General features: G+C 72.4%; 49 protein-coding genes, 1 tRNA gene and 1 other RNA gene (1 of these 51 cut by a window edge). 38 read left to right on the plus strand and 13 right to left on the minus strand.

Annotated elements, in window-relative coordinates:
* Positions 1-612 (plus strand): LPXTG cell wall anchor domain-containing protein (locus tag ACZ60W_RS11680; protein WP_469755166.1); only part of this gene is annotated, 612 nt, incomplete at its 5' end.
* 105 nt (positions 613-717) lie between these two features.
* On the opposite strand, the gene ACZ60W_RS11685 is transcribed toward ACZ60W_RS11680, so the two are convergent.
* Positions 718-900: a hypothetical protein gene (locus tag ACZ60W_RS11685; RefSeq protein WP_366304856.1), complete on the minus strand. Its 183-nt coding sequence runs from the start codon at positions 898-900 to the stop codon at positions 718-720.
* A 234-nt stretch (positions 901-1134) separates the two neighbouring features.
* Here ACZ60W_RS11685 and ftsE point away from each other — a divergent pair, with 234 nt between their 5' ends.
* The 5 genes from ftsE (at position 1135) to ssrA (ending at position 5078) form a co-directional block, all read left to right on the plus strand.
* Positions 1135-1824 (plus strand): cell division ATP-binding protein FtsE, encoded by a 690-nt coding sequence (gene ftsE, locus ACZ60W_RS11690; protein WP_030692056.1) that lies wholly within the window; start codon positions 1135-1137, stop codon positions 1822-1824.
* A 29-nt stretch (positions 1825-1853) separates the two neighbouring features.
* Positions 1854-2771 carry a permease-like cell division protein FtsX gene (gene ftsX / locus ACZ60W_RS11695; protein ID WP_469755167.1) on the plus strand — a complete coding sequence of 306 codons (918 nt, stop codon included), beginning with the start codon at positions 1854-1856 and terminating at the stop codon, positions 2769-2771.
* A gap of 78 nt (positions 2772-2849) precedes the next feature.
* Positions 2850-4037, plus strand: coding sequence for a S41 family peptidase (locus ACZ60W_RS11700; protein ID WP_469755168.1), 1188 nt, complete (start codon positions 2850-2852; stop codon positions 4035-4037).
* 18 nt (positions 4038-4055) lie between these two features.
* The gene (gene smpB, locus ACZ60W_RS11705; RefSeq protein ID WP_469755169.1) at positions 4056-4595 is read left to right on the plus strand and encodes an SsrA-binding protein SmpB; all 540 of its coding nucleotides are present in this window, start codon (positions 4056-4058) and stop codon (positions 4593-4595) included.
* Between the two features lie 89 nt (positions 4596-4684).
* Positions 4685-5078: a transfer-messenger RNA gene (ssrA, locus tag ACZ60W_RS11710) on the plus strand.
* A gap of 87 nt (positions 5079-5165) precedes the next feature.
* Here the strand turns inward: ssrA and ACZ60W_RS11715 are convergent.
* The gene (locus ACZ60W_RS11715) at positions 5166-6419 is read right to left on the minus strand and encodes an MFS transporter (protein ID WP_469755170.1); all 1254 of its coding nucleotides are present in this window, start codon (positions 6417-6419) and stop codon (positions 5166-5168) included.
* Positions 6420-6502: 83 nt separating this feature from the next.
* On the opposite strand from ACZ60W_RS11715, the gene ACZ60W_RS11720 reads away from it, so the two are divergent.
* From ACZ60W_RS11720 to ACZ60W_RS11745, 6 genes are all read left to right on the plus strand, one after another.
* Entirely contained in the window at positions 6503-7516 is a 1014-nt protein-coding gene (locus tag ACZ60W_RS11720; RefSeq protein WP_469755171.1) for a LysR family transcriptional regulator, read from the plus strand.
* 186 nt (positions 7517-7702) lie between these two features.
* Positions 7703-9058: a nitrate/nitrite transporter gene (locus ACZ60W_RS11725; RefSeq protein WP_469755172.1), complete on the plus strand. Its 1356-nt coding sequence runs from the start codon at positions 7703-7705 to the stop codon at positions 9056-9058.
* Positions 9059-9142: 84 nt separating this feature from the next.
* A complete protein-coding gene (locus tag ACZ60W_RS11730; RefSeq protein WP_469755173.1) occupies positions 9143-10279 on the plus strand; it encodes a uroporphyrinogen-III synthase in 1137 nt (378 codons plus the stop codon).
* Positions 10280-10855: 576 nt separating this feature from the next.
* Positions 10856-13186, plus strand: coding sequence for a HelD family protein (locus tag ACZ60W_RS11735; protein ID WP_469755174.1), 2331 nt, complete (start codon positions 10856-10858; stop codon positions 13184-13186).
* 411 nt (positions 13187-13597) lie between these two features.
* Complete coding sequence (locus tag ACZ60W_RS11740; RefSeq protein WP_469755175.1) at positions 13598-15028, plus strand: NAD-dependent malic enzyme; 1431 nt, start codon at positions 13598-13600, stop codon at positions 15026-15028.
* 323 nt (positions 15029-15351) lie between these two features.
* A complete protein-coding gene (locus ACZ60W_RS11745; RefSeq protein WP_017237029.1) occupies positions 15352-15633 on the plus strand; it encodes an HU family DNA-binding protein in 282 nt (93 codons plus the stop codon).
* 113 nt (positions 15634-15746) lie between these two features.
* On the opposite strand, the gene murA is transcribed toward ACZ60W_RS11745, so the two are convergent.
* Positions 15747-17087 carry a UDP-N-acetylglucosamine 1-carboxyvinyltransferase gene (murA, locus tag ACZ60W_RS11750; protein WP_266966371.1) on the minus strand — a complete coding sequence of 447 codons (1341 nt, stop codon included), beginning with the start codon at positions 17085-17087 and terminating at the stop codon, positions 15747-15749.
* Between the two features lie 290 nt (positions 17088-17377).
* On the opposite strand from murA, the gene ACZ60W_RS11755 reads away from it, so the two are divergent.
* From ACZ60W_RS11755 to ACZ60W_RS11825, 15 genes are all read left to right on the plus strand, one after another.
* On the plus strand, positions 17378-17938 hold the full coding sequence (locus ACZ60W_RS11755) for a YqgE/AlgH family protein (RefSeq protein ID WP_469755176.1): 561 nt from the start codon (positions 17378-17380) through the stop codon (positions 17936-17938).
* Positions 17939-17967: 29 nt separating this feature from the next.
* Positions 17968-18255: a DUF3039 domain-containing protein gene (locus ACZ60W_RS11760; RefSeq protein WP_361862690.1), complete on the plus strand. Its 288-nt coding sequence runs from the start codon at positions 17968-17970 to the stop codon at positions 18253-18255.
* A gap of 257 nt (positions 18256-18512) precedes the next feature.
* Entirely contained in the window at positions 18513-19817 is a 1305-nt protein-coding gene (locus tag ACZ60W_RS11765) for an extracellular solute-binding protein (protein ID WP_469755177.1), read from the plus strand.
* A gap of 5 nt (positions 19818-19822) precedes the next feature.
* On the plus strand, positions 19823-20785 hold the full coding sequence (locus ACZ60W_RS11770) for a carbohydrate ABC transporter permease (RefSeq protein WP_469755178.1): 963 nt from the start codon (positions 19823-19825) through the stop codon (positions 20783-20785).
* On the plus strand, positions 20782-21621 hold the full coding sequence (locus ACZ60W_RS11775; protein ID WP_469755179.1) for a carbohydrate ABC transporter permease: 840 nt from the start codon (positions 20782-20784) through the stop codon (positions 21619-21621). The genes ACZ60W_RS11770 and ACZ60W_RS11775 overlap by 4 nt, the downstream gene beginning before the upstream one ends.
* Before the next feature lie 4 nt (positions 21622-21625).
* Positions 21626-23275 carry a beta-N-acetylhexosaminidase gene (locus ACZ60W_RS11780; protein WP_469755180.1) on the plus strand — a complete coding sequence of 550 codons (1650 nt, stop codon included), beginning with the start codon at positions 21626-21628 and terminating at the stop codon, positions 23273-23275.
* A gap of 293 nt (positions 23276-23568) precedes the next feature.
* A complete protein-coding gene (locus ACZ60W_RS11785) occupies positions 23569-24444 on the plus strand; it encodes an FAD binding domain-containing protein (protein WP_402470604.1) in 876 nt (291 codons plus the stop codon).
* The gene (locus ACZ60W_RS11790) at positions 24441-26243 is read left to right on the plus strand and encodes a (2Fe-2S)-binding protein (RefSeq protein ID WP_469755181.1); all 1803 of its coding nucleotides are present in this window, start codon (positions 24441-24443) and stop codon (positions 26241-26243) included. The genes ACZ60W_RS11785 and ACZ60W_RS11790 overlap by 4 nt, the downstream gene beginning before the upstream one ends.
* Positions 26240-28561, plus strand: coding sequence for a xanthine dehydrogenase family protein molybdopterin-binding subunit (locus ACZ60W_RS11795; RefSeq protein WP_469755182.1), 2322 nt, complete (start codon positions 26240-26242; stop codon positions 28559-28561). The genes ACZ60W_RS11790 and ACZ60W_RS11795 overlap by 4 nt, the downstream gene beginning before the upstream one ends.
* A 120-nt stretch (positions 28562-28681) precedes the next feature.
* Positions 28682-29161 carry a hypothetical protein gene (locus ACZ60W_RS11800; RefSeq protein WP_469755183.1) on the plus strand — a complete coding sequence of 160 codons (480 nt, stop codon included), beginning with the start codon at positions 28682-28684 and terminating at the stop codon, positions 29159-29161.
* Positions 29162-29213: 52 nt separating this feature from the next.
* A complete protein-coding gene (locus ACZ60W_RS11805; RefSeq protein WP_469755184.1) occupies positions 29214-30728 on the plus strand; it encodes a hypothetical protein in 1515 nt (504 codons plus the stop codon).
* A 17-nt stretch (positions 30729-30745) separates the two neighbouring features.
* The gene (gene mycP / locus ACZ60W_RS11810; RefSeq protein ID WP_469755185.1) at positions 30746-31990 is read left to right on the plus strand and encodes a type VII secretion-associated serine protease mycosin; all 1245 of its coding nucleotides are present in this window, start codon (positions 30746-30748) and stop codon (positions 31988-31990) included.
* A 49-nt stretch (positions 31991-32039) separates the two neighbouring features.
* On the plus strand, positions 32040-32459 hold the full coding sequence (locus ACZ60W_RS11815) for a hypothetical protein (protein ID WP_469755186.1): 420 nt from the start codon (positions 32040-32042) through the stop codon (positions 32457-32459).
* A 47-nt stretch (positions 32460-32506) separates the two neighbouring features.
* Positions 32507-34849, plus strand: coding sequence for a hypothetical protein (locus ACZ60W_RS11820; protein WP_469755187.1), 2343 nt, complete (start codon positions 32507-32509; stop codon positions 34847-34849).
* Positions 34846-35496 carry a hypothetical protein gene (locus tag ACZ60W_RS11825; protein WP_469755188.1) on the plus strand — a complete coding sequence of 217 codons (651 nt, stop codon included), beginning with the start codon at positions 34846-34848 and terminating at the stop codon, positions 35494-35496. The genes ACZ60W_RS11820 and ACZ60W_RS11825 overlap by 4 nt, the downstream gene beginning before the upstream one ends.
* Positions 35497-35508: 12 nt before the next feature.
* Here ACZ60W_RS11825 and ACZ60W_RS11830 read toward each other — a convergent pair whose 3' ends face one another.
* From ACZ60W_RS11830 to ACZ60W_RS11840, 3 genes are all read right to left on the minus strand, one after another.
* The gene (locus ACZ60W_RS11830; RefSeq protein WP_469755189.1) at positions 35509-37608 is read right to left on the minus strand and encodes a protein kinase domain-containing protein; all 2100 of its coding nucleotides are present in this window, start codon (positions 37606-37608) and stop codon (positions 35509-35511) included.
* Between the two features lie 50 nt (positions 37609-37658).
* Positions 37659-39848, minus strand: coding sequence for a protein kinase domain-containing protein (locus tag ACZ60W_RS11835; RefSeq protein WP_469755190.1), 2190 nt, complete (start codon positions 39846-39848; stop codon positions 37659-37661).
* Between the two features lie 100 nt (positions 39849-39948).
* Positions 39949-40872 carry a protein kinase family protein gene (locus ACZ60W_RS11840; protein ID WP_469755191.1) on the minus strand — a complete coding sequence of 308 codons (924 nt, stop codon included), beginning with the start codon at positions 40870-40872 and terminating at the stop codon, positions 39949-39951.
* 342 nt (positions 40873-41214) lie between these two features.
* Here ACZ60W_RS11840 and ACZ60W_RS11845 point away from each other — a divergent pair, with 342 nt between their 5' ends.
* The 4 genes from ACZ60W_RS11845 (at position 41215) to ACZ60W_RS11860 (ending at position 45315) form a co-directional block, all read left to right on the plus strand.
* The gene (locus ACZ60W_RS11845; RefSeq protein WP_469755192.1) at positions 41215-41643 is read left to right on the plus strand and encodes a hypothetical protein; all 429 of its coding nucleotides are present in this window, start codon (positions 41215-41217) and stop codon (positions 41641-41643) included.
* Between the two features lie 14 nt (positions 41644-41657).
* Positions 41658-43979, plus strand: a complete 2322-nt coding sequence (locus ACZ60W_RS11850) for a hypothetical protein (protein ID WP_469755193.1) — start codon at positions 41658-41660, stop codon at positions 43977-43979.
* 128 nt (positions 43980-44107) lie between these two features.
* On the plus strand, positions 44108-44665 hold the full coding sequence (locus ACZ60W_RS11855; protein ID WP_469755194.1) for a hypothetical protein: 558 nt from the start codon (positions 44108-44110) through the stop codon (positions 44663-44665).
* Positions 44662-45315: a hypothetical protein gene (locus tag ACZ60W_RS11860; RefSeq protein ID WP_469755195.1), complete on the plus strand. Its 654-nt coding sequence runs from the start codon at positions 44662-44664 to the stop codon at positions 45313-45315. Before ACZ60W_RS11855 ends, ACZ60W_RS11860 begins: the two co-directional genes overlap by 4 nt.
* 81 nt (positions 45316-45396) lie before the next feature.
* Here ACZ60W_RS11860 and ACZ60W_RS11865 read toward each other — a convergent pair whose 3' ends face one another.
* The gene (locus tag ACZ60W_RS11865; RefSeq protein WP_469755196.1) at positions 45397-45780 is read right to left on the minus strand and encodes a hypothetical protein; all 384 of its coding nucleotides are present in this window, start codon (positions 45778-45780) and stop codon (positions 45397-45399) included.
* 203 nt (positions 45781-45983) lie between these two features.
* A tRNA-Cys gene (locus ACZ60W_RS11870) sits at positions 45984-46058 on the minus strand.
* A gap of 183 nt (positions 46059-46241) precedes the next feature.
* Between ACZ60W_RS11870 and ACZ60W_RS11875 the strand changes: the two genes are divergently transcribed.
* The 6 genes from ACZ60W_RS11875 to ACZ60W_RS11900 all read left to right on the plus strand — a co-directional run bounded on the left by ACZ60W_RS11875 (position 46242) and on the right by ACZ60W_RS11900 (position 52321).
* Positions 46242-47708, plus strand: a complete 1467-nt coding sequence (locus ACZ60W_RS11875; protein WP_469755197.1) for an MFS transporter — start codon at positions 46242-46244, stop codon at positions 47706-47708.
* A gap of 42 nt (positions 47709-47750) precedes the next feature.
* A complete protein-coding gene (locus tag ACZ60W_RS11880; RefSeq protein WP_469755198.1) occupies positions 47751-47951 on the plus strand; it encodes a CopG family transcriptional regulator in 201 nt (66 codons plus the stop codon).
* Positions 47948-48340 carry a type II toxin-antitoxin system death-on-curing family toxin gene (locus tag ACZ60W_RS11885; protein WP_469755199.1) on the plus strand — a complete coding sequence of 131 codons (393 nt, stop codon included), beginning with the start codon at positions 47948-47950 and terminating at the stop codon, positions 48338-48340. The genes ACZ60W_RS11880 and ACZ60W_RS11885 overlap by 4 nt, the downstream gene beginning before the upstream one ends.
* 123 nt (positions 48341-48463) lie before the next feature.
* A complete protein-coding gene (locus ACZ60W_RS11890) occupies positions 48464-50257 on the plus strand; it encodes a DEAD/DEAH box helicase (RefSeq protein ID WP_469755251.1) in 1794 nt (597 codons plus the stop codon).
* Positions 50258-50678: 421 nt separating this feature from the next.
* A complete protein-coding gene (locus ACZ60W_RS11895) occupies positions 50679-51320 on the plus strand; it encodes an IclR family transcriptional regulator (protein ID WP_017237054.1) in 642 nt (213 codons plus the stop codon).
* Positions 51321-51526: 206 nt separating this feature from the next.
* The gene (locus ACZ60W_RS11900) at positions 51527-52321 is read left to right on the plus strand and encodes a S16 family serine protease (protein WP_469755200.1); all 795 of its coding nucleotides are present in this window, start codon (positions 51527-51529) and stop codon (positions 52319-52321) included.
* Here the strand turns inward: ACZ60W_RS11900 and ACZ60W_RS11905 are convergent.
* From ACZ60W_RS11905 to ACZ60W_RS11920, 4 genes are all read right to left on the minus strand, one after another.
* Entirely contained in the window at positions 52254-53576 is a 1323-nt protein-coding gene (locus tag ACZ60W_RS11905; RefSeq protein WP_469755201.1) for an MFS transporter, read from the minus strand. The genes ACZ60W_RS11900 and ACZ60W_RS11905 overlap by 68 nt on opposite strands.
* A gap of 30 nt (positions 53577-53606) precedes the next feature.
* Entirely contained in the window at positions 53607-53819 is a 213-nt protein-coding gene (locus ACZ60W_RS11910) for a hypothetical protein (protein WP_469755202.1), read from the minus strand.
* Between the two features lie 19 nt (positions 53820-53838).
* On the minus strand, positions 53839-54420 hold the full coding sequence (locus ACZ60W_RS11915) for a helix-turn-helix domain-containing protein (protein ID WP_469755203.1): 582 nt from the start codon (positions 54418-54420) through the stop codon (positions 53839-53841).
* An 86-nt stretch (positions 54421-54506) separates the two neighbouring features.
* On the minus strand, positions 54507-54983 hold the full coding sequence (locus tag ACZ60W_RS11920; RefSeq protein WP_384903526.1) for an Lrp/AsnC family transcriptional regulator: 477 nt from the start codon (positions 54981-54983) through the stop codon (positions 54507-54509).
* A gap of 121 nt (positions 54984-55104) precedes the next feature.
* On the opposite strand from ACZ60W_RS11920, the gene hppD reads away from it, so the two are divergent.
* Positions 55105-56250, plus strand: a complete 1146-nt coding sequence (gene hppD, locus ACZ60W_RS11925; protein ID WP_469755204.1) for a 4-hydroxyphenylpyruvate dioxygenase — start codon at positions 55105-55107, stop codon at positions 56248-56250.
* Between the two features lie 632 nt (positions 56251-56882).
* On the opposite strand, the gene ACZ60W_RS11930 is transcribed toward hppD, so the two are convergent.
* Positions 56883-57671, minus strand: partial view of a tetratricopeptide repeat protein gene (locus tag ACZ60W_RS11930; protein ID WP_469755205.1) — the 3' portion only. The gene runs 603 nt beyond the window's last position; only the last 789 of its 1392 coding nucleotides appear in the window; its start codon lies beyond the right edge, outside the window — the gene reads right to left on this strand; it ends in the stop codon at positions 56883-56885.

The raw sequence follows: 57671 nt of genomic DNA on the forward strand, positions 1-57671 counted from the left end.
ACCACCGGCGGTAACGAGACCACGGGTGGCAACGAGACCACCGGCGGTAACGAGACCACGGGTGGCAACGAGACCACCGGCGGTAACGAGACCACGGGTGGCAACGAGACCACCGGCGGTAACGAGACCACCGGCGGTAACGAGACCACGGGTGGTAACGAGACCACGGGTGGCAACGAGACCACCGGCGGTAACGAGACCACCGGCGGCAACGAGACCACCGGCGGCAACTCCGGCTCGAACGGCAGCTCCGGTTCGAACGGCAACGGCGGCAACTCGGCCACCGGCGGCAACGGCTCCGGCGCCGGCGGTTCGGCGTCCACCGGCGGCTCCACCTCCACCACCGGTGGCGGTTCGTCGACCGACGGCGGCGCCGGCACCTGCACCGTCGACCTCGACGGCGCCGAGTGCGTGGACACCGACACCAACAACCCGGACACCAACAACGCCGGCTCGCAGCCCGTGCAGCAGGGCCAGGCGAAGGAGGAGCTCGCCGAGACCGGTGCGGCCGAGACCTCGTTCCTGGTCATCGGTGCCGCGACGATGATCGCCGGCGGCATCGGCTTCCGCATGCTGCCGCGCCTCGTCGCCGGTGGCCGCACGGCCGCCTGACGCACCCGCGTCCGCGCGGACCGCGCATGACGAAGGGCCGGGGAGCCTCGCTCCCCGGCCCTTCGTGTGGTTCCGGCTCGTACGGGCCCCGTGGGCCCTTCCGGATCAGACCGTCCGGACGGCCGCGAGCAGCGCGATGGCCGCCAGCAGCGCGATCGCCAGCGTCAGCAGCATCGCGGGCGACGGACCCTGGGGGGTCAGTCGCTCCCGGTTCGCGCGGCAGACGGGGCAGCGGCCCTCGGCGACCGGGGCCGCGCAGTTGGCGCACACCAGTCGGTCGTAGGTCATGCGCTCTCCTCCTCCCGCACTGGGGTACACAACAGGACAACGTCCGGTGGGACCCGGACGTTCCCCCTACCACTGTGCCAGCTCCACGGCGTTTCGGCGCGCCCCACCGGTACGTCCCCGTTCCGCCGGAAGCGCGAAAAGGATAAAGCACGCAAGCCAGGACCGCGACTGCGCGGGCCTTCCCCGGTCGCGTAAGGTCACGCTCACCTACTCCCGGCCGACCGTGGTGCATCCGTGATCCGATTCGACAACGTCTCCAAGTCCTATCCGAAGCAGAGCCGCCCCGCCCTCCGGGACGTCTCCCTGGAGATCGAGAAGGGGGAGTTCGTCTTCCTCGTCGGTTCCTCCGGCTCCGGAAAGTCGACTTTCCTGCGACTGCTCCTGCGTGAGGAGCGCGCCAGCCAGGGCCAGGTGCACGTCCTCGGCAAGGACCTGGCCCGGCTCTCCAACTGGAAGGTGCCGCAGATGCGGCGCCAGCTGGGCACCGTCTTCCAGGACTTCCGCCTGCTGCCCAACAAGACCGTCGCCGAGAACGTGGCCTTCGCCCAGGAGGTCATCGGCAAGCCCCGCGGAGAGATCCGCAAGGCGGTGCCGCAGGTGCTCGACCTCGTCGGGCTCGGCGGCAAGGAGGACCGGATGCCGGGCGAGCTGTCGGGCGGTGAGCAGCAGCGCGTCGCGATCGCCCGTGCCTTCGTCAACCGCCCGATGCTGCTGATCGCCGACGAGCCCACCGGCAACCTCGACCCGCAGACCTCCGTCGGCATCATGAAGCTGCTCGACCGGATCAACAGGACAGGGACCACCGTCGTCATGGCGACCCACGACCAGAACATCGTCGACCAGATGCGCAAGCGCGTCATCGAGCTCGAAAAGGGCCGCCTCGTCCGCGACCAGGCGCGCGGCGTCTACGGATACCAGCACTGAGCCTGTAGCGAGTAGGAGAAAGCAGACCCATGCGCGCTCAGTTCGTGCTTTCCGAGATCGGCGTCGGTCTCCGGCGCAACCTCACGATGACCTTCGCGGTCATCGTCTCCGTGGCCCTCTCGCTCGCCCTGTTCGGCGGCGCGCTGCTCATGCGCGAGCAGGTCAGCACGATGAAGGACTACTGGTACGACAAGGTCAACGTCTCGATCTTCCTCTGCAACAAGACCGACGCGGCCACCGCGCCCAAGTGCTCCAAGGGCGCGGTCACCGGTCAGCAGAAGGAGCAGATCGAGGCCGACCTGAAGAAGATGGACATCGTGGAGGACGTCCACCACGAGTCGGCCGACGAGGCGTTCAAGCACTACAAGGAGCAGTACAGCGACACCGCCATCGCCTCCGTCATCACGCCGGACCAGATGCAGGAGTCGTTCCGGGTCAAGCTCAAGGACCCGGAGAAGTACAAGGTGGTCGCCACGGCCTTCGCGGGCCGGGACGGCGTCGAGTCGGTCCAGGACCAGCGGAACATCCTGCAGAACCTCTTCGACCTGATGAACGGCATGAACATCGCCGCGCTCGGCGTCATGGGCCTGATGCTGATCATCGCGCTGATGCTGATCGTCAACACCGTCCGCGTCTCGGCGTTCAGCCGGCGCCGCGAGACCGGCATCATGCGGCTCGTCGGCGCGTCCAGCTTCTACATCCAGATGCCGTTCATCATGGAGGCCGCGTTCGCCGGACTCCTCGGCGGTGCCGTCGCCTGCGTCCTGCTGCTCGTCGGCCGGTACTTCCTGATCGACCACGGCATCGCGCTCGCCGACAAGATGCAGCTGGTCAACTTCATCGGCTGGGACGCCGTCCTCGCCAAGCTGCCGCTGGTGATCGCCATCGGGCTCATCATGCCCGCCGTGGCCGCCTTCATCGCGCTGCGCAAGTACCTCAAGGTGTGAGAAGTCACGTCTGACGGTCCGTGGCGTCGTACGGCCAAAGCCCGTGCGGCGCCACCGCCTTGTCCTAGAGTGGGCGGCATGCCGGCCGGCACCGACCATCTCTGTATCCGGCCCCGCGGACTGGTCCGTGGGGCCGTTCTGACGTTGGTCTTCACCGGCGTCCTCGCCACGGCCGCCGCCACCGGCGCCCTGCCGCGGCAGGAGGCCGAGGGAGCGCAGGCGTCCGCCGCGCGGCCCGCGGCCCGCGGGGGAGGCGATCCGCAGACCGTCGACAGCGCCGCGCTCAGCAGGGCCGCCGCCGCGGCCATGGCCGACGGGAAGTCGGGCAAGCAGGCCGCGGAGGAGTTCGTCAGCCGCAGCGGCGACCGCTGGGGCGCGGTGTACGACAAGAGGGAGTACGCCGAGTTCGAGCGGTCCCTCGACGGCTCCTACACCGGAGTGGGGCTCTCGGCGGGCCGGGCCGGCGCGAAGGGCGTCCGCGTGACCCGGGTCCAGGAGGGCGGCCCGGCGGCCCGGGCCGGACTGCGGGCCGGGGACCGGCTCGTCGCCGTCGACGGCCGCGCGGTCGAGGGACTCTCCGTCTCCGAGGTGGTCTCCCTGCTGCGCGGCGAGGGCGTGCCCGGCTCGTCCGTCGTCCTCCGCCTGGAGCGGGGCCGCGCCGCCTGGACGCAGACGCTGCGCCGGGCGCGGCTGGCGACCGACCCGGTGACCGTCCGGCGGCTCGACGACGGCACCGTGCTGATCCGGGTCGCCGCCTTCACCAAGGGCGCGGGCACGCGCGTGCGGGACGCGGTACGGGCCGCCCCGGCCGGCGCGGGCGTCCTCCTGGACCTGCGGGGCAACGCGGGCGGGCTCGTCGCCGAGGCCGCCGTCGCCGCCTCGGCGTTCCTGGACGGCGGGCTGGTCGCCACGTACGACGTGAAGGGCGAGGAGCGGGCGGTGTACGCGGAGGGCGGCGGCGACACGGCGCGGCCCCTGGTGGCGCTGATCGACGGCGGCACCATGAGCGCGGCCGAGCTCCTCACCGGCGCCCTTCAGGACCGGGGCCGGGCGGTGACGGTCGGCTCGCGCACCTTCGGCAAGGGGTCGGTCCAGATGCCGAGCACCCTGCCGGACGGCTCCGTCGCCGAGCTGACCGTCGGGCACTACCGCACTCCGGCCGGTCACGCGGTCGACGGCAACGGCATCACGCCGGACCTGGCGGCGGGCGAGCGGGCCGAGGAACGGGCCCGGACGGTATTGAGTGGCCTCGGAGGGGGCTCGTAGTGCGAAAATGACCGCACTATGGCAAAGGGACTCGTGAACGTGCAGGGCAAGCCTGCCAAGAAGACACAGGACAAGGCGCCCGAGCGCAAGCTGATCGCGCAGAACAAGAAGGCGCGCCACGACTACCACATCATCGACACCTACGAGTGCGGTGTGGTGCTCATGGGCACCGAGGTGAAGTCGCTGAGGATGGGCCGGGCGTCGCTCGTGGACGGCTTCGTCCAGATCGACGACCACGAGGCGTGGCTGCACAACATCCACGTCCCCGAGTACATGCAGGGCAGCTGGACCAACCACTCGGCGAAGCGGAAGCGCAAGCTGCTGCTGCACCGGGCGGAGATCGACAAGCTGGAGTCGAAGGCGCAGGAGACGGGTCACACGATCGTGCCCCTCGCCCTGTACTTCCTGGGCGGCCGGGTGAAGTGCGAGATCGCGCTCGCCAAGGGCAAGAAGGAGTACGACAAGCGCCAGACCCTGCGGGAGAAGCAGGACACGCGCGAGACGAACCGGGCCATCGCGGCGGCGAAGCGGAAGCAGCGGGCGGCCCAGTCCGCCTAGCGCCGGTTATACGCTGGCGACGGCGCCCGTCGGTCACGTACGATGGGACCTGCACCCCGGTGAGGGTGCGCCTTTTGAAAAAACAACATGGGGATGATCGGTTTCGACAGCGGATGTCGAAGCAGTGGGAAGCGTGTCGAGGAAGCGGCAATGATCTCGTAAACCATATGTCGCAACCAATAATCGCCAACTCCAAGAGCGATAACTCCCGCTTCGCCCTCGCTGCCTAATTTTAGGTAACGAACAGAAGCCTCTGTGAGGAGCGTCAGCCCGGGGGTGGTCCCGACCCGGATCCTGGCGTCATTAAGGGATCTAAACCTCCAGCCCCGGTCACGGGGGTCGGAGGGAAATCAAACAGTGGCTGAGCCCGTTCCGGACTTGTCTGGGTGATCCGGAGGGCTGAGAAACTCGTACCAGACTGCACACGGAGAAGCCCTGATTCTGCACCGTTGGACGCGGGTTCGATTCCCGCCATCTCCACTCATCCCATGTGGGCGAAGGCCCGGCAGTCATCACGACTGCCGGGCCTTCGTCATGCCCGGACGCGCCGCCCGGCCCCCGCTCCCGGCCTCAAGCCCCGGTGCGGGGCCGGCCCACGCCGGTCGCCGCGCACAGGGCGAGGGCCAGGGCCGCCGCGGCCGTCGGCAGGAGGAACCCGAAGGCGGGGAAGGGCGCGTGGTCGGCGGCCCAGCCGCCCGCGGCGGAGCCCGCCGAGACGCCCGCCAGGAGAGCCGTCACAGCCAGCGTCATCCCCTCGTTGAGCTGCGAATCCGGCGTGAGGCGCTGCACCAGCGCCATGCCCGTGACCATCGTCGGCGCGGTCGCCATGCCCGCCACGAGGAGACCGGCGGCGAGCGCCGCGAGGGAGCCGGTCGAGGCCGCGAGCAGCGGCATCGCCATCAGCAGCGTCATCGCCGCGAGGCACGTGCGCAGGCGGGCGGAGCGGCGGGCGCGGCCGTAGAGGAGCCCCGCCGCGCAGGAGCCCGCGGCCTGGAGGGCGAGCACGGGGCCGGCGACGGGCCCGTCCACGAACGCGAGGGCCACCACCTCCATGGCGCCGAACACCGCCCCGGTGGCCAGGAAGACCGCGAGGAGCGGCGCCATGCCCGGGGCGCGCAGCGGCGAGCCGTGGGAGGTGCGCCCGGCGACGGGCGGCTCGGTGGAGCGCTGCGCCGCGAAGAGCAGGATCCCGCCGAGGCTCAGCGCGGCCGCGACGAGGGTGCCCGCCTCGGGGAACAGGACCGTGCAGAGGAACACGGAGAGGACCGGGCCGAGCATGAAGCAGAGCTCGTCGGCGGCCTGCTCGAAGGAGTTGGCGGTGTGCAGGGCGGCCGCGTCGCCCCGCAGGAGACGCGCCCAGCGGGCCCGGGACATCCCGCCCGTGTTCGGCAGGGTGGCGGTCAGCGCGGTGACGAGGAACAGCGTCCAGGCCGGCGCCCGCTCGTGGACGCAGACGACCAGGACCACCCGCCCCAGGACCGCGTGGAAGGTCGCCGGGACCGCGACCCGGGCCTGGCCGTGCCGGTCGACGAGCCGGGCGATCCACGGGCCGGCCACCGCCCCGGCGGCCAGCCCGGCGGCGGTCACCGCGCCGGCCAGGGCGTACGAGTCGTAGCCGGCCGCGATCATGATCACGGCGCTGATCCCGAACATCCCCGCCGGCAGCCGGGCGATCAGGTTCCCCGCGGTGAACGCACGGGTCCCGGGGAGGGCGAAGAGCCGCAGATACGGGTTGCGCGGCGCCCGCCGGGCGGGTGCGGCGGCGCGGTAGCGGGGGGCGAGGGCCGGGCCCGCCGGGGTCAGGGTGAGGTCCGGTCTCGGCATGGCACCAGCCTCGCCGGAGCCGCCCGCGGGGGTCCAACACCTGATCGGTGGCCATTCACGCACCCGTGTTGTTGAATGCGCCGATGGCCCCCTCGTACGACATCGACCCCCGGCTGCTGCGCGCCTTCACCGCCGTCGCGGAGGAACTCCACTTCACCCGCGCCGCCGCCGGCCTCCACGTCGCCCAGCAGGCCCTGAGCCGCGACATCCGGCGCCTGGAGCGCGAACTGGGCGCCGAACTGTTCGTACGGACCACCCGGCAGGTCGCCCTCACCCCCGAGGGCGAGCGGCTCCTCCCGTACGCGCGCCGGGTGTCGGCCGCCCACGACGAACTCCTCGACGCCTTCCGCGCGGCCCAGCGCCCCCTCCTCGCCGACCTCAACACCCCCGGGCTCGTCCAGGAGCGCATCCTGCGCCGGGCCCGCGAACTCGCCCCCGACCAGGAGCTGATGGCCCGCTTCGAGAGCGGCCTGACCGGCGCCGTGCGCGAGATCCTCGCCGGCCGCCTCGACACCTCCTTCGGCCGGTACGGCGGCCTCGACGCCGGCCTCATGGCCCGGCTCGACGCCCAGTTCGTCCGGTACGAGCGGATGGCCGTGCTCCTCCCCCAGGACCACGCCCTCGCCGCCCTGCCCGAGGTGCCGCTCGACGCACTCGCCGGCGAACGGGTCTACGCGGGCGCCGGCAACGACCGGACCCCCGAGTGGACCGACCTCGCCACCCGCCTCTTCGCCGGACGCGGCATCGAGGTCGCCCCGCCCGCGCCGCTCGCCGTCGGCCCCGAGGAGTTCCGGCGCGTCATGGCCAAGAACCGCCACCCGGTCCTCGCCGTCGTCGACTTCCCGCCCATGCCCGACTGCGTCCTGCGGCCGCTCGTCGACCCCGTACCCCTGTCACCCGTGAGCCTGGTGTGGCGCAAGGGACTGCGTCACCCCGCCCTCGACGCCCTGCGGACCGCCGCCGCGGAGATCGGCGCCCAGGAGGGCTGGCGGACCCGCCCCGCCGGCTCCTGGCTCCCCGCCGACGAACCGGGGCTGCCGGCGACGGGCACCGCCCGGGCCGGGCGGAGGGCCGCACCGGCGTCGAGTACGGCTTGAGCGGGGCGGGAGAGGGCCGGGACCAGAATGCGGGGGCGCTCACAGGGGCCCCGCGCTCCGGGTGAGAGCAAGGTTCCGCACCCGTCACCTCGCGGCACCGGCCTGAAACGCGGCCTCCCTAGCGTCGGCGACACGGGGACCCGGGGCTGTGGACGCCTCGGGACCCGACACCCGCGGAGGTGCGACATGAGCGGCCGTTGGATCGAACAGTGGGAGCCGGAGGACGAGGTCTTCTGGCGCGAGAAGGGCGAGCGGATCGCCCGCCGGAACCTGCTCTTCTCCGTCTTCTCCGAGCACATCGGCTTCTCCGTCTGGAGCCTCTGGTCGGTCATGGTCCTGTTCATGGGCCCGCAGTACGGCATCGACGCCGCCGGCAAGTTCTTCCTCATCGGCACCGCCACCTTCGTCGGCGCGCTCATCCGCATCCCGTACACCTTCGCCGTCGCCCGCTTCGGCGGCCGCAACTGGACGATCTTCAGCGCTCTGCTGCTCCTGCTCCCCATCGGCTTCGCCTTCGCCGTCATGGAGCCCGGCACCTCGTACACCACCTTCGTCCTGGTGGCCGCGCTCACCGGCGTCGGCGGCGGCAACTTCGCCTCCTCGATGACCAACATCAACGCCTTCTTCCCGCTCCGCAAGAAGGGCTGGGCCCTCGGCCTCAACGCCGGCGGCGGCAACATCGGCGTCCCCGTCGTCCAGCTCGTCGGCCTCCTCGTCATCGGCACCGCCGGCGCCGTCCACCCCCGGATCGTGCTCGGCGTCTACCTGCCCCTGGTCGTCGTCGCCGCCGTCTGCTCCGCGCTCTTCATGGACAACCTCGCCCCCGTCAAGAACGACACCGGGGCCGTCAAGGAGGCCGTCCGGGCCCGCCACACCTGGATCATGGCCTTCCTGTACGTCGGCACCTTCGGCTCCTTCATCGGCTACAGCTTCGCCTTCGGCCTCGTCCTCCAGACCCAGTTCGGCCGCACCCCGCTCCAGGCCGCCTCGCTCACCTTCATCGGCCCGCTCCTCGGCTCCCTCATCCGGCCCGTCGGCGGCTCCCTCGCCGACCGCCACGGCGGCGCCCGCATCACCCTCTGGACCTTCGCGGCCATGGCCGCCGCGACCGGCGTGGTGATCTACGCCTCCGTCGCCGAGTCCCTCGCCGTCTTCCTCGTCGGCTTCATCGGACTCTTCGTCCTCAGCGGCCTCGGCAACGGCTCCACCTACAAGATGATCCCCGCGATCTTCCTCGCCCAGGGACACCGCAAGGGCCTCGCGGGCGAGCCCGCCGAAGCCTACGGACGACGCCTGTCCGGGGCCTCCATGGGCCTCATCGGCGCCGTGGGCGCACTCGGCGGGCTCGGCATCAACCTCGCCTTCCGACAGTCCTTCCAGACCGCGGGCACCGGCACCGGCGCCTTCGTCGCCTTCCTCGCCTTCTACGCGGCCTGCATGACCGTCACCTGGGCGGTATACCTTCGCAGCCCCTCCGCCGTGCCCGAGACCGCCGAGGCCGTCACGGACCCGGAGCCCCGCCCCGGCTACGCGCAGGTGTGATCCCCGGTGACCGGCGCGGACCGTAACGACCAGGAAATACGGGCGAACCCCGCCCGACACGCGTCCCCGTCAGGCTCGGGCCTCATGGACGAGCAAGAACACGGCCCCCTGGCCGGCTTCACGGTCGGCGTCACCGCGGCGCGGCGCGCGGACGAACTCATCGCGCTGCTGCGCAGGCGCGGCGCGGCCGTCGTCCACGGGCCCGCGCTGCGGATCGTGCCCCTCGCGGACGACGCCGAACTCCTCGCCGCCACCAAGGAGATCATCGACCACACCCCGGACGTCGTCGTCGCCACCACCGCGATCGGCTTCCGGGGCTGGGTCGAGGCGGCCGAGGGCTGGGGTCACGGCGACCGGCTCCTCGGCGCCCTCCGCGACGTCGAACTCCTCGCCCGCGGTCCCAAGGTCAAGGGCGCCGTACGCGCCGCCGGACTCACCGAGTCCTGGTCGCCCTCCTCCGAGTCCATGGCCGAGGTCCTCGACCGGCTCCTCGACGAAGGCGTCGAGGGCCGCCGCATCGCCCTCCAGCTGCACGGGGAGCCGCTTCCCGGCTTCGTGGAGGCCCTCACCGCGGGCGGTGCCGAGGTCGTCGGCGTCCCCGTCTACCGCTGGATGGCACCCGAGGACACCGGCCCCCTCGACCGGCTCCTCGACGCCGTCCTCGCCCGCACCCTCGACGCCGTCACCTTCACCAGCGCGCCCGCCGCCGTCTCCCTGCTCTCCCGGGCCGAGGAGAAGGGCGTACGGGACGCACTCGTCCAGGCGCTCCGGCACGACGTCCTCGCCGTCTGCGTCGGCCCCGTGACCGCGCTGCCCCTCCAGGCCGAGGCCATCGACACGTACCAGCCCGAACGCTTCCGCCTCGGCCCCCTCGTCCAGCTGCTCTGCCGCGAACTCCCCGGCCGCTCCCGGGTCCTGCCCGTCGCCGGCCACCGCGTCGAGGTCCGAGGCCACGCCGTCCTCGTCGACGGGGCCCTCCGCCCCGTCCCGCCCGCCGGCATGGCCCTCCTCGGCCTCCTCGCCCGCCGGCCCGGCTGGGTCGTCTCCCGCGCCGACCTCCTGCGGGCGCTGCCGGGGGCCGGGCGCGACGAGCACGCCGTCGAGACCGCGATGGCGCGGCTGCGGGCGGCGCTCGGGACGCCGAAGCTCATCCAGACGGTCGTCAAGCGCGGCTACCGCCTCGCCCTCGACCCCGCGGCCACCCCCCGCCCCTCGCCCTGACACCACCCGCCCCGGCCTCCGCGGCCGCTGCCGCCTCGTTGTGGCCTTCGTTCCGCTGGGGCGGTGCCTGCCCGTGGGACGGGCCGGTGCCACCTTCGTTGTGGGCAACTGTTCCGCTGGGCCGGCGCCGGCCCCCGCGGCCGGTGCCAGCCCCGTTGTGGGCAGTCGTTCCGCTGGGGCGGAACGGGTGGGCACAACGGAACGGCGCCCCCTGCCGGGCCTAGGCTTCCGCGCCTGGGCCCGCACCCCGTTGTGCGGCGCACAGAGCTTGGTGCGGGTCCAGGCGCAAGGGGCGGAGGCGCCGCCTAGGGCGCCGTCCCGTGTGCCCACCCGTCCCGCCCCAGCGGGACGATTGCCCACACGGGTGGGCAAGCCAGGTTCCGGCCCCTGCCGCCGGATCGTGCGCCGCCCAGGCTCCGGCGCGGGTCACACGGCGGGCGGGCCAGGGGGGGCGTGGTCGGCCGGCGGACCTCGGGTGCGAAGTGTCCTGGCGCTGCGTGGGGGCGTGCCTGGCATGGGGGAGCGGGGTGGCGTACGCTCGACGGCTGCCCAGTGCACGTGAGAAGGGGGCCTTAGGTGGCCGCGCAGGAAGCCGTGGACACGGTCAGGGACCGTGAGATCGGTGTCGAGCAGGAACATCTGGATCAGGTCTACCGCCGTCTCGAGGAGAAGATCCACGAGGCGGAGTTCCTGATGAACGACGCGGCCCAGCGGGGCCAGGTCGGCACGCCCGGCGCCCTCGCCGAGCGCGACGCGCAGGTGTTCCGGGCCGGCATCCATCTCAACCGGCTCAACAACGAGTTCGAGGACTTCCTCTTCGGGCGGATCGACCTGCTGTACGGGAAGGACGGCAAGAAGGGGCCCGACGGCGCCTACACGTCCGTGGAGCCCGCCGAGGACGCCGTGCGCCCCGACAGCACGGCCGAGATCGGCGAGACCCTCCACATCGGCCGGATCGGCGTGCTGGACTCGGACTACGCGCCGCTGGTGATCGACTGGCGGGCTCCCGCCGCCGCGCCGTTCTACCGGTCGACGCCGGTGGACCCCGGCCGGGTGGTGCGCCGGCGGGTGATCCGTTCCAAGGGGCGCCAGGTCCTCGGGGTCGAGGACGACCTGATGCGTCCGGAGCTCCGGGCGACGCTGGACGGGCGCGAGCTGCCGGTCATCGGCGACGGCGCGCTGATGGCCGCGCTCGGCCAGGCCCGCAGCCACACCATGCGGGACATCGTGTCCTCCATCCAGGCGGAGCAGGACCTCGTCATCCGGGCGCCGGCCGCGTCGGTGACGTACGTGGAGGGCGGCCCCGGCACTGGCAAGACGGCGGTGGCGCTGCACCGAGCGGCGTACCTGCTCTACCAGGACCGGAGGCGGTACGCGGGCGGCATCCTGATCGTCTCGCCGACCCCGCTGCTCGTCTCGTACACGGAGGGCGTCCTGCCGTCCCTGGGCGAGGAGGGCCAGGTGGCGATCCGCGCGGTCGGCAGTCTCGTGGACGGCGCCGAGGCGACCGCGTACGACGACCCGGCCGTCGCCCGGATCAAGGGCTCGTCCCGGATGCTCCACGTGCTGCGCAAGGCGGCCCGCGGCGCGCTGGAGACCCCGGCCCCGCGGAACCAGCCCGAGCCGGCCGAGGACGGGGCCGCGGTGCCCGCGGGCACGCCCACGCGCCTGCGGGTGGTGGCCTTCGGCCGCCGCATCGAGCTGGAGGCGGACGATCTGCGCCGCATCCGCCACAACGTCCTCGGTGGCACCGCCCCGGTCAACCTGCTGCGTCCGCGGGCCCGCCGGCTGCTGCTCGACGCGCTGTACGCGAAGTCCGGCGCCTCGGGGCGGCACAGCGATCCCGAACTCGCCGCCGAACTGCGCTCCTCCTTCGACGAGGACGTCTCCACGGAAGACTCCTTCCTCGCCTTCCTGGACGCCTGGTGGCCGGAGCTCACGCCGCGTCAGGTCCTGGACGCGATGGCCGACGAGCGGCGGCTCGGCCGCTGGGCCCGCCGGATCCTCAACCAGGGGGAGGTCCGGCGGCTCGCCCGCGCGCTGCGCCGCCGGGCGCTGTCCGTGCACGACGTGGCGCTCCTGGACGAGCTGCACACGCTGCTGGGCGCCCCGGCCCGGCCCCGCAAGAAGCGCGAGTACGACCCGCTGGACCAGCTCTCGGGCCTGGAGGAGCTGATGCCGGTCCGGGAGGAGACGCAGCGGGAGCGGGCGGAGCGGCTGGCGGCGGAGCGCACCGAGTACGCGCACGTGATCGTCGACGAGGCCCAGGACCTGACGCCGATGCAGTGGCGGATGGTGGGGCGGCGCGGCCGGCACGCCACGTGGACGGTGGTCGGCGATCCGGCGCAGTCCTCGTGGTCGGACCCGGACGAGGCCGCGGAGGCCCGGGACGAGGCGCTGGGCAACCGGCCGCGGCGCCGTTTCGAGCTGACGGTGAACTACCGGAACCCGGCGGAGATCGCCGAGCTGGCCGCCAAGGTCCTCGCGCTCGCCATGCCGGGCAAGGAGTCGCCGCGCGCGGTCCGCTCGACGGGGGTCGAACCCCGCTTCGTCTCGGTCCCGGAGAAGGCGGATCTGGCCGAAACCGTACGGTCCGAGGCGCGACTGCTGCTGGACCGGGTGGAGGGCACGGTCGGCGTCGTCGTGGCGATGAACCGGCGCGCCGAGGCGGCGGGGTGGCTCGCCGAGCTGGGCGACCGGGTGGTGGCGCTGGGCTCCCTGGAGGCCAAGGGCCTGGAGTACGACGCCACGGTGGTCGTCTCGCCGGCGGAGATCGCGGACGAGTCCCCGGCGGGCCTGCGAGTCCTGTACGTGGCCCTGACGCGGGCGACGCAGCAGCTGACGGTCGTCGCGGGGGCCGGGGACCTGCCGGACGAGGACGGCGTGCCGGATCTGCTGCGGGACTGAGCCGGTGAGAGCCGGGTCCCGCGGCCGGTCAAGGGCGCGGGACCGATTTCAGGTCAACCTGTGGCGCTGGAATCACCACGCAGGGTGGTTTGTTAGCCTTGTCGTGGCACCGGCTCGATCCAAGCCCCCGGGCCCAACCTTCGTCCCTCAGAGGGACCACTTGCCGCGAGGCGAGCATGGCGGGTCGGTGCCACTTAGACGTATGTACGAAGTCGAGGCCCCGGTCACCTCTGGTGACCGGGGCCTCTTCTGTTTCCCCAGCATCTCTCGTATGGTGGAAACTACTTTCCGAAAACAAAATGACCGCATTACCTGCTACCGGCAGGTAGGTGCGACCATCGGAGGGCGCCGCCAGGCAACCAGCCGGGGCGGCGTAGCAACGAAGCTCAGGGAAAGCAGAGGAACTCGGCCATGGCAACGGCGCCCAGCGTCTCGTATTCGATGACGGTCCGGCTGGAGGTTCCCGCCAGCGGAACCGCGGTCTCCCAGCTCACCACGGCGGTGGAGTCCCACGGCGGATCCGTCACCGGCCTCGACGTGACCGCCTCCGGCCACGAGAAGCTCCGCATCGACGTCACCATCGCCGCGACGTCCACCGCGCACGCCGACGAGATCGTCGCCCAGCTGCGCACCATCGAGGGCGTCGTCCTCGGCAAGGTCTCCGACCGCACGTTCCTGATGCACCTCGGCGGCAAGATCGAGATGGCGGCCAAGCACCCCATCCGCAACCGTGACGACCTCTCGATGATCTACACCCCGGGCGTCGCCCGCGTGTGCATGGCGATCGCCGAGAACCCCGAGGACGCCCGCCGCCTCACCATCAAGCGCAACACCGTCGCGGTCGTCACCGACGGCTCCGCCGTCCTCGGCCTCGGCAACATCGGCCCCATGGCCGCGATGCCCGTCATGGAGGGCAAGGCGGCCCTCTTCAAGCGCTTCGCCGACATCGACGCCTGGCCGATCTGCCTCGACACCCAGGACACCGACGAGATCGTCGCGATCGTCAAGGCGATCGCCCCCGGCTTCGCGGGCATCAACCTGGAGGACATCTCCGCGCCGCGCTGCTTCGAGATCGAGGCCCGGCTGCGCGAGGCCCTGGACATCCCGGTCTTCCACGACGACCAGCACGGCACGGCCATCGTCGTCCTGGCCGCCCTCACCAACGCCCTGCGCGTGGTGGGCAAGGGCATCGGCGACGTACGGGTCGTCATGTCCGGCGCCGGCGCCGCCGGTACGGCCATCCTGAAGCTGCTGATCGCGGCGGGCGTCAAGCACGCCGTCGTCGCCGACATCCAGGGCGTCGTGCACGCCGACCGCACCGACCTGGTGGACGCCCCGGCCGACTCGCCGCTGCGCTGGATCGCCGACAACACCAACCCGGAGGGCGTCACCGGCACCCTCAAGGAGGCCGTCGTCGGCGCGGACGTCTTCATCGGCGTCTCGGCCCCGAACCTGCTGGGCGCCGAGGACGTCGCCGCCATGGCGGAGGGCGCCATCGTGTTCGCGCTCGCGAACCCCGACCCGGAGGTCGACCCGGCCGCCGCGCGCCAGACGGCCGCCGTCGTGGCCACCGGCCGTTCGGACTTCCCCAACCAGATCAACAACGTGCTGGTCTTCCCGGGTGTCTTCCGCGGCCTGCTGGACGCCCAGTCCCGTACGGTCAACACGGAGATGATGCTCGCGGCGGCCTCGGCCCTCGCCGACGTCGTCACCGAGGACGAGCTCAACCCGAACTACATCATCCCCTCGGTCTTCAACGACAAGGTGGCGGGCGCGGTCGCCGGCGCGGTGCGCACCGCGGCGAAGGCGGCGGGCGCGGGCGGTGCGCCGAGCGGGCGCTGACGGCGCGTCGCGATTCGCGGAGCCGTAAACCCGCCTTTAGGGTGGCTTTTCGGCTCCGCGTGGCTTTCGTGGAGTCGGCGGGAGTCGACAGAACGTCACCACGGCGGGGGCTCTGGCGCTTTTCGTGTGACCCCAGGGGGTGCCGGATTGGCGTTCCCGCCGCTGGTAGGGGCAGGATGCGTGTTTGGGCGCGAGGGTCTGTCATTAGACCCGGGTCCGGGGACTGTCCGAAGGCCCTGGCAGCATCGGCTTCGCTGTACCCAATCACGCGGCTTCCGCCGCGTGGCACGCCTCACAGGCAAGAAGAACACGGGAGTAACAACATGAACCGCAGTGAGCTGGTGGCCGCTCTGGCCGACCGCGCCGAGGTGACCCGCAAGGACGCCGACGCCGTGCTGGCCGCTCTCGCCGAGACCGTCGGTGAGGTCGTCGCCAAGGGCGACGAGAAGGTCACCATCCCCGGCTTCCTGACCTTCGAGCGCACCCACCGTGCCGCTCGCACCGCTCGTAACCCGCAGACCGGCGACCCGATCAACATCCCGGCCGGCTACAGCGTGAAGGTCTCCGCGGGCTCGAAGCTCAAGGAAGCCGCCAAGGGCAAGTAAGGCAGCCGAGCGCAAGCAAGGCAGCCTGTAGGCGCCGAAAGGGCGGCCACCCTGTCAGGGGGTGGCCGCCCTTTCGTTCGTGCCCGTACGGGCCCTTGCGGGCCCGTGAGGCCTTACACCAGCGCGCTGCCGGGGAGCTCGACCTTGGCGCCGAGCTCGACGAGCTTCTCCATGAAGTTCTCGTAGCCGCGGTTGATCAGCTCGATGCCGTGCACCCGGGAGGTGCCCTGGGCCGCCAGCGCCGCGATCAGGTACGAGAAGCCGCCGCGCAGGTCGGGGATGACCAGGTCGGCGCCCTGGAGCTTCGTCGGGCCGGAGACGACCGCCGAGTGCAGGAAGTTCCGCTGGCCGAAGCGGCAGTCGGAGCCGCCCAGGCACTCGCGGTACAGCTGGATGTGCGCGCCCATCTGGTTCAGCGCGGAGGTGAAGCCCAGCCGGGACTCGTAGACCGTCTCGTGGACGATGGAGAGGCCGGAGGCCTGCGTCAGCGCCACGACCAGCGGCTGCTGCCAGTCCGTCTGGAAGCCGGGGTGCACGTCCGTCTCCAGGTGGATCGCGTTGAGCGAGCCGCCCGGGTGCCAGAAGCGGATGCCCTCGTCGTCGATCTCGAAGGCGCCGCCGACCTTCCGGTACGTGTTGAGGAAGGTCATCATCGAGCGCTGCTGGGCGCCGCGCACGTAGATGTTGCCCTCGGTGGCCAGCGCCGCCGACGCCCAGGAGGCCGCCTCCAGGCGGTCCGGGAGCGCCCGGTGGGTGTAGCCGTCGAGGCGGTCGACACCGGTGATCCGGATGGTCCGGTCGGTGTCCATGGAGATGATCGCGCCCATCTTCTGCAGGACGCAGATCAGGTCCTCGATCTCGGGCTCCACGGCGGCGTTCGACAGCTCGGTGACGCCCTCGGCGAGCACCGCGGTCAGCAGCACCTGCTCGGTCGAGCCGACCGAGGGGTACGGCAGCCGGATCTTGCAGCCGCGAAGGCGCTGCGGCGCCTCCAGGTACTGGCCGTCCGCCCGCTTCTCGATCGTGGCGCCGAACTGGCGCAGCACGTCGAAGTGGAAGTCGATGGGCCGGCCGCCGATGTCGCAGCCGCCCAGGCCCGGGATGAAGGCGTGGCCGAGGCGGTGCAGCAGCGGGCCGCAGAAGAGGATCGGGATGCGCGACGAACCCGCGTGGGCATCGATGTCGGCCACGTTGGCGGACTCGACGTGCGTCGGGTCGAGGACGAGCTCGCCGGGCTCCTCGCCCGGTCGGACCGTCACTCCGTGCAGCTGGAGCAGTCCGCGGACCACGCGGACGTCACGGATGTCGGGCACATTGCGCAGGCGGCTGGGGCCGCTGCCGAGCAGTGCGGCGACCATCGCCTTGGGCACGAGGTTCTTCGCGCCGCGGACGCGGATCTCGCCCTCCAGCGGGGTTCCGCCGTGGACAAGCAGGACATCGTCTGTGCCGGTCATGAATCTCGCGTTCCGGAGTGGGGTCGGTCGGGTGGCCAGAGAAAAGGGTAAAGGTCTATGAGACCCCGATCGGATGCCTCGGGGGGTCTGTCAGATGTAATGAATTCGGCACAACACCCTCTGTTTCCGTGATCTTGCGGAGCGTCACCGTCCGCTTGTGTCGCCGGGGCGTCCCGGGGGTCCGCCGCCGTCGCGTCCGACCTGCGGCTCCGGACCGCGACGGACCCCGCCTTCCCCGCAACGGGCCCGACAACCCACGCGAAGGCCGAACATGCGGGATCATGTGTCGCATGACCGAGGTGTCCTCGCTCACAGGCCGACTGCTCGTCGCCACCCCCGCGCTGGCGGACCCGAACTTCGACCGCGCGGTCGTCCTGCTGCTCGATCACGACGACGAGGGCTCGCTCGGCGTGGTCCTCAACCGGCCGACCCCCGTCACCGTCTCCGACATCCTCGCCCCCTGGGCGGGCCTCGCCGGTGACCCCGGCGTCGTCTTCCAGGGCGGGCCCGTCTCCCTCGACGCGGCCCTCGGCGTCGCCGTCATCCCCGGCGACGAGGGTCCCCTCGGCTGGCGGCGGGTGTACGGGGCGATCGGCCTGGTCGACCTGGAGGCCCCGCCGGAACTGCTCGGCCCGGCGCTCGGCTCCCTCCGGATCTTCGCCGGATACGCGGGCTGGGGCCCCGGCCAGCTGGAGTCCGAGCTCGGCGACGGCGCCTGGTACGTGGTCGAGTCCGAGCCCGGCGACGTCTCCTCGCCGCAGCCCGAGACGCTCTGGCGGCAGGTGCTGCGCCGCCAGCGCGGCGAGCTCGCGATGATCGCGACCTACCCGGACGACCCGTCCCTCAACTGAACCCCCGGCTTTCAGTACCCTTGGCGGTTATGAGCACTCTCGAGCCCGAGCGCGGGGCAGGTACGGGGACCCTCGTCGAGCCGACGCCGCAGGTGTCCAACGGTGACGGCGACCACGAGCGCTACGCCCATTACGTCCAGAAGGACAAGATCATGGCGAGCGCCCTCGACGGCACCCCCGTCGTCGCGCTCTGCGGAAAGGTCTGGGTGCCGGGGCGTGACCCCAAGAAGTACCCGGTCTGTCCGATGTGCAAGGAGATCTACGACTCCATGGGCGCCGGCGGAGGCGACAAGGACAAGGGCGGCAAGGACAAGTAAGCGGGTCCTGACGCCGGGGACGGCCCCCGTCGCACGTACTTCGGTACGTGCGACGGGGGCCGTTCTCGTATGTCCGGGGCCGGTCGGCGGCGCGGCCGGACGCCGTTGCACAGGGTGCTTCCGCCGGTCACGGAGTGGTTGAGGTGGTCGAGACCTCTTGTCGGCCCGCCGGAACGCGGCCTAACCTCACGCGTGTTGTGCAGCACGAAACACCCATTGCACATGCTGCAACGTGCTCGTCCGGAGGGGATTCCGTCATGAAGTTGCCCGCCCGCCTCGCCACCCCGGCCGCCCTGCTCCTGCTGGCCGGACTCACCGCCACCGCCTGCGCCCCCCAGACCTCCGGCGGCGGGGCCGCCACGGACGACAAGAGCGGCACCCTGCGCGTCTGGCTCTTCCAGGAGGTCGGCAACAAGCCCAAGGAACAGGTCGTCGACCAGGCCGTCGCCGCCTTCGAGAAGAAGCACCAGGGCACGAAGGTCGAGGTCGAGTACATCCCCGTCGAGACCCGCGCCCAGCGCGTCAAGGCCGCCTTCAACGACCCCAGGTCCGCCCCCGACCTCATCGAGTACGGCAACACCGACACCGCCGGATACGTCAAGGACGGCGGCCTCGCCGACATCAGCGCCGAGTTCGCCGCCTGGGACGAGGCCGCCGACGCCGACGCCACCGCCAGGCAGTCCGTCACCGTCGCCGGAAAGGTCTACGGCGCCCCGCTCTTCGTCGGCGTCCGCGCCCTCTACTACCGCACCGACGTCTTCCGGGAGCTCGGCCTCACCGCCCCCAAGAGCCAGGCCGAACTCGTCAGCACCGCGAAGAAGATCCGCAAGGCCAGGCCCGAGCTCTACGGGATCGCCGTCGGCGGCGCCTACACCTACGGCGCCATGCCCTTCGTCTGGGCCGCCGGCGGCGAACTCGCCACCGCGGACGGCGACACCCACAAGGCCGCGATCAACAGCCCCGCCGCCCTTCAGGGCATCACCACGTACACCTCCCTCTTCGGCGACGACAACTGCCCCGCGGCCAAGTGCGCCCAGATGGGCGGCAACGCGACCGTCACCGCCTTCGCCGCCGGCAAGGCCGGCATGGCCATCGGCGGCGACTTCAGCCACGCGGCCGTCGAGGCCGGCACCGTCAAGGGCAAGTACGCCGTCGTCCCGCTGCCCGGCACCACCCCCGGCAGCATCGCCCCCGCCTTCGCCGGCGGCAACAACATCGGCGTCCTGCGGAGCACCACCCACCGCACCCTCGCCGTCGACCTGCTGAAGTCCCTCGCCGGCAAGGACACCCAGGCCAAGCTCTTCGACGCCATGGGCTTCCTGCCCACCTACACCGACGTCCGCGCCGCCGCGGCCGGCCGGCAGCCCTTCGTGAAGCCCTTCACCGACACCCTCGGCGCGGGCACCCGGTTCGTCCCGGCGTCCCCCGGCTGGGGCCAGGTCGACGCCTCCCAGGTCCTGCCCACGATGTTCCAGGAGATCGTCAGCGGCCGTAAGGCGGTCAAGGCGGCGGCCGACGACGCCGCACGGAAGATGGACGCGGCCTTCGCGCCGGCCGGCTGAGCCCCATGACCACCCAGCTCACCGAGAAGCGGACCGGCCCGCCCGCGCCCCCGGCCCCCCGGGACGGCGCACGGGCCGGCCGCGCCCCCCGCCGCGTCGCCCCCTGGACCCCCTGGCTCTACCTCCTGCCCGCCCTCGTCGTCCTCGGCGGACTGCTCCTCTACCCCGTCTACCAGCTCGGGCTCATCTCCTTCCTGGAGTACACCCAGGCCCAGGTCAGCGGCGGGCAGCCGACCTCCTTCAAGGGCTTCGGCAACTACACCGCCCTCTTCGCCGACCCCCAGTTCCGGACGGTCCTCCTCACCACCGTCGTCTTCGCCGCCGCCTGCGTCGTCGCCACGCTCGCCGTCGGCTGCGCCCTCGCCGTCCTCCTCACGCGCGTGCGCGCCCTGCCCCGGCTCGTCCTCATGACGGCCGCGCTCGGCGCCTGGGCGACCCCCGCCATCACCGGCTCCACCGTCTTCGTCTTCCTCTTCGACCCCGACTTCGGCCCCGTCAACCGGCTCCTCGGACTCGGCGACCACTCCTGGACCTACGGCCGGTACAGCGCCTTCGCCCTCGTCCTCCTCGAAGTCGTCTGGTGCTCCTTCCCGTTCGTGATGGTCACCGTCTTCGCCGGCATCAAGGCCATCCCGTCCGAGGTCCTGGAGGCCGCCGCCCTCGACGGCGCCTCCCCGTGGCGCATCTGGCGCTCGGTCATGGCGCCGATGCTCCGGCCGATCCTCGTCGTCGTCACCATCCAGTCGGTCATCTGGGACTTCAAGGTCTTCACCCAGATCTACGTGATGACCAACGGCGGCGGCATCGCCGGCCAGAACCTCGTCCTCAACGTCTACGCGTACCAGAAGGCCTTCGCCTCGTCCCAGTACAGCCTCGGCTCCGCCATCGGCGTCGTCATGCTCCTCATCCTGCTGGCCGTCACCCTCGTGTACCTGCGCCTGCTGCGACGTCAGGGAGAAGAACTGTGAACGTCCTCCGCATCCGGCGCCCCGGGCGTCTCCTGGCCGAGGCGGGGGTGCTGGCCGTCGCCGTCGTGGTGGCCTTCCCGCTGTACTGGATGGTGCTGTCGGCGTTCAAGCCGGCCGGTGAGATCCAGTCGGCGCATCCGCGGCCGTGGACGCTGGCGCCGTCGCTCGACTCGTTCCGGCGGGTGCTCACCCAGGAGGAGTTCGGGCGGTACTTCGTCAACTCGCTGATCGTGGCGTGCACGGTGGTCGTGGCGTCCGCGCTCATCGCCTTCCTCGCGGCGACGGCCGTCACGCGGTTCCGCTTCCGGTTCCGGACCACGCTGCTGATCATGTTCCTGATCGCGCAGATGGTGCCGGTCGAGGCGCTGACCATCCCGCTGTTCTTCCTGATGCGGGACCTCGGGCAGCTCAACACCCTCGGCTCGCTGATCCTGCCGCACCTCGCCTTCTCGCTGCCGTTCGCGATCTGGATGCTGCGGGGCTTCGTGAAGGCCGTGCCCGAGGCGCTGGAGGAGCAGGCGCAGATCGACGGCGCGAGCCGCACCCGCTTCCTCTGGCAGATCCTGTTCCCGCTGGTGCTCCCCGGCCTCGTCGCCACCAGCGTGTTCTCGTTCATCTCCACCTGGAACGACTTCCTGTTCGCCAAGTCGTTCCTCATCAGTGACACCTCGCAGTCGACCCTGCCGATGGCGCTGCTCGTCTTCTTCAAGCCCGACGAGAACGACTGGGGAGGCATCATGGCCGGGTCGACCGTGATGACGATCCCGGTGCTCGTCTTCTTCGTACTCGTACAGCGCCGCCTGGTCTCCGGACTGGGCGGGGCGGTGAAGGACTGACGCGATGATCTCCGACCTGGCCCTCATCCCCGCACCCCTGTCGGCCGAGAACCGGGGGAGCGCCCCCGGATACGTCCCGCTCGACGCCCGCACCACGATCGACGCGGCCCCGGGCACCGAGTCCACCGCGCGCTGGCTGCGCGCCGCCCTGGGCGCCGCCACCGGACTGCCCCTCGCCGACGGACCCGGCCCGGGCGCGATCCTGCTGCGGACCAGCGAGGAGGTCGAGCGGGAGCACGGCCCCGAGGGGTACCGCCTCTCCACCGACGGCTCGGCCGGCGACGCCGCCGTCCTCATCGAGGGTGGCGGGCCCGCCGGCGTGTTCTGGGGCGCCCAGACCCTCCGCCAGCTCCTCGGCCCGGACGCGTACCGCGGGGCGCCGGTACGGGACGGCGGCTGGGCGCTCCCGCCCGTCACCGTCGAGGACGGGCCCCGCTTCGGCTGGCGCGGCCTCCTCCTGGACGTCTCCCGGCACTTCACGCCCAAGGACGACGTCCTGCGCCAGCTCGACCTCCTGGCCGCCCACAAGCTGAACGTCTTCCACTTCCACCTCACCGACGACCAGGGCTGGCGCATCGAGATCAGGCGCCACCCCCGGCTCACCGAGGTCGGTTCCTGGCGGGCCCGCACCAAGTGGGGCCACCGGGCCTCGCCGCTGTGGACCGAGACGCCCCACGGCGGGTTCTACACCCAGGACGACATCCGCGAGATCGTCGCGTACGCCGCCGAGCGGCACATCACCGTCGTCCCCGAGATCGACCTGCCCGGCCACTCGCAGGCCGCCATCGCCGCCTACCCCGAGCTCGGCAACACCGACGTCGTCGACACCGCCGCCCTCACCGTCTGGGACACCTGGGGCGTCAACCCGAACGTCCTCGCCCCCACCGAGGCCGTCCTGCGGTTCTACGAGGGCGTCTTCGAGGAGGTCCTCGAACTCTTCCCGTCCACCTTCGTCCACGTCGGCGGCGACGAGTGCCCCAAGGACCAGTGGAAGGCGTCCCCGGCCGCCCAGGCCCGCATCAAGGAGCTCGGGCTCGCCGACGAGGACGAGCTCCAGTCCTGGTTCATCCGGCACTTCGACCGCTGGCTCGCCGACCGCGGCCGCCGGCTCATCGGCTGGGACGAGATCCTGGAGGGCGGTCTCGCCGAGGGCGCGGCCGTCTCGTCCTGGCGGGGCTACGGCGGCGGCATCGCCGCCGCCACCGCCGGCCACGACGTCGTCATGTGCCCCGAGCAGCAGGTCTACCTGGACCACCGTCAGGCGCCGGGCGAGGACGAGCCGGTGCCCATCGGCTTCGTCCGCACCCTGGAGGACGTCTACCGCTTCGAGCCCGTCCCGCCGGGCCTGCCGCCGGAGGCCGTCGCCCACATCCTGGGAACCCAGGCCAACGTGTGGACCGAGGTCATGGAGAACCGCTCCCGGGTCGACTACCAGGTCTTCCCGCGCCTCGCCGCCTTCGCCGAGGTCGCCTGGTCCGCGCTGCCCGCGCCGGACGCCCGCGACTACACCGGCTTCGAGCGGCGGATGGCCACCCACTACCGGCGCCTCGACGCCCTCGGCGTCGACTACCGCCCGCCCGCCGGCCCCCACCCGCGCCAGCAGCGCCCCGGGGTCCTCGGCCGCCCCATCGAGGGGGCGCCCCCGAACGTGTGAGGGTCCCGCCGTCGACGTCCCGACGCCCCGACGTCGATCGTGTGAGAGGCCCGGCGCACCCGTGTCACCCAAGAGCGGCGAAACGGAAGTCACCGCCGCTCCTGGGGTGTAACGGACGGAACAGTCCTTCGCGGACCCTCGCGCCGGACCGCTCGGAAGATGTGCCAGAGTTGCCACGTCCGGCGTGTGAGCACGTACGGTACGCCCACACGCAGGCGCGACGGCAGACGTGACAGCAGGCGCGCGGCCGGGCACAGTCGGGGACCACCGGGACACCGGGAAGGGGCAGCGGGTTGACCACGCACGCACCACAGACGGCGCAGTCCGTGACGCTGCCCGCCTCGCTCGACGAGGCCGTGGCGGCGCTCACGGCCATGCCGGCCGCCGTGCCCGTCGCCGGCGGCACCGACCTCATGGCCGCCGTCAACCGCGGCCAGCTCCGCCCCGCCGGACTCGTCGGCCTGAGCCGCATCAACGAGATCCGCGGCTGGCAGTACCAGGACGGCCACGCCCTCCTCGGCGCCGGCCTCACCCACGCCCGGATGGGCCGCCCCGACTTCGCCGCCCTCATCCCGGCCCTCGCCGCGGCCTCCCGCGCCGCCGGACCGCCCCAGATCCGCAACGCCGGCACCCTCGGCGGCAACGTCGTCACCGCCGCGCCCACCGGCGACTCGCTGCCCGTCCTCGCCGCGCTGGAGGCCGACCTCGTCGTCCTCGGCCCGCTCGGCAGCCGCGAGATCCCCGTCTCCCACCTCCTGGCGGGCCGCGACCTCCTCGCCCCCGGCGAGCTCGTCGCCTTCGTCCGCGTCCCCCTGCTCCACGCCCCGCAGGTCTTCCTCAAGGCCACCGGCCGCACCGGCCCGGCCCGCGCCACCGCCTCCGTCGCCGTCGTCCTCGACCCCGCCCGGCGCGGCGTGCGCTGCGCCGTCGGCGCCGTCGCCCCGATGCCGCTGCGCCCGCTGGAGGCCGAGCGCTGGATCGCCTCGCTCGTGGACTGGGACAACGACCGAGGCCTCGCCCCCGAGGCGCTCGCGGCCTTCGGCGAGTACGTCGCCGCCGCCTGCATCCCTGACCCGCCGGGTGACGAACAGCTGCCCCCCGGCGTCCTGCACCTGCGGCGCACCGTCGCCGCACTCGCCCGACGGGCACTGGGGAGGGCACTGTCGTGAGCACCAACGACCAGCACGGGGACGACACCGGCCAGGGCGGCTACCCCGGCGGCTGGGAGCCGATCCCGCAGAGCGAGGGGTACGACGGCGACGCCACGGCGTTCGTCCAGCTGCCCCCCGACTTCATGCTCGACGGCGTCCCCCTGGAGGCGCCCGGGCACGGCTACGTCCCGCCGATGATCACCCCGCTCCAGCCGCTCACCCCGGCGGCCGCGACCGACCCCTCGGCGACCGGCACCTGGAACGTGCACCTCCCCGCGGAGGCCGAGCAGACCCAGTACTTCGACGCCCCCTACCCGGGCCTCTCCCCGTACGACGGCGCCCCCGAGTACACCGACCGCCACGACGCCTACGCCGAGGGCCACGAGGCGTACGCCGACGGTCCCGAGTACGCCGGAGGCCACACGGGGTACGAGGGGCGGGGCGAGTACGACGGCCGGCAGGGCGAGTACGACGGGCGGGGCGAGTACGACGGGCAGGCGGCGGGCTACGACGCCGGGCAGCCCGGCTACGACGCCCGGACCGACTACCCGGACTACGCGCGTCAGCCCGAGTACCCCGAGTACGCGGGCCGGGACGCGCACTCCGAGCGCGACCCGCACGCGACGGCCGAGTGGCGCTTCGGCGAGGCGGTCGCGCCCGCCCCCGCCTCCGGCACCACGGGCCAGTGGGAGATCCCGGTCGTGCCCGACACGGCCGAGGCGGCCGGCGAGGAACCGGGCGAGTTCGCCCCCTCCGCCCTCGCCCCCTACGCCGAGGCCCCCGCGACCCTGCCGGGCGGCGCCCCGGCCCCCTGGACCCTCTCCGCGGAGCCGTCGGCCGAGGAGGCCGTGACGGCTCCCGGCGCCGCCGGGGACGTCCCCGGAGCCCCGGACGAGGCCCGGGAGGACGCCTCGGACGCCCACGGGCCCGCCGCCGGGTCCGAGGGCCCGGGCGACTCCGACGGCCTCGACGGCACCGGCGACGAGCGGCCCTCGGACGTCGCCGAGGGCCCGGACGCCCTCGACGGACACACCGCGACCGAGGCCGACGGGCCCACGGGGGCGGACGAACACCCCGCCCCGGACGGCCCGGACGGGCATCCGGGTCCCGACGGGCATCCGGGTCCCGACGGGCATCCGGGTCCGGACGGGCCGGACGTCGTGCCCGGGGAGGCCGTGGCCGCGTCCCCCGCCGCCGCCCCCACCCCGAGTCCCTACGCCTCCACCGACAGCGACGAGCACCCCCACACCTCGTACACCCTGCGGGTCAACGGGGCCGACCGGCCGGTCACCGGCTCCTGGATCGGCGAGTCGCTGCTCTACGTCCTGCGCGAGCGGCTCGGGCTCGCCGGAGCCAAGGACGGCTGCTCGCAGGGCGAGTGCGGCGCGTGCAACGTGCAGGTCGACGGCCGGCTCGTGGCTTCCTGCCTCGTCCCCGCGGCGACCGCCGCCGGGAGCGAGGTGCGGACGGTCGAGGGCCTCGCCACGGACGGCGAGCCGTCCGACGTGCAGCGGGCGATGTCCCGGTGCGGCACGGTCCAGTGCGGCTTCTGCATCCCCGGCATGTGCATGACCGTGCACGACCTCCTGGAGGGCAACCACGCCCCCACGGAACTGGAGACCCGACAGGCGCTCGCCGGCAACCTGTGCCGGTGCTCCGGCTACCGCGGCGTGCTCGAAGCCGTCCGCGACGTCGTCGCCGAGCGCGAGGCGAGCGCCGCGGCCACCGCCGCCGAGACCTCCGACGACACCCGTGCCCCGCACGAGGTGCGCGTCCCGCACCAGATCCCCCACCCGCACGACGGAGGCATGGCGTGAGCAGCGACGGGACCACCGCCGTTCCCGTAGTCCTGGACGTTCCCGGAGCCGTCGGCCAGGAACCGGCCGCGCACGGCCTCGGCACCTCGCTCCCGCAGGCCGAGGCCCGCGCGAAGACCGAGGGCACCTTCCCGTACGCCTCCGACCTGTGGGCTGAGGGCCTGCTCTGGGCGGCGATCCTGCGCTCCCCGCACCCGCACGCGCGGATCGTCTCCGTCGACACCGAGGCCGCCGCCGCCATGCCCGGCGTACGGGCCGTGGTCACCGCCGCCGACGTGCCCGGCGCCGCGACGTACGGCCGGCGGGTCGCCGACCGGCCCGTCTTCGCCTCCGACCTGGTCCGCCACCACGGCGAGGCCATCGCGGCCGTCGCCGCGGACCACCCCGACACCGCCCGGCTCGCCGCGGCGGCGATCACCGTCGAGTACGAGGTCCTCGACCCGGTGACGGACCCGGAGAAGGCGTTCGAGGCCGAGGCGCTCCACCCCGACGGCAACCTGATCCGCCACATCCCGCTGCGCTTCGGCGACCCCGAGGCCACCGGCGAGGTCGTCGTCGAGGGGCTCTACCGCATCGGACGCCAGGACCCCGCGCCGATCGGCGCCGAGGCGGGCCTCGCCGTGCCCCGCCCCGACGGCGGCGTCGAGCTCTACACCGCCTCGACCGACCCGCACACCGACCGCGACCTGGCCGCCGCCTGCTTCGGCCTGCCGCCCGAGCAGGTCAAGCTGGTCGTCACCGGCGTCCCCGGCGCCACCGGCGACCGCGAGGACCCCGGGTTCCAGATCCCGCTGGGCCTCCTCGCGCTGCGCACCGGCTGCCCGGTCAAGCTCACCGCCACGCGCGAGGAGTCCTTCCTCGGCCACGCCCACCGCCACCCCACCCTGCTGCGCTACCGGCACCACGCCGACGTCGAGGGCCGCCTGGTGAAGGTCGAGGCGCAGATCCTGCTCGACGCGGGCGCCTACGCCGACTCCTCCTCCGAGTCCCTCGCCGCGGCCGTCGCCTTCGCCTGCGGTCCGTACGTCGTCCCGCACGCCTTCGTCGAGGGCTGGGCCGTCCGCACCAACAACCCCCCGTCCGGCCACGTCCGCGGCGAGGGCGCCCTCCAGGTGTGCGCCGCCTACGAAGCCCAGATGGACAAGCTCGCCGGCAAACTCGGCGTGGACCCGTCCGAGTTGCGCATGCGGAACGTCCTGGCCACCGGCGACATCCTGCCCACCGGCCAGACCGTCACCTGCCCGGCGCCCGTCGCCGAACTCCTCTCCGCCGTACGGGACTTCCCGCTGCCCCCGCTGCCCAAGGACACCCCCGAGGACGACTGGCTGCTGCCCGGCGGCCCCGAGGGCGCCGGCGAACCCGGCGCCGTCCGGCGGGGCGTGGGCTACGCCCTCGGCATGGTGCACATGCTCGGCGCCGAGGGCACCGACGAGGTCTCGACGGCGACCGTCCGGGTCGTCGACGGCGTCGCCACCGTCATCTGCTCCGCCGTCGACACCGGTTCGGGCTTCTCCACGCTCGCCCGCCAGATCGTCCAGGAGACCCTCGGCATCGACGAGGTCCACGTCGCCCCCGTCGACACCGACCAGCCCCCGGCCGGCCCCGCCGCCCACGGCCGTCACACCTGGGTCTCCGGCGGCGCGGTCGAACGCGCCGCCAAGATGGTCCGCACGCAGCTCCTCCAGCCGCTGGCCCACAAGTTCGGCATGTCGACGGAGCTCCTCCAGATCACCGACGGCAAGATCACCTCCTACGACGGCGTCCTCTCGACCACCGTCACCGAGGCCATGGACGGCAAGGAGCTCTGGGCCACCGCCCAGTGCCGCCCCCACCCCACCGAGCCCCTCGACGAGGCCGGCCAGGGCGACGCCTTCGTCGGCCTCGCCTTCTGCGCGATCCGCGCCGTCGTCGACGTCGACATCGAACTCGGCGCCGTCCGCGTGGTCGAGATGGCCGTCGCCCAGGACGTCGGCCGCGTCCTCAACCCCGCCCAGCTGGCCACCCGCATCGAGGCCGGCGTCACCCAGGGCGTCGGCGCCGCCCTCACCGAGAACCTCCGCACCGCCCGGGGCCTCGTCCGCCACCCCGACTTCACCGGCTACGCACTCCCGACATCCCTGGACGCCCCGGACATTCGCATCGTGAAACTCGTCGAAGAGCGCGACGTCGTCGCCCCCTTCGGCGCCAAGCCCGCCAGCGCCGTCCCCGTCGTCACCTCACCCGCCGCCGTGGCCTCAGCCGTACGCGCCGCCACCGGCCGCCCGGTCAACCGCCTCCCGATCCGCCCCCAGGCCGCCGTCGCCGTGCCCAATTCGTAACCATGTGATGTCCGTTGCTTGTGCAACCGAGAGGTGCGCACTGTCGTCGTTCCTGACTACAGTGAACTTCTAGACTTGTGCGGTACACAGCATGGTGGTTCACGGGGGAGGGACGCGGGCATGCAAGCTCCGATGGAAGGTCTGTCGGCCGGGATGCGGACGCAGGCCGTCAAGTACAGCGCCGACTCCATCGGCGAGTTCAAGACCGAGGTCGACAAGCTCATCGACTCGCTCGACGGCACGATGAAGGTGGCGGCCGACCCCAACGGCACGGTGACGGCGGTCGACCGCAGCAAGTTCGGCGGCGGCGGCGCCGCTTGGGCCGAGGCGCAGAGCGCCTACGCCTCCTACTCCAAGGTGCGCCAGAGCCTGGTGGACCTGTCCAAGCTCCTCAAGGACTGCCTGGAGGGCCTCGGCATCGCCGTCGTCGCCTCCCAGGACGGCATCGAGACGATGGACGAGGACCTCAAGCTGAAGATGCGCGGCATCTACGAACGGACGAAGGACGCGCACGACAAGTCCGAGCAGCAGAAGACGGATCAGGGCGCCCAGCCGGCCGTCGGCAGCGAGGGCACCTCGGGCGGCGGCACCTTCCAGTAGGCGCGGCCGACACGTCAGGACACACGGGGACACGGGGAAGAGGCGAAGAGAGATGATTCCGGCAGACGGCGGCGACGGCGGCGGAGGCGTCGGCGGAACCAACTTCCGCGACATGAGTCACCAGCAGATGCTCACCTGGCTCAACGAGGCCAGCAGCTTCTACGTCGGCGACGCGGCCGGCGTGCTGAGTACGACCGGCGCGAAGCTCACCGAGATCGCCGGGCGACTCGTCGACCGCATGAAGGAGATGGACTGGGAGGGCGAGGCGGAGAAGGCGTTCTCCGAGTGGACCCTCGCGGTCGCCAAGTCCACCTCGGACCTGGGTACGTACAGCAAGGACGGCGCGTACTGGATGGAGGGCAACGCCTCGGCCATCGCCGCGGCCGCCAGCGCCATCCCCCGGTACGTCTCGTACGAGAGCGCCAAGGCCAACCTCGAAGCCGCGCGCAAGTACCACAACGACCCGGACGCGCAGACGATCGCCCGCGACGCGAAGAAGGCCAGTGACGAACTGGCGACCATCGAGGGCAAGGAGCGCGCCAACCAGCAGGCGGCCGCCACCGAGATGGAGCGGCTCTCCGCCACGTACCAGTGGTCGAGCACGCAGATGTCCGGCATGGAGCCGCCCACGTTCCCGCCGCCGCCGGGGGCGTTCGTGCCGGAGAACCCCAACCAGGTCCGCCAGGGCTCCGAGTACATCGGGTCCTCTCCGCAGAGCGGCAGTCGCTTCTCGGGCACGGACTCGGGTACGACAGGCCAGCAGACCCGGCCGCAGCAGCACGTGCCGAACACGCCCGACACGACCGTCGTCCCGCCGACCGGGGATCCGACCGGGCCCACGCACGTCATCCGCCCCGAGGTCCGGCCCGACGTGCCGGTGGACCTCGGCATCGACAGCGTGGACACCAAGCCGCACACCCCGACCGTGCCGACGACGCCCACGCCGGGCGGCCCGCCGCCGCTCACCAAGCCGGACGGCGCCACGCCTCCCTTCGTGACCCCGGGCATGCCCCCGCTGAACGTGAAGGGCGGCGGTCCGGGACCGCTGGGTCCGACCGGTCCCGTCACCGGCGGCACGCGCAACCAGCTGCCCCACGGCGGCCTGCGCGGCATGCCGGGCCCGCTGGGCGGCCCCCGCGAGGGCATCAGCGGCGGCCGTGCGGTCCCCAACACCACGGGACGGCCGCAGACGGGCATCCCGCGAAGCACCGTCATCGGCAACGAGCCCACCGGCCGCAGCGGCACGGGCATGGGCCGCGGAATGGGCGGCGGCCACGGCATGGGCGGCTCCATGGGCGGCGGGGCCGGCCAGAACGGCATCAGCGGCGGACGCCGCCTCGCCGGCGAGACCGGCGGCGTCGTCGGCGGCAAGGCTCAGCGAGCCGGTACGGCCGGCGGCACGGGGGCCGCGCGTCCCTTCACGCCCGGAGGTTCCGGTCTCGTCCGCGGGGGCACCCCGCAGTCGCGTGAGCGCGAGGAGCAGAACGGAGAGCGTCCCGACTACCTGGTCGAGGACGAGGAGACCTGGCAGCAGGGCCGCCGCGTGGCGCCGCCCGTCATCGACTGATCAGCGCGAGGAAACAGATGTCTACCAGCCGTACGCGTCGGAGCCGTGCCCGCGTCACCGCCTCGGCCGCCTTGGGGATGCTGCTGGTGGGCATCGCTTCCGTGCCCGCCCACGCGGAGAGCATCCGCTCGCAGCAGTGGCACCTCGACGCCTTCGGCGCGGAGGAGATCTGGCAGTACAGCACGGGCAAGGGCATCACCGTTGCGGTGATCGACACCGGGGTGGACAAGAGCAACCCGGACCTTCGCGGGCAGGTGCTCGAAGGAAGGGACTTCGCGTCATCCGAGGAATCCGGTGACCAGTTCACGGACTACGGCGGTCACGGTACGGGCATTTCCGGCCTGATCGCCGGGACGGGTGCGCGCGACGGTGGGAACGGGGCCTTCGGTCTAGCGCCAGGCGCCAAGATCCTGCCGATTCGACTTCCCGGCCTCAAAGGGGGCAAGACCAACATGGTCGAAGGGGGGAAGCGATTCAATCAGGTAGTCCCTCAAGCGATTCGATACGCGGCCGATTCCGGTGCCCAAGTCATCAACATGTCTGTGGGTAACGACACCGGCTCGCCGGCCCTCACCGACGCGGTGAAGTACGCCTTGGGCAAGGGCTCCCTCGTCTTCGCCTCCGTCGGGAACAGCGGTGACAAGAGGAATCAGGTCGAGTACCCGGGGGCGACCCCCGGAGTGGTCGGTGTCGGCGCCGTCGACAACAAGGGCACCCGTATCCCGATGTCCGAGTACGGCGATCAGGTCGACGTCGTCGCCCCCGGCAAGGACGTCGTGCACGCCTGCGGCGGAGGCACGGGCCTCTGCAAGTCCAGCGGTACCAGTGGAGCAACCGCCCTCGCCTCCGCCTCCGCCGCCCTCCTCTGGTCGAAGCACCCCGACTGGACCAACAACCAGGTCCTGAAGGTCATGCTCGACACGATCGCAGCCCCCTCCGGCGGCGAGAAGCGCAGCGACTACGTCGGCTACGGGGCGCTTCGGCCCCTCCGGACGCTGAAGACCCCGGGCGACCCCGGTCCGGCCGACGTCCGGCCGATCGACGACCTGACCGAGGCGGCGCCGACGGCGTCCGCCACGCCCTCCGCCGGCGGTGACCTGCCTTCGGCGCAGCCGGCCGCCGAGGAGTCCTCCGCCGCGCCCGGCCCCGTGGCGAGCGAGGAAGACAGCGGCACCGGCCTCTGGATCGGCCTCGGCATCGGCGCCGCCGTGCTGATCGGCGCCGCGGTGGCCGTACCCGTACTCCGTTCGCGGCGGAGCTGAACGCACCGAGCGCCGCCGGAACGTCCGTAACTCACCCATGGGGAAGTAGATGTCGTTCGACGAGGAGTGGAGCAAGGTCCGCAGCGAGACCGCGGCGATGCGGCTCAACAGCGTGCCCGCCGAGGGCGGCGGTGGAGGCGGAGGCGGCACCGACTACAAGGTGACGTCCGCCGAGCTCAGGGCGATCGGCAACGAGGCGCAGGAGCTCTTCCACTGGTTCGAGCGGGACGCGTTCCACGCGGGGGCGCAGACCGACGCGGCCTCCAAGAGCCTGGACGGTGACGGGTTCCTCACCGGGTCGGCGATGTGGACGATGTGGGACACCTGGCGCGGCCAGGCCGAGGCGCTGCTGAGCGCCTGCGCGCACATCCACAACCACTTGGAAGACACCGTCACCAGCCACGCCAACCACGAAGAAGTGCTGGTCACGAACTTCTCCATGTCCGAGATCGACAAGCACTTCAACTGAGCCGACGCCGGTGACGGCGAAGACCGTCCGGCTGACGAGGGAAACAGATGCTGAAGTTCGACCAGGTCCTCCACGCACGGCTCGGCGGCCTCAAAGAGGCGGTCACCGTCTGGTCGGAGACGGTGAGCAAGCTGGAGAAGACCAAGGAGAAGGCGGAGACCGGCCTCCAGGGCAAGGCCGAGAAGGCCGACTGGAAGGGCGAGAACGCCGGGGTGACCCAGGCGTTCGTCCGCAAGACGGCCAAGGAGTTCGGAGACGCCCTCACCGAGGCGCGCAGCATCCGCAACATCCTGAGGGACGCCGAGTCCGAGTTCCAGGGCGCGAAGAGCGATCTGGAGAAGCTCGTGCACGAAGCCCCGGGAAAGGGCATGCGCATCGACGAGACGGGCACGGTCGGGTACCTCATCCGCCCTGACAGCCGATCCAAGGACTACGACGGTCCGAAGCCCCAGCCAGCGGACTTCGATGCCATGCGCGCGGCGGTCAAGGCCGCGATCGACCGCGCGAACAACGCGGACGACGTCGCCTCCCGCGCCCTGCGCGGTCTCGTCGGCACCGACAAGATGAACTTCTCCGGCACGGACTACGACTCCCTCAAGGCCGCCTCGAAGGCGCAGGACGCCGAGGACGCGCACGCCGCCTACGAGCTGTACAAGAAGGGCGACCAGGCCACCCCGGAGGAGATCGACCGGCTCAACGCCCTCTTCAAGGCCAACCAGAAGGACCCGTACTTCGCCGAGAAGTTCGCCCTGGAGGTCGGGCCGAAGGGCAGCATGGAGTACTGGGCCGACATGGGCGACCCCAGTGACGGCTCCCGCCTCGGCGTCGACCACCGGGACAAGCTCAAGGAACTCCAGACGAACTGGAGTCTGACCCTCGCCACCGCGACTCATTCCACCAGCCCCGAGATGGAGCAGTGGAAGGCCGACGTCATCAAGGCCGGCAGCGAGCCCATCCAGACCCGCGGCACCAGCCCGTACGGCTTCCAGGTCATGAGTAACCTGATGCGGGTCGGCGACTACGACGACAAGTTCCTCAAGGACTACGGCAACGGCCTCGTCGCCACCGAGCGGAAGATGACCCACGACGGGCGGCTCCCCGCCGACCGGGCCTGGCACCAGACGACCGGCATGTCCAGCCACCTGAACTGGATGGGCGGCGACCTCGGCAACGACCCCATGATCGGTTTCATGGAGGGACTCGGGCACAACCCGAAGGCGTCGACGGACTTCTTCAACGGCTCCGTCGACCTCACGCCCGAGAACACCAAGGACGACAAGAAGCTCGACCCGTTCGACTACTTCACCAAGGACCGCGAGTGGCCCGAGGAGCTCAACGACAAGGGTGACAGGACCAAGGAGCCCGGCTACAACGCGCTCGGCCACGCCCTGGAGTCCGCGACCACCGGCCACCCGTACGACGCCGAGGCCGAGGGCCTCAAGGACGTGCGGACCAAGGACAACGCGGAGGTCATGCAGAAGGTCGTCGAGCGGTACGGCAGCGACCCCAAGTTCATGCACCAGCAGCCGGGCATCGACGACAGCCTCAGCAAGATGGGTGCTGCCTACATCGACGAGTTCAACCGTTCTCTTGAGCAGGAGAACCAGACGTCGATGGAAGAGATGCCGAACTCTCCCTTCGGCGCGCGGCACAACGAGAAGGGTGAGCCCCGGTTCGGCGCGGAGTTCGAGGACTCGCTGCTGTTCAACCGAGGTGACGCGGTCAACTTCCTGAGTACGGTCGCCCAGAGCGAGACCGGGCACGCCCAGCTGTCGGCCGCCCAGACGGTCTACACGACGAGCGTGATGGACGAGGTGGCGCCCAAGCCCGGTTCCGGCCCGGCGCGGGACCTGGACCTCACCGACGCCAAGACCACGCTGCGAATCGGTGCGGAGACACACTCGATCTTCGACCAGTCGCGGATGGCCCAGATCGATCAGCAATACGAGATCGATTCGGAGGAGCACAAGAAGGCCGTCGGGCGCACCACGGAATGGGTGAAGTTCGGAGTCGGGGCGGCGGCGGCAGGAGGCGTCGCCGCGCTGACCGGAGGGGCGGGCGGTGTGCTGGTCCCGCTGGCCGCGGAGACCGTCGGAGGTGCCGTGACGACCCTGATCGGCATGGAAGCAGACGACATGGCCGAGAAGTACTCGGAGGACGAGCTCCTCAAGGAGAAGTCGGACAAACTCAAGGACGACGCCCTGGACAAGGGCAAGAACAATGCGCTGATGCCCGGCCAGGCATACGCGAGGACTCCCGGCTGGAGCCGGGACGACGCCAATTATCTTGAGGAAGAGCTCACCAAGTACGTGAAGGACAGCAGGGGCCACGTCAGGGACGATTCGCTGCCCGACCCGTACGACGAGAAGAAGGACGGCAAGGTCACATGACACCGATCCGCGCGCGGGGCGCCTGGGCAGGAATCGTGCTGCTCGCCTTGTCCGCCACGGCCTGCTCCTCCGGGGGCGGCGACGAGGCGGCCAAGGGGCTGCCGGTGTCCGAGGTGTGCGGTGGGTTCGCGTCGGAGGCCGCCACGGCCTCGGCACTTGAAGCCATCGCGGGCAAGGACGCCCGGCTGACGAGCGACGGATCCGAGCCGGACAGAGTCGTCGACGAGCTGAAGAAGGCCGCGGGGACGCCGCAGAGCGGTAAGAAGCGGCAGAAGGACATCCCGTTCTGCACGCTGGAGACGGCGGGGGACGAGAAGAACGTTCTGAGCATCACCTTCCGTGAAGCCCTCGCCATCCCCGGCGACGAGGGCAGCCGCGACATCGTGACGTTCTTCTCCACGGGGAAGCGGGCGACCTCCTCGGACCTGCACGCCCAAATCCACTTCGCGTGTCGGATGAAGGCGCCGGCTCACGAGATCGTCATCTCCGCCGAGTTGGAGCGGGCCGACGAGAACGAGGCCGACCACGCGGGCATCAGGAACGATCAGATCACCCTCGTCAACACGGCGGCCCGGTCCGTCTCGGCCCAGCTGGGCTGCGAAGGGGACGGGCTGGTCGACGGTGTGCCGGCACAGACACAGCCGTAGGAACCGGGGGCCTCACACCCCGAACACCGGCATCGCCGCGATCCGGCCCCCTCGGGCGATGAAGACGCGGTTCCCGCCGCTCGCGAGCTGGTAGGTGCCCTCGCGCTTCATCGTCGCGGTGAAGAGGTGGTCGTGGGTGGCTTTGTGGACCACGAGGACGGAGCTGTTGTCGGGGGCGTGGAGCCAGACCGTGGCTCCCTCGACGGCCGGGGGGTCGACGGTGCCCGGGCCCGTGCCGTCCAGGACCTCGTACCAGTCGGAGACGGGGAAGCGGACGTCGCGCAGGGTCTTGTACCGGTAGGCGTGGTAGCTGTTCATCGCGAAGACGAGGTCGCCCGAGGCCACGGGTGTGCCCCACGGGACGACGTCGTGGTTCGCGTCGTCCTCCCAGAGGAAGTCGCCCCGGTCGAGGCGCCGGGCCGTCAGCTTGCGGCCGCCGAAGTAGGCCGCGTTGTTGTCGCCGAGAGCGGGGGCCTGGCCGTCCGTGCCCTGGTCCTTGATCTCCCAGTCCGTCTCGCCGGTCGCGGTGAAGAGGGCCGCGACGTGGCCGTCCCTGCCGTGGATCACGAGCCGCTTGCGGCCCACGGCCGCCTTGGCGGCGCCGTCGGGGGAGCGCGGGGAGGTCATCGGCCTGGTCCAGATGGTGGCGAGCGTCCAGGCATCGAGGGCGCGCAGTTCGTTGTCCTTCGTGACCAGGTAGACGTGGGTGTCGTCGGCCGCGAGCACGGCGTCCACGTCGGACTGGGACTGCCAGACGGGCCTGCCGGTGGAAGCGACGAAGGAGCGGAGCACGCCGTTCTCGTCGACGGCGACGACGAGCCGGTCGGCGACGGAGACGTAGCCGGCGTCGGCGTCGACGTCCCCGGCCCGCCACCGCTCCTTGCCGTTCGTGACGGACAGGGCGAGCAGACCGCCCGTCTTCGCCTGGGTGACGAGGACATCCCTGACCGGCAGCGGGAGTTCGCCCCCGGGGGCCACGACGTCGAACGGGCCCCAGAGGGGCTTCGGGACCTCGCCCGGCTTCGTGTCGACGGCGGAGACGAAGGCGGCCTCCGGGGTCGCGACGGCCGCCGGCACGTCGGCGGTCGGCGACTTCTTCCCGCCCCGGCCCAGCCACCAGGCACCCGCCCCGCCGCCGACGCCGAGGACGGCCACGCCGGTGGCCGCGCCGGTGAGGAAGCGCCGGCGGGACGGGGACGACGCGGGGACGGCGGTGTCCGCGGGCACCACGAGGCGCTTCGTGGCGGTCTCCCGCCGCTTGATGTCGTCGGCGAGCGGGCCCTTGCGCCAGGCGCGGTCGGCGCCCTTGGGCGGGGCGAACGCCTCGGCGATCCGTGGGGGTGCCGGGCGGTGGGCCGGGTCCTTCGCCAGGCAGGAGGCGATCGGTTCCCGGAGTTCCGGCGGGACCAGGCTCAGGTCCGGACTGCCGTGCACGACCTCGTACTGCACGGCGGCGACGTGCCCGCCGTCGAAGGTCCGCCGCCCGCTCGCCGCGTACGCGAGGACCGCCCCGAGGGAGAAGACGTCCGAGGCGGGTCCGACCCGCTGCCCGAGGACCTGCTCGGGGGCGCCGTACCCGGGGGTGACGGGGATCTGGCCCGTGGTGGTGAGGGTGAGGCCGTGTTCGGGGCGGGCGATGCCGAAGTCGATGACGCGGGGGCCGGTCGAGGTGAGCACGATGTTCGCGGGCTTGAGGTCGCGGTGGACGAGCCCGGCGACGTGGATGTCGTGCAGCGTGGCGGCCAGGCGGACGGCGAGGGCGCGGACCGTCGGCACGTCCATCGGGCCGTACGTCCGGACGGCCTCGTCGAGCGTCGGGCCGGCGAGGAACTCGGCGGCGATCCACGGCCGTCCTCCCTCGGTCTGCGCGCCCAGGACCCGCGCGACGCCCTTGCTCGCGACGGCGCGCGCCATGTCGGCCTCGCGGACGAAACGCTGGGCGAGGTGCCGGTCGTGGGCGAGTTCGGGGCGCAGGACCTTGACGGCGGCGGGTGCCCCGTCGCCGTCGCGGCCCACGTACACCTTGCCCATGCCGCCCTCGCCGAGGACGCCGAGCAGACGGTACGGGCCGAGCCGGAGGGGGTCGCCGGTGCCGAGGGGCTGAGTGGTCACGGGAGTGTTCTCCGGTGCGTGAGGGGGCGGACGTCCGACGGCGGGCGCCGTCAGACGAGGGGGAGGGCCACGGCGGATGTCTTGCCGGCGCCGATGACGCGGGCCCGTTCCGTGTCGGCGACGAACCGCCACGCCTCGGTCGGGAACACCCAGGCCGAGCGGCGGGTGGTCATGTCGATGGCGCTCAGCCCGCCCGCCACCGGTGCGTACACGAAGGTCTCGCCGACCACGGGCATGCCGCGGAAGTCCGGGGTGAGCGAGCGGCCGGAGGGCTCTTCCGTCCAGCGTCTGACGCCGTAGTCGGCCGTGACGGCCAGCAGGCCCGGGGTGCTCCTGTTCTCGTGGGCGTACACCATCCCGCCCGCGACGGCCGGCATGCCGTAGGCGGTGGTGGCGGAGCCGGAGCCGTGCTCCCAGGCGACGGTGCCGTCGGTGACGCGCAGCGCCCGGAGGCGGTCGCCGCCGAAGTAGGCGTGCCGCTCGTCGACCGCGAGCTGGCCCGGCCTGAAGGACGCGGAGTCCCTCAGCGGGAGGCGGCGCTTCCACAGCTGGCGCCCGGTCCCGACCTCGCGCGCCTGCACGAGGAAGCTCTCCAGGTCACTGCTGTTCTTGCCGAGGATCAGCCGGCCGTCGGCCACCTGGGCGAGCCACGGGCGGACGCCGTCCCATGGGTACACCTGGCGCCATGCCTCCTTGCCCGTGCGCAGGTCGACGGCGATCAGGTGCCAGCCCGTCTCGTTGACGTCCGGGTGGGTGCTGGGGTCGCCCCGCCGCGAGGCGGCGAACAGCAGGCCGCCGGCGGCCGCGAGGAGTTTGGTGCCGTTGCTCGAGCCGTCGAACCCGTTCACCTTGACGGTGGGGGCCGCCTCCTTGCCGGTGCGGGCGTCGAGCTTCCGGATCAGGAGGGCGCCGGGCCCTTCGAGGGGGCCGCCCGACACGTAGAAGAACGTGCCGTCGGTCGTGATCTGGTGAGGCTCGGAGACCGCGTCATCCGACCAGAGTTCCCTGCCGTCCCGCACGGCCAGCGCCCGGAACGTCACCTTCTCCGGGAACCCCACGACGTCACCCGCGACCAGCGGCAGGACGCTCTCCTCGGGGTCCAGGGACTCCCCGCGCCACAGGGCGGCCGGCGACCCGTCCGCGGCCGTCGACGCCGGGATCGCGGTGGGGCCGGGGGTGCCGCCGGCGGGGTCGGCCGGAGCCTCGCGGGAGTTCAGCCAGGTCCAGAGGCCGCCGCCGGCGGCGGCGAGGCCGAGGAGGGCGCCGCCTCCGGCGGTCAGGAGACGGCGACGGGAGAGCGGAGGGCTCGGGACGGTCTCGGCGAGGGCGGAGGCGGCCGGGGCGGGAAGGCGCTGGGGGGCCGGGAGCCAGACGTCGTGGGCGCGGCGGGCGATGTCGGCGAGGACGAGCGGGGGGAGGTGGTCGGCGAAGTCGCCGTGGCCGTCGTGGAGGTGGGCGACGAGGGTGGCGGTGGTGGGACGGGCGGCGGGGTCCTTGGCGAGGCAGGCGGTGAGGAGGGGGAGGAGGGCGGCGGGGACGCCGGTGAGGTCGGGGTCGGCGTGGCGGACGCGGTAGAGGAGGTCGGCGGGGGAGCCGGTGCCGAAGGGGCCGTGGCCGGTGGCGGCGAAGACGAGGACGCCGGCGAGGGCGAACACGTCGCCGGCCGGGTGGTGTTCCTCGCCGCCGGCCTGTTCGGGCGACATGTAGGCGGGGGTGCCGGCGGCGGCTCCGGTCCGGGTGAGGCGGTCGTCGCCGGCGGCGCGGGCGATGCCGAAGTCGATGATCTTCGGGCCGTAGGCGGTGACGAGCACGTTCGACGGCTTGAGGTCGCGGTGGACGACGTCGGAGGAGTGCAGCTGGGCGAGCGCGCCGGCCAGGGCGGCGCCGAGGGCGCGGACGGTCGGCTCGGGGAGGGGCCCGCCGAGGGCGACGGCGTCGTCGAGGGGCGGGCCGAGGACGTACTCGGTGGCCAGCCAGGGCGTCTCGGCGAGGGGGTCGGCGTCGACGACGGCCGCGCCGTGGCGGGCGCCGATGATCCGGGCCGCGTCGGTCTCCAGGCGGAAACGGGCCCGGAAGGCGGGGTCGGTGGCGAGCCGCGCGTGGACGGTCTTCAGCGCGACGGTGCGCCCGCCGGGGGTCCGGGCGAGGTAGACCGTGCCCATGCCGCCGGAGCCCAGGCGGGCGAGGAGGCGGTAGGTGGCGACGGCGGCCGGGTCGTCGTGGGTCAGGGGCGACAGCATGAGGTCAGGTCCGTGGGATCCAGAGCGAGGGTGGGCGTGTGGGGGCGGGGGGCGGCGGGACCGGAGGGCGGCGTACGGGCCCGGGGCCGGTCCCCGTGTGTCACGTGCGGACGGTCGCCGGTTCGGGCGCGCCGGGCGGCGGGGGCAGTTCGGCGGCGAGGAGCTCCGCGGACTGGCGGGCGAGGGCCGCGACGACGCGGCCGGGCAGCCAGCCGGGGGTGAGCAGGGCGGCCGCCGAGTCGAGGACCGTGGCGTGCGTGGTGGGCGGGGCGAGCGCCGCCGCGAGCGCGGCCGCGGTGGGCCGGTCGGCGGGGTCGCGGGCCAGGCAGGAGGAGATCACCGGCCGCAGGGCGGGCGGGAGTTCGTCGCGCTCGGGCACGGTGTGGCCGGTGGCGGCGTACGCGAGGACCGCGCCGAGCGCGAAGACGTCGCCCGCGGGCCGCGGCCGTCCGCCGGCGGCCTGCTCGGGTGCCAGGGCGCCCGCGTCGAGGCCGGGGAGCCCGGTGCGGGGCTCGCCGTCGGCGCCGGCCGCCCGTACCGCGCCGAAGCAGCTCAGCCGGGGGCCCTCCGAGGTGAGCAGGACCGCGGCCGGGGACACCCCGGCGTGCGTGACTCCCTGGGCGTGCGCGGCGGACAGCGCCTCGGCGAGCGCGGCGCCCACAGCCCGCACGCTCGCCTCGGGCAGCGGGCCGCCGTGGACGGCGAGGGCCACGGGGAGCGGGAGGAGAGGGACGTACGGGGTCGCGTACCAGGGGGCGTCGCCGGGGGCGGCCAGCTCGGTGACGGGGGCGGTGAAGGGGCCGAGGAAGCGGCGGGCCGCGTCGGCCTCGACGGCGAAGCGGGCCGGGTCGGCGCCGGACAGCGGAGCGTTGACGAGGACCGTCCGTTCGCCGTCGTGGGTGCGGGCGACGAAGCGGCGGCAGGGGACGGCGGGCGCGTGCGAGCCGGCCGGGTCGAGGCGGGTGATCAGGCGGTACGGACCGATCCGGCGGGCGGACTCCCCCCGCGTGCGCGACTGTTCCACGTCCCCGTTCCCCCCCGTCGTTCCGGCGCCCCGTGACGACGGGGGCCCGCCGAGCCTACCGAGACGGGGGCGCGGGGCCGTGGCCGGGAGCCGTCCTGTCCCCGGCCGGCCGTCGTCGGCGCGCCGGCCGGATGCCGCGAACGTCCGGGCTGTCCGAGTTGCGAAGGTGAAGCAGGCGCGCGGACGGCGCAGGACGTCCGGGACGGGCGGGGATTTCCCGTCGGCGCGTGCTCGAACGAGTGCCCGGGGACTACGATCGCGGTGCTTCCCCGGGCGTGGAACTTGCTGGGGCGAAGCCGGAACGGACACCGTCAGACGGTCACGGGAGCAACGGGGGCGAGCATGTCGTTCGAAGAGGAGTGGGCGGCCGTACGGACCACGTCGACGGCCAACGTGAGCATGAGACTCAACCAGGTCGCCCCCGAGCCGGGCGGCGGGGGCGGCGGCAACGCCGACCTCAGCGTCGACCAGGACAAGCTCGGCGCCATCGGCAGCGCCGCGTACGCCCTGCACGGCCGGCTGGTCAAGGACGGCAACCACGCGCGGACGAGCACGGGGGAGGCGGCGACGGGCCTGTCCAGCCACGGCTTCCTGACCGGCTCCGCGCTGTCGACCGTGCAGCAGACGTGGAGCTCGCAGCTGAGCACGCTGATCGACGCCTGCGCCAACATCTCCAACCACCTCGACTACAGCGCCGCCTCGCACGCCAAGGAAGAGGCGGACATCACGGCGGCCCTCTCGGCATCCAAGATCAACGAGTACCTCAAGTAGGCGGGGGACCTGCTGTGCTGACCTTTGACAACGTGTACCAGGCTCCGCTCGACAAGATGAAGACCACGGCCGACGACTGGGCCGCGATGAAGGGCAAGCTCGACACGCTCGCCCAGGACGCGCAGTCGACGATGGCCGCGAAGGCCAGGGACGACTACTGGCGCGGGGTGAACGCCGAGGTCACCAAGCCCTTCGTGGACAAGACCGCCAAGGAGTTCGGCGACGCCGCCAAGGCGGCCGACGGCATCCACAAGGTGCTGGAGGACGGCTACAACGCCTTCAAGAAGGCCAAGGACGACCTGAAGAAGATCGTCGAGACGGAGGCCCCCGCGAAGGGCTTCCGGGTGAGGTCCGACGGCGTCGTCGAGGCCGTCGAACCGCTCTCCCGGACCAAGGACCAGGGGATGCGCCACGACCCCGACTTCCAGGACATGGTCCGCAAGGAGCGCGCCGACATCGAGGCCATGCAGCGCAGGATCGACGCGATCGTCGAGACCTGCGACGACGCCGACGTGTCCTGCTCCAACGCCCTCAAGGCCAACATCACGGGCGACCAGCACAACTTCAGCGCCCCGAAGTACACCAGCCTCGACGCCGAGGAGGCGCAGCGCGCCGTCGACCTCGCCAAGAAGGGCCGCGACATCTCCCACGAGGAGCTGATGCGCCTCAACGAGCTGCTCAAGGACAACAGCGGCTCCAAGGAGTTCTCCCGGACCTTCTACGACGGCCTCGGCCCCAAGGGCTCCCTGGAGTTCTTCGGCCAGCTGTCCACCGACACCTACGACTACTCCAAGGTCGACAAGCAGCGCCTCGCCGACGTCCAGGAACTCCAGAAGAACATGGGGCTCAACCTGGCGACGGCCACCCAGGGCGGCGACGCGTGGACCGACAAGTGGTCCACCGAGATGCGCAAGCTCGGCACCGAGCGCATCCCCCTCGTCAAGTACGACAACAACCCCGCCTTCGGCTACCAGTTGCTCGGCGGCATCATGCGCTACGGCGACTACGACAAGAAGTTCCTCGTCCCCATCGCCGAGCACGTCACCCAGCTCCACGCCAAGGACCCGTACTTCTTCGCCGACAGCAAGCCCCTGGGCGGCGGCTGGCTCAAGAACCAGTACAACCCGTCCGGGGTCAACGGCTCGGGCTTCGACCCGATGATCCCGATGCTGGAGGCGCTGGGCCACAGCCCGGAGGCGTCCAAGGAGTTCTTCTCCAAGGAGCCCACGGCCTACAACCAGGACGGCACCCCCGGCGGGACCGTCGACCTGGACGCGAAGAAGGACGGGAACCAGAAGGGCTACCTGGACTTCTTCCAGAACAAGGACTACGAGTTCTTCCCCGATGTCGAGGGCCACAACCCGGACGACTGGAAGAAGACCGCGGCATACATGCCGGACGCCCTCGGCCACGCCCTGGAGGCGGCGACGACGGGGCACGGCTGGGACGACCCCAACCCGCAGCTGCACCGCGACGAGAAGTCCGCCGAGATCATGAAGCAGGTGATCGACTCCTACGGCACCAACACCGAACTCCGCGAGCAGCACAAGCCGCTGATGGACAGCCTGGGCCGGATGGGCGCGGCGTACATCGACGACCTGAACTACTCGACGTACAACTTCGGCGACTCCGGCGACGCCCTGGGCCGGGACAAGCTCTTCGGCGCGAGCAGCGACGGGAGCACGCGCACGGACTTCGGCGAGGGCGCCAGTCTCCGGTTCATGAACGCCGTGGCGGGCGACGAGGACGGGTACAAGTCGCTCTCCGCCGCACAGCAGGTCTTCGAGGCCGGCGGTCTGAAGGCGATGGAGGGGGACAAGGACTCGCAGCTCACCTTCCTTCACAACTCGAGCAAGCTGCACGGCATCCTCGACGAGTCGCGGATCGACGCCATCTCCCTGGAGTTCAAGGACCAGGAGGAGGCCAAGAACCTCGCGATGGAGCAGCAGGCCGAGTGGCGGAAGTCCGCCGTCAGCGGTGGTGTCGCCGCGGTGGTCGGCGTCGGCTCCGCCGTGGTGCTCGGGCCCGCGGCCGGAGTCGTGGCGGCGACCGCGGTCCCGATCATCATGGAGTCCGTGGGTTCCGCGGTCAGCACGGACTACGCCTCGGACACCCTCCAGTACCTCAAGGACAACGAGTACAAGAACGACGACGACGCGGACTCCGCGGTCGTGGACGCCCGTCAGGAAGGCCGCCGCGCGGTGGTCGTGCCCTCCCTCAACGTCGCCGAGATGCAGGGTATGACGGAGAGCGAGCGACGGGAGCTGATCCGTGAGATCGAGTACTCGTACAACTCGGGCGCGAAGAGCGTCGACGACCTAACCGCGAACAAGTGAGGCAGCGGACAGTGAACGACACGACGCGGAGGCTGTCGGGTACCGCCGCCGTTGCCCTGGCCGCGGCCCTGGCCCTGACCGGGTGCTCCGGAGACGAGGGCGGCGGGTCCCGGGAGAGCGCGGCTGCCGTGTCCCCGGCAGCCCTGAAGAACTGCGGGCAGGTCTTCGGGGAGCGGAACGTCGAGGCGCTCCGGGCCGATCTCGGGGAGGCGTTCCGGCCCCACGACCGCTCGCTCACCGAGATGAAGGAGCGGATGGTCACGGAGGCGCGGGCCTGGAACCCCGACACGGACAAGCTCTCGCGGACGACCTTCCGTCCCTGCCAGATCGAGGGCCGGGCGGACGGCAAGGAAGCCTGGGTCAACGCCACGGCCGGATGGTCGACGTACGACGTGGCCTTCATGACCGACGGGAAGCACGCGCGCGACTTCCGCGAAGTGGCGAAGGGCGTCTACCTCGACCGCGGCGAACGGCTGGAGGGCCACCCCCTCGTCATGGCGTGCACGGTCCCGGGCACCCGCGCGGGCCAGGGCGAGGAACTGCCGCTCCAGGTCTCCGTGGCCGACACGGACCGCACGGACCGGTCCGTGTCCACGGAGCAGCTCCTGAAATCCCTCGCGGAGAGCACGCGCGCCCTCCTCGGCTGCGCGGAGAAGCCCCCGATCCCCGACGACCTGCTGCCGTGACGGCGAGGATCCGGAGGGCGGCGGCGGTCCTCGCCCTGGCCCTCGCCGCGTCGGCCTGCTCCGAGGGCGGTGACGGGCGGGCCGGCGCGGACCCCGCGCAGGCCGAGGCCGGACTCTCCGCCTGCACGGCGGCCTTCGGGGCGGCGAACGTCACGGCCGTGCGGGAGGAGTTCGGCGAGACGTTCCGGCCGAGCGGCGGACCGCCGGAGGGGATCAGGGACCGGGTGCTCGCGGAGGCGCGGGAGTGGGTCCCCACGGACGACGACCTCCGCCGCTCCGCCTCCACTCCGTGCACCGTGTACGGCACCCGGGGCGGCACCCCGACGGAGATCACCGCCGTCGTCGCCTGGTCGATCTACGTGATGGACAGGGTCGCCGGGAGCCGCGGGGCGGGGAAGTGGCGCGAGGTCGCGAAGGACGTGTACGTCCGGAAGCGGGAGACCGGTGCCCGGCGTCCCCTGCTCATGCGGTGCACCGTCCCCGGTGCCGTACCCGCGCAGGGGGACGGGCTGCCGCTGGAGGTCTCGGTGAGCGGCTGGAGGCTGGGGACCGAGCTCGAGGACCGGCTTCTGACGGCCTTCGCCCGGAGCACGCGGGAGCTGCTCGGGTGCCGGGAGGACGTCTCCGTTCCGGACGCCCTGCCGGGGTGACCCCCAGGGCCGTCGGGCCCTGGTCGTCGCCGGTGTGCTCGTCGCGGGTGGGCGCGTCGTCGCGGGTGTGCGCGCGGGGGGTCAGTCCTCGGCCGTCTCGGTGGCGGGGGAGAGCTGGGAGAGGAGGAGGACGGCCGAGCGGGTGACGAGGGCGGCGAGGAGGATCGTGGCGAGGCCGTCGACGTGGAGGTCGGAGACCTTGGGACCGAGCCAGGAGAGCAGCCACCAGATGAGGGCGTCCTGGACGAAGCCGGCGAGCCCGAAGACCAGGAGGGTGCCGAGGGGCACGCGCCCCGAGGGGCCGATGTGGACGATCTGGGTGAGGACCACGATCACCACGGTGGCGATCAGGACCGAGAGGACCGCGTCGACGGTCTCCGCACCCAGGGTGATGCCGGGCAGCAGGCCCCCGGCGAGCGCCACCCCGACGAGGACGCCCAGCTTGCGTACGCCTTGATCGCTCATGGGGGGACTCTGGCACAGCCCACCTGCGGATGTGAAGGTTCCGTAAGGAAGATCGTCCAGGGGTCGTCCAGGGGCCGTCCAGAAGCCGGCCGGAGGTCATCCGGAGACCGGCCCGAGTCCGGCCGGAGACCGGCCCGAGTCCGGCCGGAGACCGGCCCGAGTCCGGCCGGAGACCGGCCCGAGTCCGGCCGGGGGTGGATCGTTGGAGACCGTGGCGGGAATCGAACCCGCGTAACTCGCTTTGCAGGCGAGTCCCTGAACCACTCGGGCACACGGTCGCGTCGTCGGCGACTGGTATGACCGTAGGGGGAGGGGCGGAGGGGGCTCAAGGGTTCCGGGGGCCGCGCCATACGACTGCCACACGGCCGCAACACGGCGTTCGTGGTCGTACGTCCAAGGGCGGAGGGGAGCCGGGACTCCTGACAGGGGTCAAGAAGCGCTTCACCTCTTACTCTGGGGGAATGAGCGCCCTCGAACCCCGCGACGCCGACGTCGCCGCCGACCCCGGACCCCGCGCCCCGCACGACGAGGCGAAGGGGTCCGTCCTCGACGGGGCCCACCGGGCGCTCAGTATCGGCATCGTCTCCGTCGTGCTGCTCATCGCGTTCGAGGCGACGGCCGTCGGCACCGCGATGCCGGTGGCCGCCCGCGAGCTGAACGGCGTCTCCGTCTACGCCTTCGCCTTCTCCGCGTACTTCACCACCAGCCTCTTCGGCATGGTGCTGGCCGGGCAGTGGTCCGACCGCCGCGGCCCCCTCGCCCCGCTCACCGCGGGGATCAGCGCGTTCGCCGCCGGACTGCTCCTCTCCGGGACGGCGGGCGCGATGTGGCTGTTCATCCTCGGCCGGGCCGTGCAGGGGTTCGGCGGCGGCCTGGTGATCGTCGCGCTGTACGTGGTCGTCGGGCGGGCCTACGCCGAACACCTCAGGCCCGCGATCATGGCCGCCTTCGCCGCCAGCTGGGTCGTCCCCTCCGTCGTCGGGCCGCTCGCCGCCGGATCGATCACCGAGCACCTGGGCTGGCGCTGGGTCTTCGTCGGCATCCCCGTCCTCGTCGTCTTCCCGCTCGCCCTCGCGCTGCCCGCGATACGCCGCACCGCCTCGGGCCCGGCCGACCCCGGGGCGCCCGTCGCGCCCTGGGACCGGCGGCGCATCCTGCTCGCGCTCGCCATCTCGGCCGGCGCCGGGCTCCTCCAGTACGCGGGCCAGGAGCTGCGCTGGCTCTCCCTGCTGCCCGCCGCGGCGGGTCTGGCGCTCCTCGTGCCCGCCGTGCGCGGACTGCTGCCCCACGGCACCTGGCGGGCGGCGCGCGGTCTGCCCTCCGTCGTCCTGCTCCGGGGCGTCGCCGCCGGCTCCTTCATCGCGGCCGAGTCCTTCGTGCCGCTGATGCTCGTCACCCAGCGCGGCCTGAGCCCCACGCTCGCCGGCTTCTCGCTCGCGGCCGGCGGCCTGACCTGGGCGCTCGGCTCCTGGATCCAGTCCCGGCCGTGGACGGAGCCCTACCGGGAGCGTCTCGTCGTCCTCGGGATGGTCCTGGTCGCCCTCGCGATCGCCACGGCGCCGAGCGTGCTCATCGCCTCGGTCCCGGTGTGGGTGCTCGCCGTGGCCTGGGGCGTCGGCTGTCTCGGCATGGGCGCGGTCATCGCCTCCACGAGCGTGATCCTCATGAAGCTCTCGGCCCCCGAGGAGGTCGGCGCCAACTCGGCCGCCCTCCAGATCTCCGACGGCCTCTCCAACGTCCTCCTGCTCGCCGCGGGCGGCGCGGCCTTCGCCGCGCTCGGCGGCGGCGCCGTCGGTCACGCCGTCGACGCCGCCGCCAGTGGCGCGGGCTCCCACCCGGCCGCCTTCGCCGCGGTCTTCCTGCCGATGGCGGGCGTGGCGGCGGTGGGGGCGTGGGTGGCGACGCGGCTGGGGGAGGGGCGGAGCTGAGCGCTCGGTACCAGATCGACCCCACGGTGGTACCGTTCTGGTATGGCGATGAACCTGCGTCTCCGTGACGACCAGACCGAGGCCCTGAAGCAGCGCGCCGAGCAGGAGGGCACGAGCATGCACGCGATCCTGCTGCGCGCCGTCGACGACTACCTCGCGCGCACCGCCCAGGACGCGATCGTGCGCAAGACGGCCATGGAGCAGGCGACCAAGTGGCACGAGCTGATGGAGCGGCTCAAGTGACCTGCGTCTACCTCTCCGGCGAGGACGTCCTCGTCATCGCCGAGCACGCGGTCGACGACCAGGAGATCGTCGTCCGCGACGCGGGACTCCTCGACTCGGCGGTGCACCGGCCGTCGGCCGCGATGTTCGGCGAGGAGGCGTACCCCGACCTCGTGGGGAAGGCGGCCGCGCTGCTCCAGTCACTCGCGGTGAACCACCCCTTCGTCGACGGCAACAAGCGCACGGCGTGGCTGTCCTGCGTCACCTTCCTCGCCATGAACGGCGTCCAGCTCCGGCCGGACATCGACGCCGCGGAACGCCTGGTCATCGCCGTGGCGACCGGTGAGACCGACGACGTCGGGGCGATCGCCGACGGGCTGCGGGCGCTGATCGTCCCCGACGAGGGGTGAGTTCGGGCGCGACGTGAGGTGGATCGCAACCGGGGGGTGCCCGCCCCGTTTCGTACGAGGTTCCGGCCGGGCCGCCGGTAAGGTGGCCCGGTTGTCATATCTGGACGAGCGTCGAACCCGGAGATCGTGACTACTACCACCACCTCCTCCCATCACCTTTCTCCCGCCTTCCCAGGACGGGCCCCGTGGGGTACCGCCGGCAAGCTGCGCGCGTGGCAGCAGGGGGCGATGGAGAGATACATCCAGGAGCAGCCCCGTGACTTCCTGGCCGTCGCCACCCCCGGCGCAGGCAAGACGACCTTCGCCCTGACCCTGGCGTCGTGGCTGCTGCACCACCACGTGGTGCAGCAGATCACCGTCGTGGCGCCCACCGAGCACCTGAAGAAGCAGTGGGCGGCGGCCGCCGCCCGCATAGGCATCAAGCTGGACCCCGACTACAGCGCCGGGCCGCTCAGCAAGGAGTACGACGGGGTCGCCATCACCTACGCCGGTGTGGGCGTCCGCCCGATGCTGCACCGCAACCGTTCCGAACAGCGCAAGACCCTCGTCATCCTCGACGAGATCCACCACGCGGGAGACTCGAAGTCCTGGGGCGAGGCGTGCCTGGAGGCCTTCGAGCCGGCCACCCGCCGCCTCGCGCTGACCGGAACGCCCTTCCGGTCGGACACCAACCCGATCCCCTTCGTGACGTACGAGGAGGGCAACGACGGCATCCGCCGGTCCTCGGCGGACTACACGTACGGCTACGGCAACGCCCTCGGCGACGGCGTCGTGCGGCCGGTCATCTTCCTCTCCTACAGCGGCAACATGCGCTGGCGGACCAAGGCGGGCGACGAGATCGCCGCACGCCTCGGCGAACCGATGACCAAGGACGCCGTCTCGCAGGCGTGGCGCACCGCGCTGGACGCCAAGGGCGACTGGATGCCGAACGTCCTGCGCGCCGCCGACCAGCGGCTCACCGAGGTCAGGAAGTCCATCCCGGACGCCGGCGGCCTCGTCATCGCCTCCGACCAGGACTCGGCCCGCTCGTACGCCAAGCTGATCCGCGAGATCACCGGCACGAAGGCCACCGTCGTCCTCTCCGACGACACGGGCGCCTCGAACCGCATCGACGAGTTCAGCGAGAACGACGACCGGTGGATGGTCGCCGTCCGCATGGTGTCGGAGGGCGTCGACGTCCCCCGCCTCGCCGTCGGCGTGTACGCGACCACCATCTCGACCCCGCTGTTCTTCGCGCAGGCCGTCGGCCGCTTCGTGCGTTCGCGCAGGCGCGGCGAGACCGCGTCCGTGTTCCTTCCCACCATCCCGAGCCTCCTCGGCTTCGCCAACGAGATGGAGGTCGAGCGCGACCACGTCCTCGACAAGCCCAAGAAGGCCGGCGAGGACGACCCCTACGCCGAGTCCGAGAAGGAGCTCGCCGAGGCCGAACGCCAGCAGGACGAGGACACCGGCGAGCAGGACATGCTGCCCTTCGAGGCGCTGGAGTCCGACGCCGTCTTCGACCGCGTGCTGTACAACAGCGCCGAGTTCGGCATGCAGGCCCATCCCGGCAGCGCCGAGGAGCAGGACTACCTCGGCATCCCCGGCCTCCTCGAACCCGACCAGGTGCAGCTGCTGCTGCAGAAGCGCCAGGCCCGGCAGATCGCGCACAGCCGCAAGAAGCCGGACGACGAGGCCGACCTCCTGGAGCTCCCGGCCGAGCGGCGCCCTGTCGTTTCCCACAAGGAACTCCTCGAACTGCGCAAGCAGCTCAACACGATGGTCGGCGCCTACGTCCACCAGACCGGCAAGCCCCACGGTGTGATCCACACCGAGCTGCGCCGGGTCTGCGGCGGGCCGCCGAGCGCCGAGGCCACCGCCGGACAGATCCGGGAACGGATCAAGAAGGTGCAGGAGTGGGCCACCCGCATGCGGTGACCCCGGGGAAGCCCCCGAGACGCGGCTGAGGCCCGTACGACGTCGTTCGTACGGGCCTCACTCGTCCCGCGGCGGGCGGGACGGGCACCGGCGGCCGGCCCCCACGGTCGGCCTCCGGGCGCCTCCCACGCTACGGGCACGACAAAGCCGATCTTGTCCGCCAAAGTCCCCAGTCCGGCCGACGAAGGTCCCGAACCGTCTCTATACGGTCGCCGACGCCCGGATTCTGGACGAGGTCTTCCGCTGAGCGGAGCGGGTCGCTACTGTCCCGCCTCAAAAGCAATCGCCCCGTGGCAGCGCCGCCGCGGAGCGCAGCCGGTGTACCCCTTCCTGCCGGCGGCCTCTGACGTGCGTCGCCGACGGGACCGGCGTCGCAATCCCGTGAGAGCCCGTCGCCACTCACTCCGAAGGAGAGGGCGTCGTGACCGCGGAAACCTCCCAGACGCTCGACCGGGGACTCAGAGTCCTCAAGCTGCTCGCCGACACCGACCACGGCCTGACCGTCACCGAGTTGTCCAACAAACTCGGGGTCAACCGGACCGTCGTCTACCGTCTGCTCGCCACGCTCGAACAGCACGCCCTGGTCCGCCGCGACCTCGGCGGACGCGCCCGCGTCGGCCTCGGCGTGCTGCGGCTCGGCCGCCAGGTCCACCCCCTGGTGCGCGAGGCCGCCCTGCCCGCCCTGCGCTCGCTCGCCGAGGACATAGGCGCCACGGCCCACCTGACCCTCGTCGACGGGGCCGAGGCGCTCGCCGTCGCGGTCGTCGAGCCCACCTGGACCGACTACCACGTCGCCTACCGGGCCGGCTTCCGTCACCCGCTCGACCGGGGCGCCGCCGGCCGCGCGATCCTCGCCGCCCGCCAGGGCTCCCTCATCGAACCCGGCTTCACCCTCACCCACGGCGAGCTGGAGGCCGGCGCCAGCGGCGCCGCCGCCCCGCTCGTCGGCGTCACCGGCGTCGAGGGCAGCGTCGGCGTCGTGATGCTCGCCGACGCCGTCCCCGAGCGGGTCGGGCCCCGCGTCGTCGACGCGGCCCGCGAGGTCGCCGACGCCCTGCGCTAGGGGCGTCTTGCGTCTTGCCGATCATGCCGGGCTCGCGGGGTCTGCGGGACACTCCCTGGGCCGTCCCCTCCGGCTCCCGGCCGACCCGTGCCGTCCGCCGGTCCCGCCGCCGCTCCCGCCACCGAGCGGGCGATCCGCGCGGGGGCCGGCGGCCGCCGGTGGGACCGTCACCGCGGGACGGGGGAGCCGCCCAGTAGATTGGGGGCGTGCTCTCCAGTCTCTCGCGTCCCCGTGCCCTGGCGCTGTGTGCGCTGCCCGTCGCCGCGCTCTTCGCCGTCGTGGGGCTCGCGCCGCTGCCCTTCGCGATCGCGCAGCCCGGCTCGACGGTGGACGTGCTCGGGAAGGACCAGGGGCGGGAGATCATCACCATCACCGGCGCTCCGGTCCGGCCGACGGACGGGCAGCTGCGGATGACGACGATCGTCGCCACGGGCCCGTCGACCGACGTCGACCTCGGGGACGTGGTCGACGCGTGGTTCCGGACGGACCGGGCGGTGCTGCCGCACGACTCCGTCTACCCCTCGGGGAAGTCCGACGCGGAGATCGAGAAGCACAACCTCGGGCAGATGAAGGAGTCGCAGGACGCGGCGACCCTCGCCGCACTCGGCTATCTGAAGAAGGACCCCGAGCAGGTGAAGGTGACCCTGCACCTCGCGGACATCGGCGGACCGAGCGCGGGGCTGCTCTTCTCCCTCGGCATCGTGGACAAGCTCGACGGCGACGGGGACGGCGGCAGCCTCACCGGCGGCCGTAACGTCGCCGGTACGGGCACCATCGAGCCGGACGGCACGGTCGGCGCCGTCGGCGGGGTCTCCCTCAAGACGCAGGCCGCCGCGCGGGACGGGGCGACCGTCTTCCTCGTGCCGAAGAACGAGTGCTCGGACGCGCAGGCCGAGCTGCCGAAGGGCATGCGGCTCATCCCCGTCACGGCGCTCAGCGACGCGGTGGCGTCCCTCCGGGCCCTGGAACAGGGGCAGGAGAAGCAGGTTCCGGCCTGCTGAGCCCCGTGCCGCCGCCGGGCCCCTTCGTGGCGCGCGGCGCGTCCATGCCCCGCCAGGAGGGGAGGAGGACCGGGCAGAGAGCGGCGAGGAAGTACAGCCCGCCGACGGTGAGCAGCGCCGTGGTGAGGCCCGTCCGCTCGACCAGCAGACCGGCGGCGACGCCGCCGAGCGGGGTGGTCAGCAGCACGCTGGCCGTACTCGCGCTGCCGACGCGGCTGCGCAGCTCCGCGGGGACCGTCTCGTAGAAGACCGCGCCGAGGATCGGGTTGAGGACCCCGGCGCCCAGCCCGCCGAACGCCATCGCCACGAGCAGCGGCGCCGTCGTGTCGGTCAGGGCCGCCGTCACGTACACGGGAGCTCCGGCGAGCAGGAAGCCGACGGCGACGACGGGGCGGCGCGGGAAGCGGTGACCGACCGCCGCGTAGAGCAGGGCGCCGGCGAGGGCGCAGCCGCCGAAGACGGCGACGAGCAGACCGAGGGCCGTCGACCCGCCGAGCTCCTCGCGCGCGTGGACCGGCAGCAGGACCGTGCTCCAGCTCTGGGCCAGCCCGTTGGTGATCATCACCATGACGTTGATGCCGAGGATCAGCGGGGTGTGCAGCAGGAACGCGTACCCCTCGCGCAGATCGGCCCGGTACACCGCGAGGGACAGCGGCGGTGCGCCGCGGGTGGGCTCGGCGGACGGGACGCCGCGCAGCCCCACCAGGGCGAGGGCCGCGGAGACGGTGAAGGTGGCGGCGTCGACGTACAGCACGGTGTCGGCGCCGATGAGGGCGACGAGCAGGCCCGCCAGGGCGGCTCCGGTCATCCGGGCGCCGCGGGAGACGGCGTCGTAGAAGCTGGTGGCGCGGGAGAGCGGGATGCCGGCCCGCTCGGCGAGGTCGGGCGTCAGGACGTTGCGGGCGGTCTCGCCGGGGGCGTGGAAGAAGCCGGTGACGGCCATCAGCGCGCACAGCATCCAGAACCGCAGCACGCCCGCCTGGTTGAGCAGCGGGATGGCGGCGAGGGCGAGGGCGCAGACGATGTCGGAGGCGACGGCGACGCGGCGGCGGCCGATCCGGTCGATGACGGGCCCGCCGACGAGGGCGGAGGCGAGGACGGGCAGGGCGGCGCAGAAGGCGACGAGCCCCGCCTTGCCGGGACTGCCGGTGGTCTCCAGTGCGAACCACGGGACGGCGATGAGGGTCAGCGAATTGCCGCTGATGGAGATGGCGTTGGCGGTCAGGACGGCGATCAGTGGTGTGCGCGGGTGCACGGGTGGTTCCCCCCGGGTGGTACGGCTCCGTCAGGCGGCGGTGGTGAAACGGCCGGCGGCGGGGCCGGGTGTGGCGAGCCGGAGGCCGAACTCGACCATCCGCCAGCCGAGTCGGACGCGGAGCGCCGGGGCCGGCGCGCGGAGCGGGTCGTCGGCGTCGTGCGGCCGGGCCGTGGCGGCGGCCCGGTCGTGGAGTTCGGCGGCGTGCAGACGGTGCAGGCTGAGGTGGATGTCCGCGTGCATGGCTCGGGGTGTCCTTCCGTCAGTTGTCGTGCTGTGGGAACGCGTGCAGATGGATGCGGACGCGCGCGGCGTCCGGCGCCTCCGCCTCCTCGATGTCGCGGTAGGTCTCGATGAGGGCGTGCATCCTCTCGCCCAGCTCCCGGAGCCGGTCCGGGGGCAGGCGCAGGGTGAAGTCGCTCATGTCGGAGGCGCCGAGCCAGTCGGGGGCCCAGTCGTGCCGGGTCCCGAGGTACGTGCTCAGCTCCTGGGTGTGGATGGTCGCGATCTCGTGGACGTAGATGTCGAGGGCGCCGCGGACCTCCGGGTCGGGGTCCCGGTACAGCGACTCGTCGACGCTCGTGCCCTGCTGGCCGGCCTTCCACCACCGCTCGCGGCCCTTGCCGCGCGTCGGGTCGTCCTCCACGAAGCCGTGGGCCGCCAGCTGGCGCAGGTGGTAGCTGGTCGCCCCGCTGGACTCGCCGAGCTGCTCGGCCAGTTGGGAGGCGGTGGCGGGGCCGCCTCGGCGCAGGGCGCGCAGCAGGCGGATGCGGAGCGGGTGGGCGAGTCCGCGCAGGGAGCGCGGATCGAGCCGGCGGCTCAGGTGTTCCTCGGGCTCGGACATGTTCCGAGCGTAGAGTTGCAAAGAACCAGTTGCAAGAGGTTCTTTGCAACTGGTTCTTTGCATCCCCCGATGGTCGGGGTCCGGCGCTACAGGGGCTCGTCCCCGGCGGCCTGCTCGACCAGCGGGATGATCCGCAGCGGCACCGGGTTCTCCATCACGATCGCCGTGGAGGCCCGGACGATGCCCTCGAAGCCGACGACCCGGTCGATCACCCGCTGGAGGTCGGCGTTGGAGCGGGCGACCAGCCGGCAGAGCATGTCGCCGTGACCCGTCGTCGTGTGCAGTTCCAGCACCTCGGGGACGGTCGCCAGATGTCCCCGGACGTCCGCGCCCTGGCCCTGCTTGATCTCCAGGGTGGCGAAGGCCGTCACCGGGTAGCCCAGCGCCGCCGGGTCCACCTGCGGCCCGAAACCGCGGATCACCCCGCTCTCCTGCAGCCGGTCCAGCCTGGCCTGCACCGTGCCCCGTGCCACCCCGAGGCGACGGGACGCCTCCAGCACGCCTATCCGCGGCTCGCGGGCGAGGAGCCCGATCAGCCGGCCGTCCAAATGATCGATCGCCACAACGCTCTCCCCGTGGTCAGGATGTACAAGTCGCACGGCCATACTCGCTGATCGCTGTACAACTTGACCAGCAGATCAGCAAACTCTTGCGCACCTTGCCGAACGGCGGGACATTGCTGCCATGACTGAGACCATCGATCACACCCCTTCCACCGCGCGTGAGGCCGATCCCTTCCCGGTGAAGGGAATGGACGCGGTCGTCTTCGCCGTCGGCAACGCCAAGCAGGCCGCGCACTACTACTCCACCGCCTTCGGCATGAAGCTCGTCGCCTACTCCGGACCGGAGAACGGCACCCGCGAGACCGCCAGCTACGTGCTCACCAACGGCGCCGCCCGTTTCGTGTTCACCTCCGTCATCAAGGCCTCCACCGACCGGGGCCGCTTCCTCGCCGAGCACGTCGCCGAGCACGGTGACGGCGTCGTCGACCTGGCGATCGAGGTGCCGGACGCGCGGGCCGCGTACGCCTACGCCGTCGCGCACGGCGCCACCGGCCTCACCGAGCCCCACGAGGTCAAGGACGAGAACGGCACCGTCGTCCTCGCCGCCATCGCCACCTACGGCAAGACCCGCCACACCCTCGTCGAGCGCTCCGGCTACGACGGCCCCTACCTGCCGGGCTTCGTCGCCGCCCAGCCCCTCGTCGAGCCCCCGGCCAAGCGCACCTTCCAGGCCATCGACCACTGCGTCGGCAACGTCGAGCTCGGCAAGATGAACGACTGGGTCGGCTTCTACAACCAGGTCATGGGTTTCACGAACATGAAGGAGTTCGTGGGCGACGACATCGCGACCGAGTACTCGGCGCTGATGTCCAAGGTCGTCGCGGACGGCACCCTCAAGGTGAAGTTCCCGATCAACGAGCCCGCGATCGCGAAGAAGAAGTCGCAGATCGACGAGTACCTGGAGTTCTACGGCGGCGCCGGCGTCCAGCACATCGCCCTCGCCACCAACGACATCGTCGCCACCGTGCGCGCGATGCGCGCCGCGGGCGTCGCCTTCCTCGACACCCCCGACTCCTACTACGACACCCTCGGCGAGTGGGCCGGCGAGACCCGCGTCCCCGTGGAGACCCTGCGTGAGCTCAAGATCCTCGTCGACCGCGACGAGGACGGCTACCTCCTGCAGATCTTCACCAAGCCGGTCCAGGACCGTCCGACCGTCTTCTTCGAGATGATCGAGCGGCACGGGTCGATGGGCTTCGGCAAGGGCAACTTCAAGGCGCTCTTCGAGGCGATCGAGCGCGAGCAGGAGAAGCGCGGCAACCTCTGACCCACCCCGAAGGGCCCGGCCCCGCCCGGGCCCTTCACCATGCCCGGCCCGTCCCGCCCCTCGTCGTGGGCCTTCGTTCCGCGGGGGCGGCGCCGGCCCCCGCGGCCGGTGCCGCCTCGTTGTGGCCTTCGTTCCGCTGGGGCGGTGCCTGCCCGTGGGACGGGCCGGTGCCGCCTCGTTGTGGGCAACTGTTCCGCTGGGGCGGAACGGGTGGGCACAACGGAACGGCGCCCTTGCCGGGCCTAGGCTTCCGCGCCTGGGCCCGCACCCCGTTGTGCGGCGCACAGCTGGTGCAGGTCCAGGCATAAGGGGCGGAGGCGCCGCCTAGGGCGCCGTCCCGTGTGCCCACCCTCCCCAAGCTCTCGGCTTCGCTCGAGCAGGGGGGACCCCCATCGCCCCAGCGGGACGATTGCCCACACGGGTGGGCCGGCCAGGCGGCCCCGGCCCGGCCCGAGCGCAGGTCACACGGCGGGCGGGCCGGCGAAGCCGCTCCGGCCCCGGCCCGGGCGAGCGCCCGCACGGAAGCCCGGCCCGGGCGCGGGCCCGCACGGAAGTCCGGCCCGGGTGCGGGCCCACACGGGGGCGATCCGGTCCAGGCCCTCACGGGGGTGGGGCCTGGGCCGGAGGGGTCGTCAGGCGGGGGGCGGTTCGGGCGCGGCGCCCGGGCGGAGTTCCGCGGGGACGTCGGGGGACGGCTCGCCGAGGGACGCGAGGGAGCGCGCCGCGAGAGGGGCGTGGAGCGGGGAGAACGAGGGGTGGAGGCGGAGCGCCTCGGCGAGGTGCCGCCGCGCGGGCGCGGTCAGCCCGAGCGCGCGTTCGATCTCGGCGCGGTGGTAGGCGAAGAGGGCGCTGCGCAGCCCTTCCTCGGTGGCGATCCGGGCGTAGCCGAGGGCTTCCTTGGAGAGGCCGGAGCGGTGGAGGGCCCAGCCGAGCGCGTCGGCGGCGTGGACGGAGCGGTGGCCGCGGGCCCATTCGGCGCGCATGCGGACGGCGGCGGCGGCCGGGTCGCCGTGGTCGGCGTCGAGGAGTCCGAGGGTGACCTCGGCCCCGGTCCAGGTGCCGGACCGCAGACGGTCGTAGAGCGCGCGGGCGTCGGCGTCGCGCCCGAGGGACTCGTAGAGCTCGCCGGCCTCCAGGAGGTAGGCGGGCAGCGGCTGCCGGGCGAGGGCGTCCCGCCAGTCGCGCAGCGCCTCGTCGCCGCGGCCGAGGGCGGCCAGGGCGCGGGCGCGGCCCGCGAGGGAGGGGCCGTGGCCGGGGGTGAGCCGCAGGGAGGCCGCGTACCGGGACAGGGCTTCCGCGGGTTCGCCCCGCTGCCAGGCGAGCTCACCGAGGCGGGCGAGCGAGACGGCCTTCTCGGTGTCGGTGCCGGACAGCGCGGCGGCGTCGAGCGCGGCGGCGTCGGCGTCCTCGCGCCAGCCGCG

The organism is Streptomyces sp. NPDC104202 (assembly GCF_055584185.1).

Bases quoted from the DNA above. Each gene is read 5' to 3' on its own strand.
- ACZ60W_RS11765 (WP_469755177.1), top strand. From the start codon at position 18,513: ATGAAGTTGCCCGCCCGCCTCGCCACCCCGGCCGCCCTGCTCCTGCTG.
- ACZ60W_RS11740 (WP_469755175.1), top strand. From the start codon at position 13,598: ATGGCAACGGCGCCCAGCGTCTCGTATTCGATGACGGTCCGGCTGGAG.
- ACZ60W_RS11915 (WP_469755203.1), bottom strand. From the start codon at position 54,420: ATGTCCGAGCCCGAGGAACACCTGAGCCGCCGGCTCGATCCGCGCTCC.
- ACZ60W_RS11720 (WP_469755171.1), top strand. From the start codon at position 6,503: ATGGCCCCCTCGTACGACATCGACCCCCGGCTGCTGCGCGCCTTCACC.
- hppD (WP_469755204.1), top strand. From the start codon at position 55,105: ATGACTGAGACCATCGATCACACCCCTTCCACCGCGCGTGAGGCCGAT.
- ACZ60W_RS11865 (WP_469755196.1), bottom strand. From the start codon at position 45,780: ATGAGCGATCAAGGCGTACGCAAGCTGGGCGTCCTCGTCGGGGTGGCG.
- ACZ60W_RS11730 (WP_469755173.1), top strand. From the start codon at position 9,143: ATGGACGAGCAAGAACACGGCCCCCTGGCCGGCTTCACGGTCGGCGTC.
- ACZ60W_RS11910 (WP_469755202.1), bottom strand. From the start codon at position 53,819: ATGCACGCGGACATCCACCTCAGCCTGCACCGTCTGCACGCCGCCGAA.
- murA (WP_266966371.1), bottom strand. From the start codon at position 17,087: ATGACCGGCACAGACGATGTCCTGCTTGTCCACGGCGGAACCCCGCTG.
- ACZ60W_RS11685 (WP_366304856.1), bottom strand. From the start codon at position 900: ATGACCTACGACCGACTGGTGTGCGCCAACTGCGCGGCCCCGGTCGCC.
- ACZ60W_RS11780 (WP_469755180.1), top strand. From the start codon at position 21,626: ATGATCTCCGACCTGGCCCTCATCCCCGCACCCCTGTCGGCCGAGAAC.
- ACZ60W_RS11755 (WP_469755176.1), top strand. From the start codon at position 17,378: ATGACCGAGGTGTCCTCGCTCACAGGCCGACTGCTCGTCGCCACCCCC.
- ftsX (WP_469755167.1), top strand. From the start codon at position 1,854: ATGCGCGCTCAGTTCGTGCTTTCCGAGATCGGCGTCGGTCTCCGGCGC.
- ACZ60W_RS11745 (WP_017237029.1), top strand. From the start codon at position 15,352: ATGAACCGCAGTGAGCTGGTGGCCGCTCTGGCCGACCGCGCCGAGGTG.
- ACZ60W_RS11880 (WP_469755198.1), top strand. From the start codon at position 47,751: ATGGCGATGAACCTGCGTCTCCGTGACGACCAGACCGAGGCCCTGAAG.
- ACZ60W_RS11700 (WP_469755168.1), top strand. From the start codon at position 2,850: ATGCCGGCCGGCACCGACCATCTCTGTATCCGGCCCCGCGGACTGGTC.
- ACZ60W_RS11770 (WP_469755178.1), top strand. From the start codon at position 19,823: ATGACCACCCAGCTCACCGAGAAGCGGACCGGCCCGCCCGCGCCCCCG.
- ACZ60W_RS11760 (WP_361862690.1), top strand. From the start codon at position 17,968: ATGAGCACTCTCGAGCCCGAGCGCGGGGCAGGTACGGGGACCCTCGTC.
- ACZ60W_RS11875 (WP_469755197.1), top strand. From the start codon at position 46,242: ATGAGCGCCCTCGAACCCCGCGACGCCGACGTCGCCGCCGACCCCGGA.
- ACZ60W_RS11815 (WP_469755186.1), top strand. From the start codon at position 32,040: ATGTCGTTCGACGAGGAGTGGAGCAAGGTCCGCAGCGAGACCGCGGCG.
- ACZ60W_RS11820 (WP_469755187.1), top strand. From the start codon at position 32,507: ATGCTGAAGTTCGACCAGGTCCTCCACGCACGGCTCGGCGGCCTCAAA.
- ACZ60W_RS11825 (WP_469755188.1), top strand. From the start codon at position 34,846: ATGACACCGATCCGCGCGCGGGGCGCCTGGGCAGGAATCGTGCTGCTC.
- ACZ60W_RS11805 (WP_469755184.1), top strand. From the start codon at position 29,214: ATGATTCCGGCAGACGGCGGCGACGGCGGCGGAGGCGTCGGCGGAACC.
- ACZ60W_RS11725 (WP_469755172.1), top strand. From the start codon at position 7,703: ATGAGCGGCCGTTGGATCGAACAGTGGGAGCCGGAGGACGAGGTCTTC.
- ACZ60W_RS11845 (WP_469755192.1), top strand. From the start codon at position 41,215: ATGTCGTTCGAAGAGGAGTGGGCGGCCGTACGGACCACGTCGACGGCC.
- smpB (WP_469755169.1), top strand. From the start codon at position 4,056: ATGGCAAAGGGACTCGTGAACGTGCAGGGCAAGCCTGCCAAGAAGACA.
- ACZ60W_RS11835 (WP_469755190.1), bottom strand. From the start codon at position 39,848: ATGCTGTCGCCCCTGACCCACGACGACCCGGCCGCCGTCGCCACCTAC.
- ACZ60W_RS11715 (WP_469755170.1), bottom strand. From the start codon at position 6,419: ATGCCGAGACCGGACCTCACCCTGACCCCGGCGGGCCCGGCCCTCGCC.
- mycP (WP_469755185.1), top strand. From the start codon at position 30,746: ATGTCTACCAGCCGTACGCGTCGGAGCCGTGCCCGCGTCACCGCCTCG.
- ACZ60W_RS11800 (WP_469755183.1), top strand. From the start codon at position 28,682: ATGCAAGCTCCGATGGAAGGTCTGTCGGCCGGGATGCGGACGCAGGCC.